Source organism: Jannaschia formosa (assembly GCF_003340555.1).
Classification (GTDB): domain Bacteria; phylum Pseudomonadota; class Alphaproteobacteria; order Rhodobacterales; family Rhodobacteraceae; genus Jannaschia; species Jannaschia formosa.
Genome location: NZ_QPLJ01000021.1, coordinates 1 through 53580, shown reverse-complemented (window position 1 = coordinate 53580; position 53580 = coordinate 1). Strand labels below are relative to the sequence as shown.

Annotated in this window: 62 protein-coding genes, 1 tRNA gene and 2 pseudogenes (1 of these 65 only partly in view); 19 read left to right on the top strand and 46 right to left on the bottom strand. The window is 68.9% G+C overall.

What is annotated here, in order from left to right; translation table 11 throughout:
* The 7 genes from DR046_RS17585 to DR046_RS17555 form a co-directional block, all read right to left on the bottom strand.
* Positions 1-431: the start of an amidohydrolase family protein gene (locus DR046_RS17585; protein WP_115383687.1), read on the bottom strand. The gene continues 724 nt to the left of window position 1, outside the view; the window shows 431 of its 1155 coding nt (coding positions 1-431); it begins with the start codon at positions 429-431; its stop codon lies off the left edge, out of view.
* A 2-nt stretch (positions 432-433) separates the two neighbouring features.
* Positions 434-1123, bottom strand: coding sequence for an ABC transporter ATP-binding protein (locus DR046_RS17580; RefSeq protein WP_115383686.1), 690 nt, complete (start codon positions 1121-1123; stop codon positions 434-436).
* Positions 1116-1838: an ABC transporter ATP-binding protein gene (locus tag DR046_RS17575; protein ID WP_209313611.1), complete on the bottom strand. Its 723-nt coding sequence runs from the start codon at positions 1836-1838 to the stop codon at positions 1116-1118. The genes DR046_RS17580 and DR046_RS17575 overlap by 8 nt, the downstream gene beginning before the upstream one ends.
* Positions 1835-2764, bottom strand: coding sequence for a branched-chain amino acid ABC transporter permease (locus tag DR046_RS17570; RefSeq protein WP_209313612.1), 930 nt, complete (start codon positions 2762-2764; stop codon positions 1835-1837). The genes DR046_RS17575 and DR046_RS17570 overlap by 4 nt, the downstream gene beginning before the upstream one ends.
* A gap of 8 nt (positions 2765-2772) precedes the next feature.
* Positions 2773-3699: a branched-chain amino acid ABC transporter permease gene (locus tag DR046_RS17565; RefSeq protein WP_115383684.1), complete on the bottom strand. Its 927-nt coding sequence runs from the start codon at positions 3697-3699 to the stop codon at positions 2773-2775.
* A 93-nt stretch (positions 3700-3792) separates the two neighbouring features.
* Entirely contained in the window at positions 3793-5067 is a 1275-nt protein-coding gene (locus tag DR046_RS17560) for an ABC transporter substrate-binding protein (protein ID WP_115383683.1), read from the bottom strand.
* A gap of 72 nt (positions 5068-5139) precedes the next feature.
* Positions 5140-6504: a hypothetical protein gene (locus tag DR046_RS17555; protein ID WP_115383682.1), complete on the bottom strand. Its 1365-nt coding sequence runs from the start codon at positions 6502-6504 to the stop codon at positions 5140-5142.
* 40 nt (positions 6505-6544) lie between these two features.
* Here DR046_RS17555 and DR046_RS17550 point away from each other — a divergent pair, with 40 nt between their 5' ends.
* Complete coding sequence (locus tag DR046_RS17550) at positions 6545-7285, top strand: hypothetical protein (protein WP_115383681.1); 741 nt, start codon at positions 6545-6547, stop codon at positions 7283-7285.
* 70 nt (positions 7286-7355) lie between these two features.
* Positions 7356-8024 (top strand): cupin domain-containing protein, encoded by a 669-nt coding sequence (locus DR046_RS17545; protein ID WP_115383680.1) that lies wholly within the window; start codon positions 7356-7358, stop codon positions 8022-8024.
* A gap of 37 nt (positions 8025-8061) precedes the next feature.
* On the opposite strand, the gene DR046_RS17540 is transcribed toward DR046_RS17545, so the two are convergent.
* Both DR046_RS17540 and DR046_RS17535 read right to left on the bottom strand, forming a co-directional pair.
* Complete coding sequence (locus tag DR046_RS17540; protein ID WP_115383679.1) at positions 8062-8859, bottom strand: glycosyltransferase; 798 nt, start codon at positions 8857-8859, stop codon at positions 8062-8064.
* 111 nt (positions 8860-8970) lie between these two features.
* Entirely contained in the window at positions 8971-9177 is a 207-nt protein-coding gene (locus tag DR046_RS17535; protein WP_115383678.1) for a cold-shock protein, read from the bottom strand.
* A gap of 306 nt (positions 9178-9483) precedes the next feature.
* On the opposite strand from DR046_RS17535, the gene DR046_RS17530 reads away from it, so the two are divergent.
* A complete protein-coding gene (locus DR046_RS17530; RefSeq protein ID WP_167767163.1) occupies positions 9484-9858 on the top strand; it encodes a BrnA antitoxin family protein in 375 nt (124 codons plus the stop codon).
* A gap of 94 nt (positions 9859-9952) precedes the next feature.
* Here DR046_RS17530 and DR046_RS17525 read toward each other — a convergent pair whose 3' ends face one another.
* On the bottom strand, positions 9953-10204 hold the full coding sequence (locus tag DR046_RS17525; RefSeq protein ID WP_209313610.1) for a type II toxin-antitoxin system Phd/YefM family antitoxin: 252 nt from the start codon (positions 10202-10204) through the stop codon (positions 9953-9955).
* A 112-nt stretch (positions 10205-10316) separates the two neighbouring features.
* Between DR046_RS17525 and DR046_RS17520 the strand changes: the two genes are divergently transcribed.
* Positions 10317-11336 (top strand): restriction endonuclease, encoded by a 1020-nt coding sequence (locus DR046_RS17520; RefSeq protein ID WP_135227326.1) that lies wholly within the window; start codon positions 10317-10319, stop codon positions 11334-11336.
* 61 nt (positions 11337-11397) lie between these two features.
* Here the strand turns inward: DR046_RS17520 and DR046_RS17515 are convergent, their stop codons facing one another.
* The 7 genes from DR046_RS17515 to DR046_RS17490 form a co-directional block, all read right to left on the bottom strand.
* Positions 11398-12390, bottom strand: coding sequence for an ABC transporter substrate-binding protein (locus DR046_RS17515; RefSeq protein WP_115383674.1), 993 nt, complete (start codon positions 12388-12390; stop codon positions 11398-11400).
* A 29-nt stretch (positions 12391-12419) separates the two neighbouring features.
* Complete coding sequence (locus DR046_RS17510; RefSeq protein ID WP_115383673.1) at positions 12420-13331, bottom strand: ABC transporter permease; 912 nt, start codon at positions 13329-13331, stop codon at positions 12420-12422.
* Complete coding sequence (locus tag DR046_RS17505) at positions 13328-14305, bottom strand: ABC transporter permease (RefSeq protein WP_115383672.1); 978 nt, start codon at positions 14303-14305, stop codon at positions 13328-13330. The genes DR046_RS17510 and DR046_RS17505 overlap by 4 nt, the downstream gene beginning before the upstream one ends.
* A 322-nt stretch (positions 14306-14627) precedes the next feature.
* Positions 14628-15050, bottom strand: coding sequence for a GNAT family N-acetyltransferase (locus DR046_RS17500; protein ID WP_115383671.1), 423 nt, complete (start codon positions 15048-15050; stop codon positions 14628-14630).
* On the bottom strand, positions 15047-15220 hold the full coding sequence (locus DR046_RS23755; RefSeq protein WP_167767162.1) for a hypothetical protein: 174 nt from the start codon (positions 15218-15220) through the stop codon (positions 15047-15049). Before DR046_RS23755 ends, DR046_RS17500 begins: the two co-directional genes overlap by 4 nt.
* A complete protein-coding gene (locus DR046_RS17495; RefSeq protein ID WP_245190990.1) occupies positions 15217-15645 on the bottom strand; it encodes a GNAT family N-acetyltransferase in 429 nt (142 codons plus the stop codon). Before DR046_RS17495 ends, DR046_RS23755 begins: the two co-directional genes overlap by 4 nt.
* Complete coding sequence (locus DR046_RS17490; protein WP_115383670.1) at positions 15642-16421, bottom strand: ABC transporter ATP-binding protein; 780 nt, start codon at positions 16419-16421, stop codon at positions 15642-15644. The genes DR046_RS17495 and DR046_RS17490 overlap by 4 nt, the downstream gene beginning before the upstream one ends.
* A gap of 118 nt (positions 16422-16539) precedes the next feature.
* Here DR046_RS17490 and DR046_RS17485 point away from each other — a divergent pair, with 118 nt between their 5' ends.
* Positions 16540-16827: a DUF1330 domain-containing protein gene (locus tag DR046_RS17485; protein ID WP_115383669.1), complete on the top strand. Its 288-nt coding sequence runs from the start codon at positions 16540-16542 to the stop codon at positions 16825-16827.
* Here DR046_RS17485 and DR046_RS17480 read toward each other — a convergent pair.
* Positions 16814-17203 (bottom strand): hypothetical protein, encoded by a 390-nt coding sequence (locus tag DR046_RS17480; protein WP_115383668.1) that lies wholly within the window; start codon positions 17201-17203, stop codon positions 16814-16816. The two genes, DR046_RS17485 and DR046_RS17480, sit on opposite strands and share 14 nt — an antisense overlap.
* 140 nt (positions 17204-17343) lie before the next feature.
* Here DR046_RS17480 and DR046_RS17475 point away from each other — a divergent pair, with 140 nt between their 5' ends.
* The gene (locus DR046_RS17475) at positions 17344-17745 is read left to right on the top strand and encodes a cupin domain-containing protein (RefSeq protein WP_115383667.1); all 402 of its coding nucleotides are present in this window, start codon (positions 17344-17346) and stop codon (positions 17743-17745) included.
* Positions 17746-18089: 344 nt separating this feature from the next.
* Here the strand turns inward: DR046_RS17475 and hydA are convergent, their stop codons facing one another.
* The 7 genes from hydA to DR046_RS17445 are packed head-to-tail and all read right to left on the bottom strand — an operon-like array spanning position 18090 to position 22406.
* Entirely contained in the window at positions 18090-19553 is a 1464-nt protein-coding gene (gene hydA / locus DR046_RS17470) for a dihydropyrimidinase (protein ID WP_115383666.1), read from the bottom strand.
* A gap of 12 nt (positions 19554-19565) precedes the next feature.
* Positions 19566-19697, bottom strand: a complete 132-nt coding sequence (locus tag DR046_RS24695; protein ID WP_280652853.1) for a hypothetical protein — start codon at positions 19695-19697, stop codon at positions 19566-19568.
* 13 nt (positions 19698-19710) lie between these two features.
* Positions 19711-19956: a hypothetical protein gene (locus tag DR046_RS17465; protein ID WP_115383665.1), complete on the bottom strand. Its 246-nt coding sequence runs from the start codon at positions 19954-19956 to the stop codon at positions 19711-19713.
* Complete coding sequence (locus tag DR046_RS17460; RefSeq protein ID WP_115383664.1) at positions 19946-20689, bottom strand: class II aldolase/adducin family protein; 744 nt, start codon at positions 20687-20689, stop codon at positions 19946-19948. The genes DR046_RS17465 and DR046_RS17460 overlap by 11 nt, the downstream gene beginning before the upstream one ends.
* A gap of 4 nt (positions 20690-20693) precedes the next feature.
* Positions 20694-20888 (bottom strand): hypothetical protein, encoded by a 195-nt coding sequence (locus tag DR046_RS17455; RefSeq protein WP_115383663.1) that lies wholly within the window; start codon positions 20886-20888, stop codon positions 20694-20696.
* 21 nt (positions 20889-20909) lie between these two features.
* Entirely contained in the window at positions 20910-21125 is a 216-nt protein-coding gene (locus tag DR046_RS17450) for a hypothetical protein (protein WP_115383662.1), read from the bottom strand.
* 24 nt (positions 21126-21149) lie between these two features.
* On the bottom strand, positions 21150-22406 hold the full coding sequence (locus DR046_RS17445) for a Zn-dependent hydrolase (protein WP_115383661.1): 1257 nt from the start codon (positions 22404-22406) through the stop codon (positions 21150-21152).
* A gap of 166 nt (positions 22407-22572) precedes the next feature.
* Here DR046_RS17445 and DR046_RS17440 point away from each other — a divergent pair, with 166 nt between their 5' ends.
* Positions 22573-23184 (top strand): TetR family transcriptional regulator C-terminal domain-containing protein, encoded by a 612-nt coding sequence (locus DR046_RS17440; protein ID WP_115383660.1) that lies wholly within the window; start codon positions 22573-22575, stop codon positions 23182-23184.
* Positions 23185-23193: 9 nt separating this feature from the next.
* Here the strand turns inward: DR046_RS17440 and DR046_RS17435 are convergent, their stop codons facing one another.
* The 5 genes from DR046_RS17435 to DR046_RS17415 form a co-directional block, all read right to left on the bottom strand.
* The gene (locus DR046_RS17435; protein WP_245190993.1) at positions 23194-24432 is read right to left on the bottom strand and encodes a CoA transferase; all 1239 of its coding nucleotides are present in this window, start codon (positions 24430-24432) and stop codon (positions 23194-23196) included.
* Positions 24433-24813: 381 nt separating this feature from the next.
* On the bottom strand, positions 24814-26154 hold the full coding sequence (gene preA / locus DR046_RS17430) for an NAD-dependent dihydropyrimidine dehydrogenase subunit PreA (RefSeq protein WP_115383659.1): 1341 nt from the start codon (positions 26152-26154) through the stop codon (positions 24814-24816).
* 58 nt (positions 26155-26212) lie between these two features.
* On the bottom strand, positions 26213-27535 hold the full coding sequence (locus DR046_RS17425) for an NAD(P)-dependent oxidoreductase (protein ID WP_115383658.1): 1323 nt from the start codon (positions 27533-27535) through the stop codon (positions 26213-26215).
* A gap of 183 nt (positions 27536-27718) precedes the next feature.
* A complete protein-coding gene (locus DR046_RS17420) occupies positions 27719-28351 on the bottom strand; it encodes a helix-turn-helix domain-containing protein (protein ID WP_115383657.1) in 633 nt (210 codons plus the stop codon).
* A gap of 90 nt (positions 28352-28441) precedes the next feature.
* Positions 28442-28732, bottom strand: a complete 291-nt coding sequence (locus DR046_RS17415) for a DUF1330 domain-containing protein (protein ID WP_115383656.1) — start codon at positions 28730-28732, stop codon at positions 28442-28444.
* Between the two features lie 216 nt (positions 28733-28948).
* Between DR046_RS17415 and DR046_RS17410 the strand changes: the two genes are divergently transcribed.
* The gene (locus DR046_RS17410) at positions 28949-29626 is read left to right on the top strand and encodes an MBL fold metallo-hydrolase (protein ID WP_115383655.1); all 678 of its coding nucleotides are present in this window, start codon (positions 28949-28951) and stop codon (positions 29624-29626) included.
* Positions 29627-29673: 47 nt separating this feature from the next.
* Here DR046_RS17410 and DR046_RS17405 read toward each other — a convergent pair whose 3' ends face one another.
* From DR046_RS17405 to DR046_RS17385, 5 genes are all read right to left on the bottom strand, one after another.
* Positions 29674-30060: a hypothetical protein gene (locus DR046_RS17405; RefSeq protein ID WP_115383654.1), complete on the bottom strand. Its 387-nt coding sequence runs from the start codon at positions 30058-30060 to the stop codon at positions 29674-29676.
* The gene (locus DR046_RS17400; protein ID WP_115383653.1) at positions 30057-30407 is read right to left on the bottom strand and encodes a hypothetical protein; all 351 of its coding nucleotides are present in this window, start codon (positions 30405-30407) and stop codon (positions 30057-30059) included. The genes DR046_RS17405 and DR046_RS17400 overlap by 4 nt, the downstream gene beginning before the upstream one ends.
* Positions 30408-30474: 67 nt before the next feature.
* Complete coding sequence (locus tag DR046_RS17395) at positions 30475-31491, bottom strand: patatin-like phospholipase family protein (protein WP_115383652.1); 1017 nt, start codon at positions 31489-31491, stop codon at positions 30475-30477.
* Complete coding sequence (locus tag DR046_RS17390) at positions 31484-31762, bottom strand: pentapeptide repeat-containing protein (RefSeq protein ID WP_115383651.1); 279 nt, start codon at positions 31760-31762, stop codon at positions 31484-31486. Before DR046_RS17390 ends, DR046_RS17395 begins: the two co-directional genes overlap by 8 nt.
* Entirely contained in the window at positions 31759-32544 is a 786-nt protein-coding gene (locus DR046_RS17385) for a 3-hydroxybutyrate dehydrogenase (protein WP_115383650.1), read from the bottom strand. Before DR046_RS17385 ends, DR046_RS17390 begins: the two co-directional genes overlap by 4 nt.
* Positions 32545-33146: 602 nt before the next feature.
* Between DR046_RS17385 and DR046_RS17380 the strand changes: the two genes are divergently transcribed.
* The gene (locus DR046_RS17380; RefSeq protein WP_115383649.1) at positions 33147-34988 is read left to right on the top strand and encodes an extracellular solute-binding protein; all 1842 of its coding nucleotides are present in this window, start codon (positions 33147-33149) and stop codon (positions 34986-34988) included.
* A gap of 16 nt (positions 34989-35004) precedes the next feature.
* Here the strand turns inward: DR046_RS17380 and DR046_RS17375 are convergent, their stop codons facing one another.
* On the bottom strand, positions 35005-35280 hold the full coding sequence (locus DR046_RS17375; RefSeq protein ID WP_115383699.1) for a DUF3572 domain-containing protein: 276 nt from the start codon (positions 35278-35280) through the stop codon (positions 35005-35007).
* 146 nt (positions 35281-35426) lie between these two features.
* Here DR046_RS17375 and DR046_RS17370 point away from each other — a divergent pair, with 146 nt between their 5' ends.
* From DR046_RS17370 to DR046_RS17360, 3 genes are all read left to right on the top strand, one after another.
* Complete coding sequence (locus DR046_RS17370; RefSeq protein WP_167767161.1) at positions 35427-36827, top strand: diguanylate cyclase; 1401 nt, start codon at positions 35427-35429, stop codon at positions 36825-36827.
* Positions 36828-36946: 119 nt separating this feature from the next.
* The gene (locus tag DR046_RS17365) at positions 36947-37390 is read left to right on the top strand and encodes a DUF983 domain-containing protein (protein WP_115383647.1); all 444 of its coding nucleotides are present in this window, start codon (positions 36947-36949) and stop codon (positions 37388-37390) included.
* Complete coding sequence (locus DR046_RS17360; protein ID WP_115383646.1) at positions 37354-38031, top strand: NUDIX hydrolase; 678 nt, start codon at positions 37354-37356, stop codon at positions 38029-38031. The genes DR046_RS17365 and DR046_RS17360 overlap by 37 nt, the downstream gene beginning before the upstream one ends.
* 37 nt (positions 38032-38068) lie before the next feature.
* Here DR046_RS17360 and DR046_RS17355 read toward each other — a convergent pair whose 3' ends face one another.
* Entirely contained in the window at positions 38069-38968 is a 900-nt protein-coding gene (locus DR046_RS17355) for a DMT family transporter (protein WP_115383645.1), read from the bottom strand.
* A 176-nt stretch (positions 38969-39144) separates the two neighbouring features.
* Here DR046_RS17355 and DR046_RS17350 point away from each other — a divergent pair, with 176 nt between their 5' ends.
* Complete coding sequence (locus tag DR046_RS17350) at positions 39145-39684, top strand: hypothetical protein (protein WP_135227325.1); 540 nt, start codon at positions 39145-39147, stop codon at positions 39682-39684.
* A gap of 10 nt (positions 39685-39694) precedes the next feature.
* On the opposite strand, the gene DR046_RS17345 is transcribed toward DR046_RS17350, so the two are convergent.
* On the bottom strand, positions 39695-40714 hold the full coding sequence (locus DR046_RS17345) for a cupin domain-containing protein (RefSeq protein WP_115383643.1): 1020 nt from the start codon (positions 40712-40714) through the stop codon (positions 39695-39697).
* A 112-nt stretch (positions 40715-40826) separates the two neighbouring features.
* On the opposite strand from DR046_RS17345, the gene DR046_RS17340 reads away from it, so the two are divergent.
* Complete coding sequence (locus tag DR046_RS17340; RefSeq protein ID WP_115383642.1) at positions 40827-43115, top strand: NADP-dependent malic enzyme; 2289 nt, start codon at positions 40827-40829, stop codon at positions 43113-43115.
* Between the two features lie 344 nt (positions 43116-43459).
* A complete protein-coding gene (locus DR046_RS24765; protein WP_135227324.1) occupies positions 43460-43861 on the top strand; it encodes a hypothetical protein in 402 nt (133 codons plus the stop codon).
* Positions 43862-43899: 38 nt separating this feature from the next.
* Here DR046_RS24765 and DR046_RS17330 read toward each other — a convergent pair whose 3' ends face one another.
* On the bottom strand, positions 43900-44382 hold the full coding sequence (locus tag DR046_RS17330) for a fasciclin domain-containing protein (protein ID WP_115383640.1): 483 nt from the start codon (positions 44380-44382) through the stop codon (positions 43900-43902).
* 191 nt (positions 44383-44573) lie between these two features.
* Here DR046_RS17330 and DR046_RS17325 point away from each other — a divergent pair.
* Positions 44574-45107, top strand: a pseudogene (locus DR046_RS17325) (ester cyclase).
* 32 nt (positions 45108-45139) lie between these two features.
* Here DR046_RS17325 and DR046_RS17320 read toward each other — a convergent pair.
* The gene (locus DR046_RS17320) at positions 45140-45355 is read right to left on the bottom strand and encodes a hypothetical protein (RefSeq protein ID WP_115383639.1); all 216 of its coding nucleotides are present in this window, start codon (positions 45353-45355) and stop codon (positions 45140-45142) included.
* Between the two features lie 83 nt (positions 45356-45438).
* Here DR046_RS17320 and DR046_RS17315 point away from each other — a divergent pair, with 83 nt between their 5' ends.
* Positions 45439-45714: a DUF2312 domain-containing protein gene (locus DR046_RS17315; protein WP_209313609.1), complete on the top strand. Its 276-nt coding sequence runs from the start codon at positions 45439-45441 to the stop codon at positions 45712-45714.
* A gap of 34 nt (positions 45715-45748) precedes the next feature.
* On the opposite strand, the gene DR046_RS17310 is transcribed toward DR046_RS17315, so the two are convergent.
* Positions 45749-46612, bottom strand: coding sequence for a hypothetical protein (locus DR046_RS17310; protein ID WP_115383638.1), 864 nt, complete (start codon positions 46610-46612; stop codon positions 45749-45751).
* Between the two features lie 110 nt (positions 46613-46722).
* Here DR046_RS17310 and DR046_RS17305 point away from each other — a divergent pair.
* Positions 46723-46798: transfer RNA gene (locus DR046_RS17305), tRNA-Thr, on the top strand.
* Between the two features lie 721 nt (positions 46799-47519).
* Positions 47520-47672 (top strand): hypothetical protein, encoded by a 153-nt coding sequence (locus DR046_RS23750; RefSeq protein WP_167767160.1) that lies wholly within the window; start codon positions 47520-47522, stop codon positions 47670-47672.
* Between the two features lie 257 nt (positions 47673-47929).
* On the opposite strand, the gene DR046_RS17300 is transcribed toward DR046_RS23750, so the two are convergent.
* The 5 genes and pseudogenes from DR046_RS17300 to DR046_RS17280 form a co-directional block, all read right to left on the bottom strand.
* On the bottom strand, positions 47930-48328 hold the full coding sequence (locus DR046_RS17300; RefSeq protein WP_167767159.1) for a helix-turn-helix domain-containing protein: 399 nt from the start codon (positions 48326-48328) through the stop codon (positions 47930-47932).
* Between the two features lie 1628 nt (positions 48329-49956).
* Positions 49957-50100 (bottom strand): hypothetical protein, encoded by a 144-nt coding sequence (locus DR046_RS23745; protein ID WP_167767158.1) that lies wholly within the window; start codon positions 50098-50100, stop codon positions 49957-49959.
* A gap of 124 nt (positions 50101-50224) precedes the next feature.
* Positions 50225-50350 carry a hypothetical protein gene (locus DR046_RS24690; protein ID WP_280652852.1) on the bottom strand — a complete coding sequence of 42 codons (126 nt, stop codon included), beginning with the start codon at positions 50348-50350 and terminating at the stop codon, positions 50225-50227.
* An 800-nt stretch (positions 50351-51150) separates the two neighbouring features.
* Positions 51151-53334: an AAA family ATPase gene (locus tag DR046_RS17285; protein ID WP_115383634.1), complete on the bottom strand. Its 2184-nt coding sequence runs from the start codon at positions 53332-53334 to the stop codon at positions 51151-51153.
* A 128-nt stretch (positions 53335-53462) separates the two neighbouring features.
* Positions 53463-53580, bottom strand: a pseudogene (locus DR046_RS17280) (IS5/IS1182 family transposase); the annotation flags it as partial.

Genomic DNA, 53580 nt, shown 5'->3' with positions numbered 1-53580 from the left:
AGCCCCTTCTGGAGGAGCGGCGCGCCGGCATGGACCTTCATCCCCGACGGGCGGAGGTTGTCGTACCAGCGCTGCGCCGCGATCGCCATGGCGACGGTGCCGACCGGGTCGTTCGGGCGGCCGGGCATGTGGACCTCTCCGGCCGAGATGATCGTCGTGACGCCGCCATGCAGGGTGCTGTCGATCCAGTGAAGCTGCTGCTGGCGCGGGGTGTAGTCGCCGACGACCGGGTGGACGTGGCTGTCGATCAGGCCCGGGGCGAGGGTGACGCCCTTCGCGTCGACAGTGAGGTCGGCGCCTTCGGTGTCGAGACCGGTGCCCCATTCCGCGATCCGCCCGTCCAGGGCGATCAGCGTGTCCCCGTCGAGCCGCGGCTCCTCGATCCGGCCCGAGAGGATGGAGCCGATGTTGCGGATGACGAGCTTGGACATGGTCAGACTCCCAGTCGGCGGTGGAGGGTTTGGGGGGTGAGGTCGGCACGCGCGACCGTCTCGACGCTGCGCCCGGTCTCCAGGAAGACGGCCCGGTCGGCGAGGTCGAGGATCGCGTCCATCCGCTGCTCGACCAGCAGGATGGCGTAGCCCTCGTCGCGCATCCGGACGGTCACGTCGCGGATCAGGTCGATCATCGAGGGCTGCAGCCCCTCGGTCGGCTCGTCCAGCAGCAGGACCTTGGGGCGCAGGCAGAGCGCGCGCGCCGTCGCCAGCATCTGCTGCTCCCCGCCCGAGAGCGTACCGGCCTGCTGGCCCAGCCGTTCTCGCAGGCGGGGGAAGAGGTCCAGGACCCAGTCGCGTGTCTCGCGGCCCTCGCCGCGCGTCATCAGCCCGACCTCGATGGTCTCGGCGACGGTCAGTTCCCTGAACAGGCGGCGGCCCTGGGGGACGTAGCCTATGCCGCGCTTCGGGATCTCGTGCGCGGGCAGGGCGTGCAGCGCGGCGCCGTCCAGCGTGACGGTGCCCCGGCTGGGCGGGAGCAGGCCTAGGATTGCCTTCAGGGTCGAACTCTTGCCTGCGCCGTTGCGGCCCAGCAGGCAGGTGATCTCTCCGGCGCGGGCCGTCAGCGACACGTCGTGCAGCACTTCGACCGGGCCGTAGGCGGCGCGGAGCCCGGTCGCCTCAAGCATCGGCGGTGCCCAGATAGGCGGCCTGCACGGCTCGGTCGGCGCGGATCGCCTGCGGCTCGCCCGAGGCCAGCACCATCCCTTGGTCGAGCACCACGATATGGTCCGCGGCCTGCATGACCACGTCCATGTTGTGCTCGATCAGCAGGATCGTGGTCTCGCCTGCCAGGTCGCGGATCAGGGCGACGAAGCCGGCGACCTCGCTCTCGGCCAGGCCCTGGGTCGGCTCGTCGAGGATGAAGAGCTTCGGGTCCTGCGCCAGCCCCATCGCGATCTCCAGCAGGCGCTGATGCCCATAGCTCAGGTCGCCCGCGACGGCATCGGCCCGGTCCGCGAGCCCGACGCGGGCGAGCGCGGCGCCGACCTTGGCCCCGAGGTGGGCACCATCCGTCTTGCGGCGCGCCGCCAGCGCCACGTTCTCGCGCACGTCGAGACCGGGGAAGATCGAGGTGATCTGGAACGTGTAGGCCATGCCCAGCCCGATCCGCGCATGGGCGGGCAGGGCCGAGATGTCGCGCCCCTCGAAGATGACCTGCCCGCGCGTGGCCGGGATCCGCCCCGTGACCATGCCGACGAAGGTGGACTTGCCCGCCCCGTTCGGCCCGATCAGCGCCGTGATCCGCCCGGCCGGAAGCTGGAAATCGACATCGGTGTTGGCTGCGAGGCCCCCGTAAAGCTTGGTCAGCCCGCGCGTCTCGAGGATGGGGCGGGAGGTCACGGAAGCCACCGGACCCTCCGCCTGACAAGACCCGCGATGCCCTGCGGCGCGAAGAGCGTCAGCAGCACCAGCGCCAGCCCCGCGATCAGCATGTAGGCCAGCGTGATGCCCGAGGCCGTGTCGATCAGGTAGAACATGAAGAACACGCCGATCAGCGGCCCGACGGTCGTGCCCGCCCCGCCCAGCAGCACCCAGAGCAGCGGGAAGATGGAATAGGGGACGGCGGCGAAGCTGGCCCCGACATAGCCGAAGAGCAGCGCATAGGCCGCCCCCGCCAGCCCCGACAGCGCCGCCGAGACGGTGATCGCGATCAGCTTCAGCCGGGTCGCGTCGTAGCCCAGCATCCGCGTCCTCTCCTCGTTCTCGCGGATGGCGACGAGCGTGCGGCCGAGGCGCGAGCGCACGAGGCGTCCGCTGACCAGCAGGACCAGCGAGAAGAGGATGAGGGCGGCGACGAAGCGTTCGGTCTCGCCGGAGAGGTCGATGCCGAGGACGACGCGCGCCACGCCGGGGACGACGAAGCCCTCGTCGCCCCGCGTCCAGGTGCCGAAATAGAGGATCGTCAGATAGGCCGATTGCGCGAACATCAGCGTCACGATCATGAAGGCCACCCCCGCCGTGCGCAGCGCCAGCGCCCCGACCACGAGGCCCAGCGCGGCCCCCGCGAGGATGCCCAGGGCGAAGGCCGGGAGGGCGGGCCAGCCCGCCAGCTGCGCCGTCAGCCCGTAGCCGTACATCCCCGCCGCGAAGAACATCGCATGTCCGAGGCTGAGCAGGCCCGTGTATCCGAAGAGCAGGTTGTAGCCGATGGCGTAGATCGCCAGCACCATGATCCGGCTCAGGTTGCCCGCGTAATAGGTCGGGAGCGTCAGGAACAGCACGACGAGCAGGGCGATCACACCCAGATGCAGCGCGTCGGTGCGCAGGCGCTCGCTCACGCCGGGGCCTTGCCCAGCAGGCCCCGCGGGCGGAAGACCAGCACCATCGCGACGAGCAGCGTGGCGATGATCTTGGCCAGCGTCGGCGAGAAGAAGACCGAGATGATCCCGTCCGACAGCCCGATCAGCAGCGCCGCGATCACGGTGCCCGGCAGCGACCCGAGCCCGCCGATGATGACGACGATGAACGACAGCAGCAGCGGTTCGCCCCCCATCAGGTAATGCGCCTGCTGGATCGGCACGACCAGCACCGCGCCCAGCGCAGCCAGCGCCGCGCCGATGCCGAAGACGACGCTGTAGACCGTGCCGACCGGGATGCCGAAGGCCTGCGCCGTCTCGCTGTCCTGCTGGGTCGCGCGCATCAGAAGGCCCGCACGGGTGCGGGTGATGATGAGCCAGATCGCCACCAGGATCAGGGCCGCCGCGGCGATGACGAACAGCTTGTAGGAGGTGATCGACAGGCCCCAGGGATAGAACCAGGCCCAGCCCTCCTCGGTCCGCTCCAGCCAGGGCAGGGCGATGCGCTGGTTGAAGGGCGGCTCGACGGGGCGGGCGTCGGGGCCGAAACTCATCAGCGTCGTCTGCTGTGCGATGTAGAGCAGGCCGATGGTCGCCACGATGGTCCGGTCGGGATCGTAGTTCAGCCGCTTCAGCACCAGCCGGTCGGAAGCCACGGCAAGCGCGCCCATGATCAAGGGCGCCGCGATGGCGGCGATGACGAAGCCCGCTGCCGGGTGCCCGGCGATCAGCCCCGTTACCCACCAGGCGAGCACGGCGCCCAGCATGTACGCCTCGCCGTGGGCGACGTTGACCACGCGCATCACGCCGAAGACGAGGCTGAGCCCCATCGCCGTCAGCGACAGGATGGATGCGGTGACGAGCCCTTCGAGGATGGCGAGCAGAAGGTGGGGGCCGAACTGCATGTCAGGCGGTCATTGGCGGGACGCCGCGCGCGGCAGGCCATGCCGGCAAGCCCGAGGACGGCCGCGCGCGGAAGAATGGGGAGGGCACGTCGCTCAGAACGGTTGCATCGTGTAGTCCACCTCGTCCTCGTACATCCCGTCCTCGATGGAGGCCGTGTGCGCGACGACCAGCTTCCCGTCCCGAACCTGGCTGATGAACTGCTGGCCGAAGACCTGGTGCGTCCTGCCGTTGAAGAGCTTCGGGCCCTGCGGGTGGTCCATGCCTTCCGGCATCTCGGACATCGCCTCGACCGCCTCGATCAGCGCCGGGCGGTCGGCGGGGCCCTGGTAGCCCGAGGCCTCCATCCCGGCCTTGATGACGTTCAGCGTTTCCCAGCAGCCGAACATGTGGGCATAGGTCGAGACGTCGCGGGCGTCGTCGACCGAGGCGCCGGTCTCGTCCACGCCGACGGCGTCGCGGTAGGCTGCATCCCATTCGGTCTGGTTCTCCTGGGCGTAGCGGGGATTGCCCTCCCAGAAATAGGTGCCTTCGAGGAATTCGAGGCCGGGGCTGTCGATGGCCACCGCCTCAAGGCTGTCGATGAAACCGAAGATCTCGGGGCGGGAGGGGCCGAAGAACTCTCCCATCTCCTTGACGAAGGTCAGGACGGCGGGGCCGACCATGACGTGATAGACCACCTCGGTCTCGCGCGGGATCTGGGGGAAGTAGCGGGTGAAGCTGGTCTCGGTCGGCGGGATGGCGATCTTGGCGACGACCTCGCCGCCCTCGGCCTCGATGGCGGCCGAGAAATAGTCGCGGTGATCGTGGCCGAAGGCGAAGTCCGGGTAGATCATCGCGACCTTCTTGCCGAGGTTCGCGCCGACGAAGGGCGCCATCGACTGCACCTGACTCTTCACGTCGGTGATGCCGGGCTGGAGCGTGTAGCGGTTCAGCATGCCCGACGCCACGTGATGGCCCTCGGAGACCACGAAATAGGGCAGCTTCAACTCGCCCGCGCGGGGGGCGGAGCCGATGACGACATGGGAATAGAGCGTGCCGAAGGCCACGTCGCATTCGTGCTGGCTGGCGAACTTCTCCAGCACCTCGGCGCCACGCTTGGGGTCGGTGCCATCATCCTCGGTGATGATCTCGACCGGGCGGCCATTGATCCCGCCCATCTCGTTGATGCGGGCGACGGCGGCCTGGGTGGTGGCGTCGTACCAGCGGCCATAGGCGGCGCCGATGCCGGTCGCGTGCTTCTGGAAGCCGATGCGGATCGGCGCGGTAGATTGCGCGTGGGTGAAGCGGGTGCCGACGGCCAGCGCCCCGGCAGAGGCGCCGAGGCCCAGCAGTGCGCTGCGGCGGTCGATCTTCGGCATGGTCGTCATGACGTGTCCCCCTGGTCCTGTCGGGCGGAGTGTGTGGGCGCCGGACCGCACCTGTCTAGCGGTTTCTGACGCTCAGGTCCCGCGCGGCGAGGCCAGCAGCCACAACCCGAAGATCGTGTAGAAAATCATCAGTCCCGCCAGTCCCGCTTGCAGCGCGAGCATGCCCCGGCCGCCGGGCGCCAGCCGCGCCGCGATCCGGTGGGCCATCAGCACCGACAGCACATGCGACGCGACCACGGCGCCCGCCTGCGTGAGCCAGATGGTCCGGACCGGCCCGGGGCTGGCGAGGAAGCCGGTTCGGATGCGGACCGCGTCGAAGGGCGGCAGCGCCCAGCCCCGCGCGAAGGGGTCGGCCAGCGCAGCCAGCACGTATTGCCCCTGCACGAGGAAGGTCACGAGGTAATGGGCGAGGTGATAGCCCAGCCCGATCGGCAGGATCGCGATGGCGAAGGCGTCGAAGGCGGGGGCGAAGGGCACCCGGACGCCTCGGCGGGCGGCGAGCCAGGTGCCGAGCCGTATCGAGGCGGCGAAGACTGCGACGAGGGCCGCGACCGCTGCGGCGAGGCCGAGCAGGTTCGGCAGGAGGACGGCGGAGCGGCCGGGAAACTCCAGCGGGTTGAGGCCCAGCCGGGCGAGCCACCAGAAGGTTTCCGACAGGCCGTCGAAGCTGCCGGTGGCGAGGATCGCGAGGCAGAGGACGGCGCGGGCGCCGTCTGGCGGCGCCTCCAGCGCGGCCCAGCCGGGCAGGCCGAGGCCAGGGCGGTGCCAGGCGCGCAACCGGCCGACGAGGTCGAAGAGGACCGTGACGAACTCGACCCTCGTCAGCCAATCGCGCCCGAAGGCCAGCATCCCGGCGAAGGTGAAGGCCCAGTAGGCCAGCGCCACGGTGGCGAGCCGGGCGGGATCGTTGGGCGCCGGGTCGACGAGGACGAAGGCCTGGAAGCAGAGAAACAGGGCCACCGCCGGCCAGGCCCCCAGCCGTTCCGGCAGGCGCAGGGGCGGCGGCACGGCGAGCAGGCGCCAGAGCCCGGACCACGGCTCGACCCAGCGCCAGACGTCGAAGAACAGGCCCTGCACCACCAGCAGCGCCATCCACCAGACCGTCCAGAGCGCGAGCGGCATCAGGTTGATCTGCGGGTCGGTCGGCCCGGCGAGGCCGATGGCGACGAGGGTCAGGAAGACGAGGGTCGAGGCGAGCGACGTCGCCGTCGACGGGCCGCCCCCGGTGCGCGACAGGCGCAGGGGGCGGAACATGCCGATCGCCAGCCGCCCGGGCACCAGCGCCATCAGCAGCATCGAGGCGGCCACCGTCGCCGTGCCCGCCGCGCCGTAGATGTCGGTCGGCAGCAGCAGCACGAAGCCCTGTTCCGCCGCGTGGGCCGCGGCCTCGCCCGGGACCAGCGCGAGGCAGAGAAGCGTCTTTCCAAACCGGCCCATGGGCGTAGCATAGTCCCGACCTCCTGCACGGGAGCAAGCGATGATCCGGGTCCTACTTCTCGCCGCGCTCGCCGCCGTGCTGGCGGCGGTCGGCTGGCTGACGCTGGCGCGCGCGCCGCAGATCGCGCTGCTCGACGCGGTGGCGGTGCCGGTCGCGGGGCAGCCCGGCGTCTGGACGGTCGGGCTGACGATGCGCAACGAGGGGCCGCCCGATCGGCTGCTCGGCGTGCGCGGAGAGGGCGCGGCCTTCGCCAACCCGGCCGCGCCGGGCCTCGCCGTGGTCCTGCCCGGCGGGGACGAGGCGCAGCTGGCGATGGACGGCGCGCACGCGATGCTGTCGAGCGACGAGGCGCCGGGGACGCTGGTGCCGCTCACCCTGCTCTTCGAGGGGGGCGGGGCGCTGTCGACGCGCGTCCGCCTTTCGGAGGCGCAGGCGATGGATCACGGCGCGATGCCGGGGCTGGAGGCCGATCCGGCGCCGACCGTCGCGCTCAGCGCGCCGAACGGCACCGGTCCGGACGGCTTCGCGATCGCGCTCCAGACGACGGGCATCACCTTCCGCGAGGTGCCCGAGGGCACGCCCCATGTTCCCGGCGAGGGCCACGCCCATGTCTACCTGAACGGCCTGAAGCTGGGCCGCGCCTATGCCGCGACCATGGGCGTGGGCAGCTTGCCGCCCGGCAACTACCGGCTGACCGTCGCGCTCAACGCCCACGACCATCGGCCCTACCTGTCGGACGGGGTCCCCGTGACCGACAGCCTGGAGTTCACGATACCCTGACCGCGCAGGCGTGGACCACGCCGCCGCGCCATGTCATCCGTCCGGGCGCGACCCGATCCCGGAGGCTCCGATGGAACTGAATGCAGACTTCTGCGCGCCCGTCCTCGTGCATGCGGACCGGCTGGACTGGCAGGCGTCGCCCATGAAGGGCGTCGACCGGCGGATGCTGGACCGGATCGGCGGCGAGGTGGCGCGGGCCACGACCATCGTGCGCTATGCCCCGGGCAGCCATTTCTCGTCCCATACCCATGCCGGAGGGGAGGAGTTCATCGTCCTCGACGGCACCTTCCAGGACGAGCATGGCGACTACCCGGCGGGCACCTATGTGCGCAATCCGCCGACCTCGTCGCACACGCCCGGCTCGGCCTCGGGCTGCACGATCTTCGTGAAGCTGTGGCAGTTCGACCCGTCCGACCGGACGCAGCTCCGCAAGGACATGGAGGCGGAGCTGGACGCGCCAGTGGACGGCGTCGCCTCGGCGCTGCTGCACGCGGACCCGCGGGAGGAGGTGCGATACCACCGGCTTGACCCGGGCGCGGCGCTTTGGGTGGACGCGCCGGGCGGGATCGAGCTGCTGGTGCTCTCCGGCGCGCTCGCGGTGGGCGAGGAGCGGATGGGTCCGCAGGGCTGGCTGCGCCTTCCCGAGGGAGTGCCGCTGCGGGCGGAGGCGGGCGGCGAGGGCGCGACGGTCTGGGCCAAGACCGGACATCTGCCCTTCGCCACCGCGCCCGCGGCCTAGGTCGGATCGGCCGGCCGCCGCGGAGGTCTGACGGGCCTCACCACTCCCAGAAATGCCTGCGGCTCGGTTCGCTGCGGTCGAAGTCGCGCGAGGCCGGAGTCGGCAGGGTCCGGAGCGTGGGACTGTCGCGGAAGCTCAGCAGTTCCGCGGTGATCCCCCGCCGCCTGGCATGCCAGCCGCGGGCCAGGTCCTCATCGGCGAAGACCCGTCCGAGGTATTTTCCGCGGGCATGCGCTTCGCTCAGCGCGATGTAGTGGCGCAGCACGAAGTCGGTCGCGTGGCGCCGGACCGCGCCGCCACGCAGGGTGTGGCCCCCGGTCGCGAGATTGGTGAGCCCCGCCGTGCGCTTCCAGGCCCGCACAAGTCTCGGATGTCTCGGGCGAAAATAGTAGTAGTCGCGCATCTCGCCGGCATAGCCTTCATGCGCGTGGTCCCGGCCCGGTCGGGGCAGGAAGACGAATTCCTCGAAGTTCACGCAATTGGCGCCCCGCGCGTCGGCCTCGGCGATGCCCTGGGCGAGGGTCCTGCCCGGTTCGGGCGGATGCAGCCACTCGTCGGCGTCGATGTGCACGATCCAGTCCTCGCGCGCCTCGGCGACGAGGGCCGACTTCGCACGCAGCTGTTCCGACAGGGAAAAGGCGCCCGTCCAGGGCAGGTCGGCGATCCGCACGACGCCCGAGCCGAGATAGCATTCCGCGATCTCGCGCGTGCCGTCGGTGGAGCCGTTGTCGAGGATCGTCAGCGCGATGCCGTCGTCGCGCAGGCCTTCGATGAGCCGCCGCATGTGCAGGGCCTCGTTGCGCACGCAGGCGATGGCGAGGATCGTCGGGGTCATCTGGGCCTTCCGGTTCGACGCGGACCGTCGCACGGGACGCGGCCGGGGGCAAACCGGGAGGTGCAGTTGGAAACGCCCGCGATTACAGGCGTTTCCGGTCGTGGCTTGAGCTCAGAGAGCGGCGATGTTGATCGCGCTCTCGCGGCCGTCGCGGCCCTTCTCGAGATCGAAGGACACCTTCTGGTTGTCGGCGAGGCCGGTCATGCCGGCGCGCTCGACAGCGGAGATGTGGACGAAGACGTCCTTGCCGCCCGAATCAGGCGCGATGAAGCCGAAGCCTTTGGTGGTGTTGAACCATTTTACGGTGCCAGTGGCCATGCCGTATCTCCTTGTAGTGGTCCTGCCCGCTCATGCGGCAGTGTGGCTCGTGGTCGTAATATCGCAGACCGAGTCGTAAGGATCAGGGCAGCCGAAATGCGCACGTGGCGGGGCCCCGATACACCCGGGACGCGAGAAACGATAGAGGAAATCTGGGGGCGCGGCGGAATGACGCCGGGGGAGGGGCGAGGGCCGATTTCACGGGTGATCCACGGGTGACGGACGGGTGATCCCGGTCGGACGTCCGGCGTTAACCTTCTCTTAGGCGCTCCGCCCGAGAAAGCCTGCGAGATGCGGGAGGACGCGATGGCGACGAAGCAGCAGGCCCGGCAGGAGCTCTGGGCGATCATGGACCGGTTCCAGTGGGACCTCGGCCACCGGGCCACGCGCGAGGGGATGATCCCCGAGGAGTGGCGCCGCCTCTGGCAGGAGCGGGGCAGCCGCAAGCGCAAGGTCAGCCTCTATGTGGACGAGGACGTCTACCGGCTGTTCCGGTCGATGGGCACCGGGATGGGCCCGCGCATGAACGCGGTGCTGGGCGCCTTCGTTCGGGCGCGGCTGGCGGGGCTGCTGGAAGGCGAGGACCTGTCGCAGCGCTACCGCGAGGAGTGGATGGGCAAGCCCAAGCCCTCGGCCGACGAGGCGGTCGCGGCCTGGGAGCGGGCGATGGGGAAGGAGTGAGGGGCATCGGGATGCCCGCCCTGCGGGCGCGGGGCGTCGTCGGGCGTGCCCCGGTGATCCACGGAGAGGGCCGGCCGTCGGGTGGGTCGCCGGGTCAGGCCCGGCGATGACGGGCGGCGGGGCGCGGCGCTCGGGTCCCGCAGGTGCTGCGGATCGTGGCCGCGCTCATGGTGTCGAAACCGTCGGGGATCGCGGCGTCCGGGAGGAAGCCGATGCGGGGCGAGGTCGTCTCGGCGGTGAGAGGCGTGACCTTGACCAGCGGGCGCCCGGCGCGGGCGATGACGAAGGGCTCGCCCTTGGCGGCTGTGTCGACGAGGCGGGAGAGGCGGGTCCTGGCCTCGTGCATAGTGACGGGCTTCAGGGGGCGGGGGGCCGGGTGGGTGGTCTACGGCGTGTAGTGGGTCAAGCTTGATGAGTGGTGGATTGTCATTGTCTTATGCTTGCAGCACTTGCCGCCCGTGAGCTTTTTGTCCAATGTAAAGCAGAACATATTTAAATTAGGCCTTCCAATGACAAGCAAGTCAAGGGGCTTCGAGCAGTTTGTTGCGCGCGTCCTAAATCTTATCGGCTCAAATGATGATGTAACCATCTGGGATCACCACATTCCAGATCCCGACACAGGTCAGCTTCGCCAAGTGGATATATTGATCCTGCAAAATGAAAAGAGAATCTTTGTCGAGTGCCGAGACTACAAGCGGCCTCAAGATGTAACATGGATTGAATCTCTGATCGGAAGAAGGGACAGCTTAGGGTGCGATCTGATGATCGGTGTCTCAAGCAGCGGATTTCGAGATACCGCGGTCGAAAAGGCCAAGGCGAAGGGAATAATACTTCGAACAGCTTGTGATATAAGCGATGCCGAAATAGCGTCTTGGGGTCAAGCTTGGGAGTTTGAGCTTGATATGGTTTGCTTCAGCGCGATGGTTCTTCGTTTAGAGGCAAATCGACACATCGAGAAAGAGACTTTGGAAGCAGAAATCAGTAGCCCAAGGCTAGTTCAATGGCTAGCTGAACTTATCTATTCCGTATCGATGCGACTCTCCCCTCAACTGTCCGCCGAAACGGTGAAGGACTTCTCGGTTGAGGTGTTCGACCGTTCCGGCTCCCCTATGTTTTGTAATTATGGTGTCAAGCGGTCGGTGCTGAAGAGCTACGCAGTGCTGGTTCGACACACAATAAGGCTACCGGCAAGCATCGAGATTTGTGGAGACAAGCTAGAACTAGACGAGCAATTTTCTGGGGTAGTCTTTGAGGGCCGTGGAATTGCAATGGTGCGGAAAGGCGAGGCCAGTCGTCTTGTTGTTTCTCTTGGCGGCTTGAAAATCCCCCCGGGGCATGTGTGGACCGGCTCGATCAGGACAACAAATCGGTCTGCCATTGCAGTGTCGGAGGTGAAAATAATTGGGACCGAGTATCATCCCGTTGGTCCGCCAAATCTTGTTGTGGAAGTTGCGTGTCCAGTGGGCCGTAATCGTTGAGGATGAAGGCCCACGTCGTTATGGCTGGGGGGCGGCCCTCTCAAGCCGCCCCCCGTTTCCCTCAGTTCAGCGCCTGATCCGTGATCACCGCGGTCCATGCGCCCTCGGGCTGCTTCGAGATGACCGGGTCGGACCCGCCGGCGAGCAGGGTGTCGACCGTGCGCTGGTAGTCGGCCTCGTCGAGTGCGCCGTTGGAGCCCGCGGTCAGCTTCGCGATCTCTTCCATCATACGCTTCTGGTGCGACTCGGACTGGGCGCCGGTCTCGTCGTATTCGAGCACGATCTCGGCGGCTTCCTCCGGGTTCTCCTCGGCCCATTTCCAGCCCTTCATCGAGGCGCGGACGAACTTCACCATCTTCTCGACGAAGGCCGGGTCCTCGAGATTCTCTTCGAGCACCCAGATGCCGTCTTCCAGCGTGGCGACGCCCATGTCCTCGTACTTGAAGGTCACGAGCTCATCCGGGCGGACGCCCGCGTCGAGCACCTGGCCGTATTCGTTGTAGGTCATGGTCGAGATGCAGTCGGCCTGGCGCTGCAGCAGCGGATCGACGTTGAAGCCCTGCTTGAGGACCGTCACGCCCTCCTCTCCGCCATCGGTCGGGATGCCTTCCTGGGCCATCCACGACAGGAACGGGAACTCGTTGCCGAAGAACCAGACGCCGATGGTCCGGCCGCGGAAGTCCTCGACCGATGTGATGCCGGTGTCCTTCCAGCAGGTCAGCATCAGGCCCGACGACTTGAAGGGCTGGGCGATGTTGACGACCGGCAGGCCCTTCTCGCGCGCGCTGAGGGCGGAGGGCATCCAGTTGAGCATCGCGTCGGCGCCGCCGCCGGCCAGCACCTGGGGCGGCGCGATGTCGGGGCCGCCGGGCAGGATGGTGACGTCGAGCCCCTCCTCCTCGTAGAAGCCCTGGTCGAGCGCGACGTAGTAGCCGGCGAACTGGGCCTGGGTGACCCATTGCAGCTGCAGCGTGACCTCGTTGTCCTGGGCCGCGGCGGCCAGCGGAAAGGCGGTGGCCAGCGCGAGCGCGGTGGCGGTGAGCAGGTTCTTCATGGTCTCTCCTGTTGGGACGGCGCGCCTTTTCAGCGGCGCGCTCGCTGGGAAGGGTGCCAGAAGGTCAGGCGCGCCTCAAGCAGGGCGATGAGCCCGTAGCTGAGGCTGCCCGCCAGGGCGGCGACGGTGATGGAGGCCCACACCATCGGAAGGTTCAAGCGGCCGACCTCGGTCGAGATGCGAAAGCCCATGCCGACCGTCGGGCTGCCGAAGAATTCGGCGACGATGGCGCCGATCAGGGCGAGCGTCGTCGCGATCTTGAGCCCGTTGAAGACGAAGGGCAGCGCCGAGGGCAGCGCGAGGTAGCGCAGGGTCTGCACCGGAGAGGCGCCGTAGGTGCGCATCAGGTCGCGCTGCATCGCCTGCGTGTCGGCAAGGCCCGCCACCGTGTTCACGAGGACCGGGAAGAAGACCATCACGACGACCACGGCGGCCTTCGATTCCCAGCCGAAGCCGAACCACATCACGAGGATCGGCGCGGTCCCGACGATGGGGAGCGCGGCCATGAAGTTGCCGACCGGGAGGAGGCCGCGTCTCAGGAAGTCGGAGCGGGCGACGAGCACCGCCGTCGCGATGCCCGCCGCGCAGCCGATGAGCCAGCCGGTCAGCGCGCCCTTCAGCACGGTCTGGACGAAGTCGGCCCAGAGGGTGGGCGTGTTGGCGGCGAAGGCCTGCGCGATCTGGCTCGGGGCGGGGAGGATGACGGTCGGCACCTCCAGCAGGCGGACCGTGAGCTCCCAGAGGATGAGGAGGGTCACGCCAAAGAGGACCGGGGCGAGGAAGCGTGCCCCGCCACGCCCCGCGACGACCGTGTTGAGGCCCCAGAGGGCGAGCCAGACGACGAGCGCCAGCGCGACCGGGCCGAGCCAGAGCGCCGCGCCCGCGAAGAGCAGCGCCCCGAGGAGGATCCAGACGAGCCAGCTTCGATCCGTCCGGGTCATCGTGCAAGCCCCATGCGGCGGAGCGTCAGCCGCTCGATCCCCGTGACGAGCGCCACCAGGCCGGCGGCGACGATGGCGGCGCCAAACAGGGCCGACCAGATCTGCACCGTCTGGCCGTAGTAGCTGCCCGCGAGAAGACGGGCGCCGAGGCCGCGGACGGCGCCGGTCGGAAGCTCTCCGATGATGGCGCCGACGAGGGCTGCGGCGATGGCGATCTTGAGCGAGGCGAAGAGATAGGGGAGCGACGACGGCAGGCGCAGCGAGACGAGGGTGCGCAGCGCGCTCGCGTTCCAGGTGCGCATCAGGTCGAGGTCCGACTGGGACGGCGCGCGGAGGCCCTTCACCATGCCGACGGTGACGGGGAAGAAGCTGAGATAGGCCGAGATGATCGCCTTCGGGATCAGGCCCTGCACCCCCACCGAGTTCAGCACCACGATGATCATCGGCGCGATGGCGAGGATCGGGATGGTCTGGGAGGCGATGGCCCAGGGCATGACGCTCAGGTCCATGACGCGGCTGTGGACGATGCCGATGGCGAGCAGGATGCCGAGGCCGCTGCCGATGGCGAAGCCGAGCAGAGTGGGGCCGAGGGTTATCCCGGCATGGAAGACGAGGCTGCGGCGGGAGGTCGGGTCCTGGCCGACGGTCGTGTCCCAGAGCTCGACCATGACCTGATGGGGGGCGGGCAGGCGCGGACGCTCCTGCACGAAGGCGTGGGCCACGGCCTCGGTGGGGTGCTCGAAGGCGACGGCGAGGCCGGACATCGTGCGGCGGTCGGCGGCGGTCGTGGTCAGTTCGGCGCCCGCCCGCTCCGCCTCCAGCGCGGATTGCGCGGCGTTCATCGGGATGCAGGCGAGATACCAGAAGGCGATCAGCCCGGCGACGACGGCGAGGATCGGACCCGCGGCATGGGCGATCCGGAACAGGAGCGGCGTGCGGCCGATGGCGGCGCCGGGAGCGGTGATGTCGGTCATCCGGACCTCGGTCTGTGATCGGGGAGGGGGTGGGTGTCGCGTCGTCGCGACCTTGCGATGGGGGGCGGTGTCGCGGAGAGGCGCCGAAGGCGCTTCTCGGTGCGGAACTGGCGCAGCCTCGGGGCGTGCGTCTGCCCGGGCCGCAAGCGCATGCCCGGAGCGGGTTCGTGGCTTGGCGTCTTCGACCCTGGGATCGGCGGGGCGTTAACCCGCTGTTCACTTCCTGTCGTGCAGGGTGATCCGGCGGCACGAGCCGGAGAGCCGGTGACCGTCACCCGCGACGCGGCCTGCGTCGCGCCCCGCGTGCCCATCGAAAGGAGGATCATCGCCGCCACTCCATCCTCTGCTCTGCCACGCCATCCGCGCCGGAGATGTCGCGCTCTAGGGTGACGAAGCCCTCGCGCTCGTAGAAGCGGTGCGCCGCCGCGTTCGGCATGTGGGTGTTCAGCGTCAGCCGGTCGCGACCCTGCTTCGCCCGGTCGACCAGCGCCTTGCCGACCCCCTCGCCGGGGCGGGCGACATAGAGGCCGCGGATATGGTCGCTGCCGGGGTCGAGAGAGAGATAGCCGAGGATTTCGCCGTCCTCCGCGATATAGGCCTCGCGCTTGGGGAAGCCGTCGCGCATGATTTCCGTCAGCTCCGCCTCCGACGGGCCGGCGGGCATCCAGTCGCAGGCATCCAGCCAGCGGCGGACGATCGCCGCGCAGGCGGGGGCATCTTCGGCGGTGGCGCGGCGCAGGATCATCGAGCCTTCCAGAGCTTGAGGAGGCGCCAGAGCGACAGGCCGATCACGACGAAGGCAATGGCGTCGAGGATGCGCTTGGCGGGCATGTCGGCGAAACCCGGCGAGACCAGGAACCAGATCGCGACGGCGATGGAGGCGAGTTCGACGATAATGCGGGTGGTCCGGCTCATGCGGTCCAGCCGTAGCGGATGTCGGGAAGACCTTCCTCGTTGTCGCCGTCGCTGCGCGCCTCTTCCGCGAAACCGTTCACCTCGTAGAAGCGGCGGGCGCGGTCGTTGGCCTCGAAGGTCCAGAGGTGGAGTGCTGCGCGATCCCGTTTCGCCTGCCTCAGCAGCGCCGCGCCGTGCCCCCGGCCCCGGGCCTCGGGGGCGAGGTAGAGCGCGGTGACGCAGCCTTCGGCCTCGTCCAGCGCGAGGAAGCCAGTGACCGGATCGTCACTGACCCAGACGCGGCAGGTGGGCAGGACGCGGTCGCGGTAGTGGGCCGTGACGGCGGCACGGGAATGGACGCGCGGCATCCAGGGCGTCGCGTCGATCCAGTCGTTCAGGATCGCGGCGCAGGCGTCGGCGTCGGAGGGGGCGGCGGCGCGGATCACGCCGCCTCCATCCCCGCGCGCAGCCCCTCGCGGACGCGGTGGGCGACGGCCAGGAACTCGGGCGTGTCGCGGATGTCGAGGGGGCGGTCCTTCGGCAGCGGCGAGTCGATCACGTCGGTGATGCGGCCGGGGCGGGGGGACATGACGACGATCCGGGTCGAGAGATAGACCGCCTCGGGGATGGAATGGGTGACGAAGAGGGTCGTCTTGTTGGTGCGCGCCCAGAGCGCCAGAAGCTCTTCGTTGAGGCGGTCGCGGACGATCTCGTCGAGGGCGCCGAAGGGCTCGTCCATCAGCAGGACCGGCGCGTCGAAGGCGAGGGCCCGGGCGATGGAGGCGCGCTGCTGCATGCCGCCCGACAGCTGCCACGGATACTTGTTGGCGAACTTGTCGAGCTCGACCAGGGCCAGCACCTCGTCGCGGCGGCGGGCGCGGTCGGCGCGGGAATAGCCCATGATCTCCAGCGGCAGGGTCACGTTCTTGCCGATGGTGCGCCAGGGATAGAGCCCGGCGGCCTGGAAGACGTAGCCATAGGCGCGGGCGCGGCGGGCCTCGTCCGGGGTCTGGCCGTTGACGGTGAGGCTGCCGCCGGTCGGCTGTTCGAGTGCCGCGACGCAGCGCAGGAAGGTGGTCTTGCCGCAGCCCGAGGGGCCGATGAAGGAGACGAACTCTCCCTCGGCCACGTCGAGCGTCACGTCGCTGAGTGCATGGACGGGGCCGTCGCCGGTCTGGAAGGTGAGGTCGAGATGATCGGCGCGGATGACGGGGTCGGGCATCTGCTTCCTTCGGGTCCGGGGATCGCTGGCGGGAGCCTAGCGGCGGGTTCAGGGAAGGCCAAGGCGATGCGCACGCGATGTGCTAGGGTCGGGCCGTGAAGAAGCGAGGGAGGCTGCAATGCCCAAAGGATACGTCGTCGCCCGCATCGATGTGCACGATGCGGACGGGTTCGAGGAGTTCAAGCGGATGTCGGGGCCGGTCATCAAGGAGCATGGTGGCCGGGTCCTCGTCCGCGACCCCTCTCCGGACGTGCGGGAGGGGTCGGGCACCGGCGTCGTCATCGTGGTCGAGTTCGACAGCCCGGAGGCGGCGCGGGTCTTCTACGAGTCGCAGGGCTATACCGACGCCAAGCGGGTGCGCGAGGCGGCGGCGCGGACGGAGCTGGTGCTGGCTACCGGCCTCTGAGCAGGGCCCAGAGGGCGGCGAGGGCCAGGCCTCCGCCGATCTGGAGGAGGAAGCGGGCCGGGGACAGGCCGTCGCGCGCGGCGAGGGCCGCTTCGACCAGCGCGGCGGCGGGGATCAGGAAGGCCAGCGTGGCGAGGGTGCCCGAGACGAGCGTCGGGAGATGCGCCGTGCGGGCGAGGGTCGCGCGGACGAGCGGGGCGCCGGCAAGGGCGAAGAGGAGCGCGAAGGGCGTGGCGAGGGGGAGGAGCCACCAGAGGCTGGTCGCGACCTTCTGCGCGGCTGCGAGCAGGGTGCCGGTCTCGGGGAAGGTGACGGCGCCGTAGACGAGCAGCGCGTTGGCGTAGGTCAGGGCGGCGAGGCGGAGGGGGAGGGCCATGACAAAGCTCTACGTCGCGCGCGCGGTCGTGGCCACGGGTGTCACGTCTGCCGCGGGCCGCGTTTTCCTGTGCGACCGGCGGGCGGGTTCCTGCTATTCTGGCAGCACCGTGCATCGCGTGCCGCCGAGGGAGGTCGGGAATGTCGAAGGAGTGCCGCAAGGTCCGTGCCGAGACGAGCTACGAGGGCAGGCAGGGCTTCAGCTACCTCGCGGGCATCGCGCGCGAGACGGTCGGGGCCGAGGCGCTCTGCATGCACCTGCTGCGCGTGCCGCCGGGCGGGCGCGCCCGGGCGCACCGGCACAGGACGCACGAGACCGCGATCTACGTCATCTCGGGGAGCGCGGAGATGTACTGGGGCGACCGGCTCGAGCATCGCATGGTGATGGGCGCGGGCGATTTGATCTACATCCCCGCCGACGTGCCGCACCTGCCGTTCAACCCCGGCACCGAGGAGGCGGTCGCGATCATCGCTCGGACCGATCCGCACGAGCAGGAGAGTGTGGAGTTGTTGCCGGAATTGGAGGCGTTGGTGCCCGGCTGACGGGGACGTACGGCGCGCCCGCGGGACGACCGAGGTCGCGCGGGCGCTGGCCCCCGGATCGGTGTCTGCAATCGGGTGGAGGGCTTCCCCTGTCTTGCGGCTTCGTCGCGACGTCATCGAGGTGCATACCGGTCTGGGGAGAGGTGACGGCCCAGCAGACGCGCGCCCCGTCGGCCGAGGACAGCAAGGCGGTCAGGCGTAGCCGGATGGGGCAGGGAGGCGGTCACGCTGTCCGGAACCCATCGGTGGCGGCTTGCAAATGCGGCGGGCCGACTGCGCGGAGGGGCGGGTGGGCACGGTACTGTCCACCCGCCGCATGATCGGCGCGAGCCGGGCTGCGCGTTCTATACCCCCGCCGGAATGTTCATCGGGTCGCGCTCGATCTTCCGCGGCGTGTTCAGCGACTTCCACTTCGACAGCGCCTTCGAGGCCGAGGCGAAGGCGGGGCGTGGGACGAACCTCCCGCGGCCGGGCTGGGGCTGGCTGTTCTGGCCGTGAGCCCAGATGACCTCGCCGCGGCTGAGGGTGTATCTCGGCGCCGCCTTCAGCTCCATGCCCTCGAAGACGTTGTAGTCGATGATCGACTTCTGCGTGCTGACCGAGACGGTGCGGTGGATGGACGGGTCCCAGACCACCACGTCGGCGTCGCCGCCCACGTTGATGCCGCCCTTCGTCGGGTAGATGTTGAGGATCCTGGCGATGTTGCTCGACGTCACCGCGACGAATTCCTCTGGCGTCAGACGGCCGGTCTCGACGCCCTTGGTCCAGAGCATCGCCATCCGCTCCTCCAGGCCGCCGGTGCCGTTCGGGATGCGGGTGAAGTCGTTCACGCCCATGCGCTTCTGCTCGTCCGAGAAGGCGGCGTGGTCGGTGGCGACGACCTGCAAGCTCCCTGCGGCGAGGCCGGCCCAGAGCCCGTCCTGATGCTCCTTCGAGCGGAAGGGCGGGGACATGACGCGGCGGGCGGCATATTGCCAGTCCTTCTCGAAATACTCGGATTCGTCGAGCGTGAGGTGCTGGATCAGCGGCTCGCCATAGACGCGCATCCCCTTCTGGCGGGCGCGGCGGATGGCCTCGTGCGCCTGCTCGCAGGAGACGTGGACGATGTAGAGCGGCGTCCCGGCCGCATCGGCGATCATGATGGCGCGGTTGGCGGCCTCGCCCTCGACCTCCGGCGGGCGGGAATAGGCATGGCCCTCGGGGCCGGTGATGCCCTCGGCCATGTATTTTTCCTGCAGCGCGGCCACGACGTCGCCGTTCTCGGCATGGACCAGCGGCAGGGCGCCCAGTTCGGCGCAGCGGCGGAAGGAGGCGAACATCTCGTCGTCCTCGACCATCAGCGCGCCCTTGTAGGCCATGAAGTGCTTGAAGGTGTTGATCCCCCGCTCCTTCACGACCGCCTCCATCTCGTGGAAGATGGTCTCGTTCCAGCCGGTGATCGCCATGTGGTAGGAGATGTCGGTGCAGATCTGGTCCTTCGACTTGCGGTCCCAGTCGTCGACGGCGCGGAGCAGGGAGCCGTCCTCACCCGGCAGCACGAAATCGACCAGCATCGTGGTCCCGCCGGCGGCGGCGGCGAAGGTGCCGGACTCGAAGGTCTCGGCCGCCGTCGTGCCCATGAAGGGCATTTCCAGATGGGTATGCGGGTCGATGCCGCCGGGGATGACATAGGCGTCGGTGGCGTCGATTGTCTCGTCGCCTTTCAGGTTCTCGCCGATCTGGGCGATCTTCTCGCCCTCGATCAGGACGTCGGCCTTCCACTGGCGGTCGGCGGTGACGATGGTGCCGTTCTTGATGACCTTGGACATGGGCGCGGCTCCTCAGCGCTGGAAGAGGGCGAGGCCGGCGGGGCCTTCGAGGGTCTGGGGCGGCGGGGCCGGGGCCTCGTCGGCATCGGGCTGGATGCAGGCGGTCAGTCCCAGAAGGGCGAGGGTCAGCAAGGCGAGGCGCATGGGGATGGCTCCTTCAGATGCAGTATTGCCCGCTGCGCGGGACGAGGACGGGATAGACGGTGCCGCCGGCGGCGTAGCCGTAGCAGTTGTCGCGGACGCGGACGTCGGACGGGATCACCCCGCGCGGCAGTAGCTGCCGGACGGCGAAGGGGACCGGCGCGTCGGTCGTGACGTAGAGATCCGGACGGTCGACCGGGGGCGGGCGCTGCGGCGTCGTGCAGGCGGCGAGCAGCAGGACAAGGACGAGGCTAGTGCGCATAGGAGGGGTCCTCGGCGTCGAGAATGGCCTTCATCTCGGCGAAATGGGCGTGGCGTTCGCTGCGGTCCGTCTCCCACCCCTGGGCGGTGGTCTCGGCCAGCGGCTCCTCCATGACGGCGAGCGGACGCCCGGTGGAAAGGGCGAGGACCATCGTGCGGGCCGCGCGCTCCAGATGGTACATGGCGTCGAAGGCCTCGGCGGCCGAGGGGCCGATGGTCGTCGCGCCGTGGTTGCCCATCAGCACCGCCTCGTGGTTGCCGAAGGTGGCGGCGATGCGCTCGCCTTCCTCGCTGTCATGGGCGATGCCGCCGAAGCTCAGGTCGTAGGCGAGGCGGTTGTGCCAGCGCGCGGTGGTCTGGTCGATGGGCAGGATGCGCGGGTCCTGCAGCCCCGCCAGCGCCGTCAGGTAGGGCGGGTGCAGGTGCAGCGCGACGCGGGCCTGCGGCAGGCGGCGGTGGAGCGCGCCGTGGATGTTCCAGGCGGTCGGGTCGGGCGCGTCGGGGCGGTTCATGGTCGAGGGGTCGTCGGCGTCGACCAGCAGCAGGTCCGAGGCCCTGACCCGGCTGAAATGCTTCCACCGCGGGTTGACGAGGAACTTCCGGCCGTCCTCGGAGACGGCGGCCGAGAAGTGGTTGGCCACGGCCTCGTTCCAGCCCGCGCGCGCGGCGAGGCGCAGGCAGGCCGCGAGGTCGACGCGAAGCTCGGCTTCGGTGGGGGTGGGGCGGGTCACCATGGGATCACTCCTCGTCGCGGCGGGCACGCCAGCGCAGGTAGACGACATAGACGACGGTGGCGACGATCGTGACGAAGATCGCCGAGGTCACGGCGCCGGGCGTGACGCCCCCGGCCCGGTAGGCGTCGAAGGCGAGGTTCACGACGAAGAAGATCGCGGCGAAGATGGCGACCTTGCGGGGGAGGGAGCCGGGGGTCATGGCTTGGCCCCCCGTGCGGCGCTAGCCTTCGACGAGGCCGAGGCGGGTCTCGATCCGACTGATGCGATCGTCCATCCGGTCCACCCGGCGGGCGAGATTCGCGTATTGCATCTCGAGCGTCCCGAGCCTCTCGCGGATTTCCCGAAGCTCCTCGGTATGGCGTGCCAGTGTTCCCTGGATCGCCTTGAGATACTCAAGGAGAAGCTCGTTCGTGACCTTTTCACCGGTATCCGCCATGATCCAAAGCTAGCGCTGCCCATCTCACGTAACAACCTCCGCCGTCTCGACCACCGCGTGCAGCAGGACGTCGGCGCCGGCGCGGGCCCAGTCCTTCGTGATCTCCTCGGCCTCGTTGTGGCTGAGGCCGTCGACGCACGGCGTCATGATCATCGCCGTGGGGCAGACGCGGTTGATCCAGCATGCGTCGTGGCCCGCGCCGGAGATGATGTTGCGATGGCTGTAGCCCAGCCGCTCGGCGGCGGAGCGCACGGCACTCACGCAGCCCTCGTCGAAGGTGACGGGGTCGAAGCCGCCGGTCTTCTCGAACTCGACGGTCAGGCCCATCTCGTCGACGATCTTCTGCGCGGCGGCGCGCATCTGGCCCTCCATCTCCTCGATGACGGCAAGGTCGGGCGAGCGGAGGTCGACGGTGAAGACCGCCTTGCCTGGAATGACGTTGCGCGAGTTCGGGTAGATATCGATATGGCCCGCGGCGCCGACGGCATGGGGCGCGTGGGCCAGCGCGATCTCGTCGACCTTCTCCAGGATGCGCGCCATGGCGAGCCCGGCGTTCCTGCGCATCGGCATGGGGGTCGATCCGGTATGGCTCTCCTTGCCCGTCACCGTGACCTGCGTCCAGCTCAGGCCCTGCCCGTGGGTGACGACGCCGATGTCCTTGCCCTCGGCCTCGAGGATCGGGCCCTGCTCGATATGCAGCTCGAAGAAGGCGCGCATGTCGTCGCGGCGGGCGCCGACCTCCTCGTCGCCGCGCCAGCCGATGCGGTCGAGTTCGTCGCCGAAGCGCTTTCCTTCCGCGTCGCGCTTGTCCTCGGCCCAGGCCTGCTCATGCACGCCGGCGAAGACGCCCGAGGCCAGCATGGCGGGGGCGAAGCGGGTGCCTTCCTCGTTCGTCCAGTTGGTGACGACGATGGGATGGCGGGTGCGGACGTTCAGGTCGTCGAGCGTGCGGATCAGCTCCAGCCCGGCCAGCACGCCGAGCACGCCGTCATACTTGCCGCCCGTCGGCTGGGTGTCGAGGTGGGAGCCGACATAGACGGCGGGCAGATCCTCCGTCCCCTCGCGGCGCGCGAACATGTTGCCGAGCTTGTCGAGCCCCATGGTCAGCCCCGCCGCCTCGCACCAGGAGCGGAACAGCGCGCGGCCCTCGGCATCGGCATCGGTGAGGGTCTGGCGATTGTTGCCGCCGGCCACGCCGGGGCCGATCTTCGCCATCTCCATCAGGCTGTCCCACAGCCGATCGGCATCGACGCGCATGTTCTGTCCGGGCGTGGCCGCCATCTCGTTCCCCCGCAGGATTTGACCGTCCGGTCAGACGCTACCACCGGGCGGGGGGCAGTCAACCGCCGCGCGAAGGCGCCGGGCGCGGCGAGGGGAAACCGGGCTTGTCAACCGGGGACCGGCGGGTATGGGTTGCCAAAGCGCTTCGGGGGCGCAGGGAGGGCCGATGCCGCAGGACGAGAGCGCGACGCGCATCCAGATCAGAAACCGGGCGCTGATCCTGGACGCGGCGCTGGACGCCTTCTCGGCCGAGGGCTTCACCGGTGCGACGCTGGACGGAATCGCCGGCGCGGCCGGCCTGTCGAAGCCCAACCTGCTTTACTACTTCAAGAGCAAGGAGGCGATCTATCGCGCCCTGCTCGACCACCTGCTGGAGACCTGGCTCGACCCGCTGCGCGCCATCGACCCGGAGGGCGAGCCGCTGGAGGAGATGCTGGGCTATGTCCGGCGCAAGCTGGCGCTGGCCCGCGACTTCCCGCGCGAGAGCCGGCTCTTCGCCGGGGAGATCCTGCGCGGCGCGCCGGTCATGGGCGACGCGCTGTCGGGGCAGTTGCGGGCGCTGGTCGACGAGCATTCCGCGGTGATCCGGGGCTGGATGGAGGCGGGTCGGCTGGCGCCCTCGGACCCGCATCACCTGATCTTCTCGGTCTGGGCGCTGACCCAGCACTATGCCGATTTCGAGACGCAGGTTCAGGCGGTGCTGGGCGCGCGCCGCGACCCCTGGGCCGAGGCGGAGCGGCACCTGGAGACGCATTTCCGGCGCGTCCTGACGGCCTGACCCCTCGCGTCAGGCCGCAGGAAGCCGCGCCCGCGCGCCCGGTGCGGCGACGATGCCCCGGTCGAAGAGGCGCCCGATCTCTCCGCTGTCGAGGCCCGCGACCTCGGCCAGGATCTGCTCGGTATCGGCACCGAGCTCGGGCGCGACCCCGGGGGCCATGCGCGGGACGGCGCCGAAGGCGGCCGGGTGGGCGGGCGTGAGGTAGGCGCCGGTCCCGGGATGGACCCGCTGCGAGAAGAGCGGGTTGTCGGGGCCGAGGTCCGGATCGTGGTCGAGCGCCTCGCGCATCGACCGGAATTCGGACCAGGTCAGGCCGCGGGCGTTGAAGTCGGCCTCGAACTCCGGCACGCGGCGGGCGGCGAACCAGGGGGCGAGGATCGCGGTGATCTCCTTGCGATGGCGCCAGCGCGCGCCCTCGTCGTCGAGCGAGACGCCCAGCCGCGCGCCGAGCGCCGCCATCGCCTCGCCGGTGCCGGTCGCCGCAATCAGCCCGCGCCATTGCCGGTGGGTGAGGCCGATCACCATCACCCGGCGTCCGTCGGCGCAGAGGAAGTCCTGCCCGTAGGCGCCATAGAGCGCGTTGCCCGCCTTGGCCCGGTCGGTGCCGTTCAGCGCCGCGTCGGCGATCAGGCCGAGATGGCCCAGCGTCGCGGCGGCGACGTCCTTCAGCGCGATCTCGACCTCCTGCCCGCCGCCACCGCGCAGCCGGTGCCGCTCGGCGGCGAGCAGGGCCGAGACGCACAGGTTCCCCGCGATCAGGTCCCAGGCCGGCAGGGCATGGGCAACGGGGTCGGGGTGATCCTCGGGCCCGGTCATGTGCGGCACGCCGAGCGCCGGGTTCACCGTGTAGTCGACCTGCGGCCGCCCGTGGCGATCGCCGGTCAGCGTCACCATGATCAGGTCGTCGCGATGGGCGCGCAGCGTCTCGTGATCCATCCAGCCGCGCACGCGCAGGTTGGTCAGGAACAGCCCGGCATCGGGGCCGGGGGCGGTGATGATCCGGGTGACGACCTCGCGCCCCTCGGGCGACGTCATGTCGACCGCGATGGACTTCTTGCCCTTGTTCATGCCCTGCCAGAACAGGCTGCGCCCGGTCGGGGCCAGCGGCCAGCGCCCGGCATCGAGCCCGCCGCCGATGCGGTCGAAGCGGATCACCTCGGCGCCCATCTGCGCCAGGGTCATGCCCGCCAGCGGAACGGCCACGAAGGCGGAGCCCTCGACCACACGCATGCCCGACAGCACGGTCATCGCGCCATCCTCCGGGCCGGCCGCGGCGCGGCGGCGGCGCGTCCCGTCCGGATGGGCGAGCATCGCCTCGCGGCGGCCTCGCGCAGTTTCGGCGCCGACCTGCGCGCCTCGCCTTCGTGCTTCGAGTTGAACATGACGATCCGCCTCCCCCGGTGTCGATAGCGAGGAGAGATGAAAAAATCAAAGGAAATTAGAGACTTAACGGGATGCCGTGGTATGCCGAGCGGCCATCTCGCAGGCGCGGCGCGGGAAAGATGCCATGGTTTCCGTGGGATTCTGCGCCTGCATCCGACGGATCGCGCGGGCGGCGCGGCCTGACTTTTTCACGATCGGTCGCAGGAAGAGGCGCCGCCTTTCGGGGGCGGCGCCTTCTCCGCCGGGTCACTCGGCCGGTTCGCTCACCATCGCGGTCTGGCCGGCGGGCACGTAGTTGGGCGAGCCCGGGTTGTTGGGATGGGTCGTCCAGTCGGCCGGCTCGGCGCGGACGGTCCGGCCGGTGCGCGGATCGACCGTGCCGGGAGCGAGCCGCTCCATGGTGATGCAGTCCTCGACGGGGCAGACATCGACGCAGAGGTTGCAGGCCACGCATTCGGCGTCGATCACCTCGAAGGTGCGGTCGGGGGACATGCCGATCGCCTGGTGCGAGGTGTCCTCGCAGGCGGCGTAGCAGCGGCCGCACTTGATGCAGAGATCCTGGTCGATCCGCGCCTTGGTGACGTATTCGAGGTTCAGGTGCTGCCAGTCGGTGACGTTCGGCACCGCGCGGCCCGTCAGGTCCCCGAGCGTCATGCCCTTCTCGTCGAGATAGCGCGAGAGGCCCGCCGTCAGCTCCTTCACGATGCCGAAGCCGTAGGTCATGGCCGCCGTGCAGACCTGCACGTTGCCGGCGCCCAGCGCCATGAACTCCGCCGCGTCGCGCCAGGTGGTGACGCCGCCGATGCCGCTGATGGGCAGGCCACGGGTCTCGGGGGCGCGGGCGATCTCGGACACCATGCTGAGCGCGATGGGCTTCACCGCCGGGCCGCAATAGCCGCCATGCGAGCCCTTGCCGTCGATGGTCGGCTCGGGCGCGAAGAGGTCGAGATCGACATTGGTGATGGAGTTGATCGTGTTGATGAGGCTGACCGCGTCCGCGCCCCCGCGATGCGCCGCGGCGGCGGGCTTGCGGATGTCGGTGATGTTGGGGGTCAGCTTCACGATGACGGGCATCCGCGTGTACTGCTTGCACCAGCGGGTGACCATCTCGATGTATTCCGGCACCTGGCCCACGGCCGAGCCCATGCCGCGCTCGGACATGCCGTGGGGGCAGCCGAAGTTCAGTTCGATCCCGTCGGCGCCGGTCTCCTCGACGCGGGGCAGGATCGCCTTCCACGCCTCCTCCTCGCAGGGGACCATGATCGAGACGACCATGGCGCGGTCGGGGTAGTCGCGCTTGACCTGCTTGATCTCGCGCAGGTTCACCTCGAGGGGGCGGTCGGTGATGAGCTCGATGTTGTTGAGCCCCAGCAGCCGCCGGTCGGCGCCATAGACCGCGCCGTAGCGCGGGCCGTTGACGTTGACGACCGGCGGACCCTCGGCGCCCAGCGTCTTCCAGACGACGCCGCCCCAGCCCGCCTCGAAGGCGCGGCGGACGTTGTATTCCTTGTCGGTCGGCGGCGCCGAGGCCAGCCAGAACGGGTTGGGGGACTTGATGCCCACGAAGTCGGTGGTCAGGTCGGCCATGGAAGCCTCCTCTGTTGATCTGTGGCGCGCGCCGCGGCGGGGGGCATGGCGAGGCCCCCTAGGCGGTGAGCGCGGCGTGGATGTCCTCGGCCGCGTCGCGGCCCTCCGCGACGGCGGTGACGGTCAGGTCCTCGCCGCCCGTGGCACAGTCGCCCCCTGCCCAGACGCCCTCGACAGAGGTGCGGCCGGCGCCGGTGATCGCGATCTTGCCGCCCTCGACGGCCAGACCTTCGACCGCCTCCATTTTCTGACCGATGGCGCGGAAGACCTGGTCGGCCTTAAGGGTGACGGTCTCGCCCGTCGGCTTCATGTCGCCGTCGACATAGGCCAGCTCGATCTCGCGGAGCTGGGCGTCGCCCCGCAGCGCGACAGGGACGACATGGGTCAGGATCTGCACGCCATGGGTCGCGGCGAGGTCCTGCTCGTAGCGGCTGGCCGGCATCCGGGACTGTTCGCGCCGGTAGGCGATGGTCACGGATTGCGCGCCCAGGAGCTTCGACTGCACGGCGGCGTCCACTGCGGTCATGCCGCCGCCGATCACGACGACATGGCGGCCGATGGGCAGCGTCGTCAGGTCCTCGGTCTGGCGCAGGGTGGCGATGAAGTCGACGGCATTCTCGCAGCCGGTCATGTCCTCGCCTTCGAGCCCCAGCGCGCCGACGCCGGCGAGGCCGATGCCGAGGAAGACCGCGTCGAACTCCTCGCGCAGGGCGGGCAGGGTGAGCCCGGCGCCGATGGCGCGGCCGGTCTCGACGGTGATGCCGCCGATCTTCAGCAGCCAGTCGACCTCGGCCTGAGCGAAGCCCCCCGGCGCCTTGTATTGCGCGATGCCGTATTCGTTGAGCCCGCCGGGCTTCGGCCGGGCGTCGAACATGGTCACGTCATGGCCATGCATCGCGAGACGATGCGCGCAGGCCAGCCCCGCAGGCCCGGCCCCGACGACGGCCACGCGCTTTCCGGTGGGGGCGGCGCGGGTGTAGGGATGCTCCCCGGCGGCCATCATGCTGTCGGTCGCGTAGCGTTGCAGGCGGCCGATCTCGACCGGCTTGCCTTCCGCCGCCTCGCGCACGCAGGCTTCCTCGCAGAGAGTCTCGGTCGGGCAGACGCGGGCGCACATGCCGCCGAGGATGTTCTGGTCGAAGATCGTCTTCGCCGCGGCCTCGGGCATGCCGGTCTGGATCTGGCGGATGAAGAGCGGGATGTCGATGGAGGTCGGGCAGGCGGTGACGCAGGGCGCGTCGTGGCAGAAGTAGCAGCGGTCTGCGGCGACCGTCGCCTCGTGCCGGTCGAAGGCCGCATGCAGGTCCGAGAAGTTCCGGGAAAGGTCCTCGGGCCCCAGGCGCCCGGGCAGGATGCCGCCCTGGCGGAACGCTTCGGTCATGGTTCAGTCTCCCCGTTCGTATCGGAGCAGAGTGTCAGGTCCGGAATTTTTATCAACTGGTAAAATTTCCGGGCGCTCTCGGGCCCCGGATCGAAGTCAAGCGGAGGAACCGCGCGCCGGTCAAGGGTGCGGCACCTGCCTGTTCTTGCGGCAGACGGGGAAGCGGCCCGGGCGCGGGCGCGGTCAGTCGAGGCAGGTGACCCAGAGGATCGTGGCGTCTTCGGGCGAGGTGCTGACGACGTTGTGGCCCATCGAGGCGTCGTAATAGGCGCTGTCGCCGCGCTTCATGTCGACGGGTTCGTAGAACTCGGTCAGCAGGCGGATCGTGCCGGTCAGGACCAGCAGGAACTCCTCTCCGTCGTGGCGGACCCAGCCGTCGAACTCCTCGAAGGAGCGGGCGCGGATGCGGGCGCGGTAGGGCAGCATGCGCTTGGTCGTCAGCGCGCCGGCCAGCAACTCGTGCTCGTAGGTGGCGGTGGGATGGGCCTGGCCCTCGCCCGCGCGGGTGATGGCACGGCGCCCGGTGACCTGATCTTTCTTAGGCGGCGTAAAGAGTTGCGGGACGCCGATCTCCAGCCCCGTGGCCAGCTTCTTCAGGGCGTCGTAGGTCGGCGACATCTGCCCGTTCTCGATCTTCGACAGGGTCGAGCGGGCGAGCCCGGCCTGCTGCGCGGCCTGCTCCAGCGTCCAGCCGCGGGCCTTGCGCAGGTCGCGCACGCGGGGGCCGAGCTCCAGCGGTTCGGCCTTCGCGGGCTCGCCGCTGCCGCGGGCGATGCGGATGAGGCTGGGTTCGGGCGGGGCGGGCATGTCGGTCATTGCGAAGGCGTAGCGCCCGCCGCGAGGGCCGGCAAGCCACGGGTGACGCAGGGGTGACCAGCGGGTGATCCGCGTCGGACGTCCGTCGCCTCAGTCCGCGCCTTCCAGCAGGATGATCTGCGCGTCCCCGGCGCCGATCCGGTGCTTGCGCGCCGCCTGGTACTCGGCGGAGTCGTAGCAGGCCTGCGCCGCCTCGAGGCTGTCGAACTCGATCACGACGTTGCGCGGGCGGCTCTCGCCCTCCAGCCCGACGACGCGGCCGCCGCGTGCCAGCACGCGGGCCCCATGCGCGGCGAAGACCTCGGTCGCGCCCTTGGCATAGAGCGCGTAGGGGTCCGGATCGGTGACGGTCACATGGGCGATCCAGTAGGCTTTGGGCATGACGGCTCCTCCTCCGGGCGAGGGTGGGACGGGCGGCGCGCAGGGTCAAGGCGCCCGGGGGAAGGTGCGACCCGCGCCGCCGCCGGGCTGTCGGCTTTCGCTCAGGATCGCTCGTGCTAGGGTTGCTCCATTCAACCAGGAGACGACGATGATTGACGACTTTCAGGACTTTTTCTCAGAGCCGGGCGCGACGCCCGCGCCGCGGGCCGCCCACTGATGCGGGTGACGTGGTTCGGGCAGGCGGCGATGCGGTTCGAGGGCGCCAAGCTCACCGTGATCTGCGACCCCTATACCCCCGACGTGCTCGGCTATCCGGAGATCACCGAGCAGGCGGATGTCGTGCTCACCTCGTCGGACGACGACAGCGCGCATTGCCGCTCGGACCTGATCGGCGGCCGGCCGGTCTGCTGCAACGCGCTCGACATCGCCGGCGACGGGCAGGGCGAGGGCAATGTCGGCGGCCTTCCCGTGCGCGCCATCGCCGCCGAGGAGTGGGAGCATCATCCGAGGGGCGTCGCCAACCAGAACGCCATGTACCGCTTCCGGCTCGACGGGATCGAGGTCGCGCATATGGGCGACGTGGGCAATGCGCTCGACGAGGAGCAGATCGCCTTCTTCGAGGGAGTCGACGTGCTCTGCGCGCTGACCGGAGGGCCGCCGACGATCCGCCTGCCGGACCTGATGCACATGATCCACCGGGTGCGGCCCCGGCTCGTCATCCCGATCCATTTCCGCACGCTGGCCTACAGGCCCGCGAACATCCAGTGGATCACGGATTTCCTGCCGCATTTCCGGGAGGATGCGATCGACTTCGCCTTCGGGCCGCATGCCGAGCTGACGCCAGAGAGCCTGCCCGCGCCGACCCGTGTGCTGGTGATGGATCATCTGCGCTGAGCGGGGCGTCCGTCCGGCGACGGGGCGCCCCGGGATAGGGGCGGGCCCTACGGGCTGACGAGGACCCGCAGGGGCATCGGCTTCAGCGGGACGAGCACGATCTGGTCGACGCGGTTCTTGCGGGCCGCCTCGACCACCGCGTGCCAGGCGACGTGGCGGGCGCGGGCCTCGGCCTGGGGCAGCGGCATGTCCATCCCGTATTCTCCGAGGCGGAGGCGGTAGATGTTCTGGTAGGCGCCGAACTGGTTCAGCGTCATCGCGGCGGCGCCGTGCCCGGGCAGGATGACGACGCGGATGCGGCCGTCCGAGAGCGACGGGGTCCCGGGGCCGAGGAACCAGGCGTAGCCGGGCGTATACTCGACCTCGAGCCGGGTGTGGTCGGCGGAGGCCGCGCCGGGCAGGGCCAGCGCGGCGGCGAGTGCCAGCGCCTTCACGACCGGGTCCTGCCCATGGGGCGGTCGGCGATGTGGTCGTCGCCGAAGCGGCGGTCGTCGGCCAGCGGGTCCTCGCCTTCGGGGATGTAGTCCTTCGCCTCCTGCATCGCCGCGTTGTCGTGCTGGGGCGCGGCATGGGCGTCGGCGGGCATCGGGCCGCCGAGGAACTCGTTGATCGACTGCTCGGCCTCGGAGGGCGAGACGTCCTCGACCCGCGCCAGCCGCTGCGACAAGGCGGCGATGGAGCCGTCGGCATCGGAGAGGTCGGTCTCGCTCAGCCCGGGAAAACGGGTGAGGATCGCGTCCCGGAACGGGGTCCAGTCGGACTGAAAGTCTGTGCGGCTCATCTGCGTGTCTCCTCGGTCGGGTTTGCCGGGGGAACGTTCCCGGCGGGGCGGGGGTTCCGGCACGCGCTCAGGCGAACATCTCCTGCAGGTCGAGGCTGGAGCGCTGGCCCAGCGCGTCGAAGTCGCGGTCGAGGAAGCGTCCGGCTGCGGCCGTCCCGGCGCGGCGCAGCGCGTCGAGCACGGCGGGGCTGGGCACCGACTTGGTCGCGACAGACAGCTGCCGCATCAGCGCGTCGTCGGCGATCATGTGGACCAGCACGTCCTTCATCGCGCCTTCGGGGATCGTGCCGGAGCGGACGAGGCGCTGCACGAACTCGATGGCGCGCAGCTCGCGCAGAAGCGAGGTGTTGAAGCTGATCTCGTTGATCCGGTTCTGGATGTCGCGCGCCGTGACCGGAAGCTCCGGCCGCTCCAGCGGGTTGATGTTCACAATCAGGATGTCGCGCGGCAGATCCTTGTGGAACAGCGGGAACAGCGCCGGATTGCCCGTATAGCCGCCGTCCCAGTAATGGTCGTCGCCGATCCGGACCGCCGGGAAGATCGTCGGCAGGCAGGCCGAGGCGAGGATCGCGTCCGGCGTGATCTCTGCGCGGGTGAAGAGCTTGATCTTTCCGGTGCGCACATTGGTCGCGCAGACGTGGAACTGCGGGCCCCGGTCGGAGCAGACCGCCTCGAAGGACAGCCCGCTCACGATGCGGCGCAGCGCCTCCTCGGCGTGATCCGGGCGCAGATAGGGCGAGATGCCCCGGTTTATCAGGTCGAGCATCTGGTATCCGGGCGACAGCTCGATCGCATGGCTGACGGCCATCGGCGACAGCGCCGCGAACCAGCCGGTGATGCGTTCGTCGGTAATGGCGCCGACCTGGGTCCAGACCTTTTCGAGCGTCTCGCGCGCAAGGTCGGTCGAGCCGCGCGCCAGCCCGCACTTGACCGCCGCCCCGTTCAGCGCGCCGGCGGAGGTGCCGCTGATGCCCGCGATCTCCAGCCGGTCGTCGGCCAGCAGGCGGTCGAGCACACCCCAGGTGAAGGCGCCATGCGCGCCGCCGCCCTGAAGCGCCAGGTTGATGCGCCGCCGCTCAGCCATCGCGCCAGCGGGCGAGCAGCTCCGACAAAAGGACGCCATCGACCGTCGCGCCGTCGAGCACGGCGTTCGACAGGACCGCGCCCGAGAGGTTCACGTTCTCCAGCCGCGCGCCGGACAGGTTGACATTGGCCAGCGTGGCGGCGGCCAGGTTCACGTTCGACAGCGCCGCGCCCGACAGGTCGACATCGGTCAGCTGCGCGCCCGAGAGATTCACCTCCTCGAAGGTCGAGCCGCTCATGTCGCGGGCGCGGAAGGTGCGGCCGGAGCTCACAGCGCGGTCCAGCCGCCGTCGACGCTGATCGTGGTGCCGGTGATCTGCGCGGCGTGTTCGGAGCAGAGGAACAGCGCGGTGCCGCCGAGCTGGTCGGTCGTCGCGAACTCCTTCGAGGGTTGGCGCGTGAGCATCACTTCACGGATCGCGGTCTCGCGGTCGACGCCGTATTTCTGCATCGTGTCGGGGATCTGGGCCTCGACCAGGGGGGTCATCACGTAGCCGGGGCAGATGGCGTTGGCGGTGATCGGCTCCTGCGCGGTTTCCAGGGCCACGACCTTGGTCATGCCGACGATGCCGTGCTTGGCGGCGACATAGGCGGACTTGTAGGGCGAGGCGGTCAGGCCGTGGGCCGAGGCGATGTTGATGACCCGGCCCCAGCCCGCCGCGCGCATCATCGGCAGGGCGGCGGCGGTGGTGTGGAAGGCGGAGCTGAGGTTGATCGCGATGATCGCGTCCCATTTGGCCGCAGGGAACTCGTCGATCGCGGCGACATGCTGGATGCCGGCGTTGTTCACGAGCACGTCGCAGGCGCCCGCGCTCTCGATCAGCTTGCGGGCCTGCGCGCCGTCCGAGAGGTCGGCCTGGATGTAGCGGACCGTCGTGCCGGTCTCCTCGGCGAGACGGGCGGCGAGGGCGTGGTCCTCTTCGCTGTCGGTGAAGGAATTGAGCACCACGTCCAGCCCGGCGGCGGCAAAGCTGCGGGCGATTCCGAGGCCGATTCCCGAGTTGGAACCGGTCACGATGGCGGTCTTGCCCTTGAGGGCGGGGTCGGCGGTCATGGGGTCGCTCCGGGGCCTGTCTGCGTCCCCGGTTTCCTACACCGGGCGGACCGGCGAGGGGAACCGCCGCGTCGCGGCGAGGCCGGTCGCGCCGGATCACACTTGTTAAGCTGCGCAGGGCGTTCGGGGAGACTTCCGTTGCAGCAGACGGTTGGCCCGAAGGTGATTCGGCTGGGTCCGTCGGATCGGCGTCAGAAATCGCCTCGAAATCGGGACGTTGCGTGCCGAAGGCGAATCACCTGCTGCAATCTTTCGTGAAGTGTGTATAAGGGCCTGAGACATGTTGTCACGGTCGCTTATCACCTGTTCTGTATCAATGGCTTGACGGAACGAAGCATGCACTTGACATGGGGCCGATCCGGCCCCTTTTCGCGCCCCTTCCCGCGGTCTCGGCGGGGGCGATGGCCTGCACGCAAAAAAAACGCCCGCACGAGGCGGGCGTCAAGTCATTGAGGCAGGTTTCATACAGGCAAGAAACCTATCGAGCAGTGCCCTATTCATAGACGTTTACGTCACGGCTGCAAAGAGAAAGTTTTGGCGGCGGGATTCCGGGGAGGGTAGGGTCCCGCCAATATACAGGCATCCGGAGGACAATCGGCCCCATGACCGTTAACCGTTTCTTGACCCTCGCCACAGATCGTCTCGGTCGCGCGGCTTTGCTCGGCGCCATGATGGCGGCCCTGGCCGCGCCCGGCGCGCGGGCCGACAGCCACGGCGTCGCGCTCTACGGTGAGCCGGCGCTGCCGCCCGGTTACACGCATCTGCCCCATGTGAACCCGGACGCGCCGAAGGGCGGCACCTTCTCGGACGGGCAGGTCGGCAGTTTCGACAGCCTCAACCCGCACATCCTGCAGGGCCGCACGCCCTGGCAGCTGCGCTTCCTCGCCTACGAATCCCTGCTCGGGCGCAGCTATGACGAGCCCTTCACGCTCTACGGCCTGCTGGCCGAGTCGGTGGAGCTGTCGGACGACCACACCCAGGTGACCTTCCAGATTCACCCCGAGGCGCGGTTCTCGGACGGCACGCCGGTCACCCCCGAGGACGTCATCTGGTCGTTCAACATCCTGGGCCAGGAAGGCGCGCATGGCCGCTACCGCACCGCCTTCTCGAAGGTGACCGGGATCGAGCAGGTCGGCGAGCGCGGCGTGCGGTTCACCGTCGACGCGCCCGACCGGGAGCTGCTGATGATCCTCGGCCTGCGCCCCGTCATGAAGAAGGCTCAATGGGCCGAGGACGAAAGCGCCTTCTTCCGCTCGGGCCTCGACACGATCCCGGTCACGACGGCGCCCTACGTCATCAGCGGTTTCGATCCGGGCCGCTATGTCGAGCTCAGCCGCGACGAGGACTACTGGGGCGCTGACCTGCCCTTCATGCGCGGACAGGCCAATATCGACACCATCCGGATGGAGTTCTTCGGCGACGCCACCGCCCATTTCGAGGCGTTCAAGGCGGGCGAACTGTCGACCATGCGCGAGACCAACGCGGCGAGCTGGGCGCGCAACTACGACTTCCCCGCCGTCCAGTCGGGCGAGGTCGTCCTGTCGGAGATCCCGCACCAGCGCCCGACCGGCATGACCGGCCTCGTGATGAACACGCGGCGCGAGCCCTTCGGCGACTGGCGCGTCCGCGAGGCGCTGATCCAGGCCTTCAACTTCGAGTATATCGACGGGGTCATCAACGGCGGCGGGCAGCCCCGGATCACCTCCTACTACGACAACTCTCCGCTGGGGATGCAGGACGGGCCGGCCGAGGGTCGCGTGGCCGAGCTGCTGGCGCCCTTCGAGGGCGATCTGCTGCCCGGCACGCTGGAGGGCTACGACTTCCCCGAGACCGACGGGCGTGCCGCCAACCGCGGCGGCATCCGGACCGCGACGGCCCTGCTGGAGGAGGCGGGCTATACCGTCGAGGGCGGCGTGCTGACCGGCCCCGATGGTCCCGTCCGCTTCGAGATCCTGCTGCAGTCGGGGTCGTCCGAGGTCGATTCGATCGTCGATATCTATACCGAGGCGCTCAAGCGCCTGGGCATCGCGGTCGATGTCGCCCGCATCGACGACGCCCAGTACAAGGAGCGGATCACCAACTACGACTTTGACATGACCTGGTACAGCTGGGGCCTGTCGCTGAGCCCCGGCAACGAGCAGCTTGCCTATTGGGGCCCCGACGGGGTCGAGACGCCGGGCACGCGAAACCTGATGGGCGCCGGTGACCCGGCCCTCGCGGCGATGATCGACGCGATGCTGACTGCCGGCACGCAGGAGGACTACGTCGCCGCGATCCGCGCGCTCGACCGGGTGCTGACGGCGGGGCGCTACGTCATCCCGATCTGGCACAACCCGGTGAGCTGGATCGCCCATGACGCGTCGCTGAAATATCCCGCGGACCGGCTGCCGATCTACGGCGACTGGATCGGCTTTCAGCCGGATGTCTGGTGGATCGAGGAGTGATCGGATCGGGCGGCGGTCAGGTCCAGTGGGGCAGCTCGCCGCCCGGCAGCGCCGCGCGGGCGGCGAGGAAGCCGTCGTAGGGCAGGTTCTGCGCCGCGCAGGCGCCCTGCACCCAGGCATCGGAGTTCAGGACGAAATCCATCACCGCCGCGAGGAAGTCGGGATCGCCCGCGGCCGCCTCGATCTGCGCGCGGTCGGCGCCGGTGGCGCCCTGGAACGCGTCGAGAAGATCGGCCTGGACCAGCCAGGCCAGGGTGTGCAGGGCGACGATCTCGGCGCGGTCCTGGGTCATCGTCACGGGAAGCTCCTTGCCTCGGGTCGCCCGGCCGGGCAGCCGAAACGCTTTGTTAACCTTTATGCGGTCATAACACTTCTGACAGGCCGGTTAATCCGCCATCATGGTGGGAGGACCGGATGCAGGTTCGAGAAGGGCAGAGCATGGCCGGGCGCATTCTGATCGTGGATGACGTTGCGACGAATCGAATCGTCATGAAGGTCAAGCTGTCCGCGGCCCGCTACGAGGTGGAGTGTCTGGACTCGGGCGAGGCCGCGCTGCGGGTGGCGCGGGCCGGGGGCGTCGACCTGGTCGTCATGGACATGATGATGCCGGGCCTGAGCGGCGCCGAGACCTGCGAGCGGCTGCGGGCCGATCCCGAGACCGCCGCGATCCCCGTCATCCTGATCACCGCGGGTGACGACCGCGCCGCGCGCATCCGCGGCCTGGCCGCCGGGGCGGACGACTTCCTGTGCAAGCCCGTCAGCGACGTGGCCCTGCTGGCCCGGGTGCGGTCGCTGCTGCGCAGCCGCGAAGAGGAGAGGGTGGTGGCCGAGCAGTCGGGCGCCCTGCTCGGCGTGGGGCCCGAGGGCGGCGGCTTCTCCGACGCGCCGGGCCAGCCGCCCTATGCCGCGAGGCAGGCCCCGGCGGGGCGGATCGCGCTGATCGCGGGCGGCGACACCGCCTGGCTGCTGCGCCAGCGCGACCAGTTGCGGCCGCTGTTCCGCGAGAGCGTGTCGATCCTCAAGCGCGACAGCGCGCTGGCCTGTACCCGCGAAACGGCGCCCGACCTGTTCCTGATCGAGGCCGATCTCGACGCCGCCAATTCCGGCCTGCGCCTGATGTCGGAGCTGCGCTCGCGCCAGGCGACGCGCCATTCGGCGCTGATCGTCGTGCTGCAGGCCGATGACAGCGAGCGGGCGGCGACGGCGCTTGATCTCGGCGCCTCGGATGTGGCCTATCGCCCCTGCCCGACGGACGAGCTGGCGATGCGCATCCGTACCCAGCTTCAGCGCAAGAAGCGCGCCGACCGGATGCGCGACACGCTCGAGACCGGGTTGCGGCTGGCCGTGATCGACCCGCTGACGGGGCTGCACAACCGCCGCTACGGGATGCACCATCTCGACCGGGTGGCCGCGCGCTGCCGCGCCCAGGGCATCTGCGCGGGCGTGGTGCTGATGGATATCGACCACTTCAAGGCGGTCAACGACACTCACGGCCATCCCGCGGGCGACCGCGTCCTGGCCTGCGCCGCGATGCGCCTGAAGGAGAGGCTGCGCGCCGAGGACCTGGTCTGCCGCCTCGGCGGAGAGGAGTTCCTCGCCGTCCTGCCTGACAGCACGCTGGACCAGACCCGCACCGTGGCCGAGCGCCTGCGTCAGACCATCGAGGAGATGGACGTGCGGCTCGACGACGGGTCGCGGCTGTCGGTGACGATGTCGGTCGGCGTGACGATGCTGCAGGACCGCGAGGATGCGCCGCTGCACGCGCTCTCGGTTGCGGACCGGGCGCTCTATGCGGCCAAGGGCGCCGGGCGCAACCGGGTCGAGTTGTCGGTGGAGTGAACCCGGGGGGCGCGCCGGGCGGACGGGCGGGCGCATGCGCGACTTTTCCACCCAGGGCCATCCTGTCATCTGGAAGGTGGGGTCCGGGCAGGCTAGGTGCCTCGGGAAAGGAGACACAGATGCGTGATCTCGCCCGGACCGATCCAGACCTCGATGCCGCCCCCGACACCGCCTCCGACGGGCCCGACGCCGATGGCGCGGCGCCGCGCCCGACCGGGCAGGCGGTACTGAGAGGATGGCGGCGGCGCTGCCCCTCCTGCGGCTCCGGCCCGCTGATGAAGGGCTACCTGAAGGTGCGCGATACCTGCCCCGTCTGCCAGGAGGAGCTGCACCATCACCGCGCCGACGACGGCCCGCCCTATCTGACGCTGCTGGTCGTGGGCCACATCATCGGCCCCGCGATGCTGTGGTTCTACGTCGCCTTCGAGCCCGATCCCTACACCTTCATGGCGATCTTCATGGTCGCCTCGGTGGCGCTGTCGCTGTGGTTCCTGCCGCGGCTCAAGGGTCTGATCGTGGGCGTGCAATGGGCCAACCGGATGCACGGGTTCGGCCGGTCGTGACCGAGGTCCCGATCCGCGACGCGGCGACGCTCGTCCTTCTGCGCGAAGGGCCCGAGGGGCCGTCGGTGCTGATGGGGCAGCGGGGGGCCAAGGCGGTCTTCATGCCGTCGAAATTCGTGTTCCCCGGCGGGGCGGTCGATCCGGGCGACGCCGAGGTGGCGCTGGCCCGGCCGCTCGCCCCCGCCGTGCGGGAGGCGCTGGCCGCACGCAGCACCCGCGCGCCCGAGGCCATCGCCGCCGCCGCCCTGCGCGAGCTGGCCGAGGAGACCGGGCAGATCGTCGCCCGGCCCGGTCCCGACAGCCCGCCCTGGCCCGGCTTCGAGGGCCACGCGCCCGACGCGGGCGCGCTGCGCTTCGTGTTCCGGGCGATCACCCCGCCGGGCCGGCCCCGCCGTTTCGACGCGCGCTTCCTGCTGGCCCCGGCCGAGGCCGTGGTCGGCGATCCCGACGACTTCTCGGCCGCCGAGGACGAATTGAGTTACTTGCACTGGGTGCCGCTGGCCGAGGCGCGGGCGCTGGACATGCCCTTCATCACCGAGGTCGTGCTGGAGGAGATCGCCGCCATCGTCGCGGGGTCGGACGCGCCGGGTGTGCCGTTCTTCGACAACTCGGGCGAGCGGTCGGTCTTCTCGCGCCTCTAGGCCCGGGGCGGCGGAGGCCAGGGACGGCCGCCGCGCGTCAGGCCCGCAGCAGGATCAGCCCGGCCACGCTCAGCCCCACCAGCCAGATGCCCGCCAGCTCTCGCGGCGATTGCCGTTCGCCCAGGGCGAAGCGCGAGATCAGCATCGACAGCACCAGCTCGATCTGGCCCACCGCGTTCACATAGGCCGCGGTCTGCAGCGTGTAGGCGGTGAACCAGCCCAGCGAGCCCAGCATCGAGGTCAGCCCAACCAGCGCCGTCGCGCGCCAGCCGCGGAACACCGCGACGAGCCCCGCGCGGTCCCGTGCGGCCAGCCAGGCGGCCAGCAGCGCCGTCTGCACCAGCGTCACGAAGCACAGCGTCATCGCGGCGCGCAGCAGCGCCGCGTCGGTCTCGATGGCGAGCGAGGCGCCCCGGTAGCCCACCGCCGAGACCGAGAAGAACACGCCCGAGGCGAGCCCCAGCGCCGAGGCCGCGTTGAACGGATTGCCGCGCAGCCCGCCCGCCGAAGGCAGCGACAGCAGCAGCACGCCGACGAAGCCCAGCGCCATCGCGGCGAGCGCGGGCAGGGTCACCAGCTCTCCGAGCAGCAGGAAGCCGGTCACCACCGTCAGCAGCACCGCCGTCTTCGAGAAGGCGATGCCGACCGCGAAGTTGCGCCGCGCGAAGAGCGCCACCACGCAGACCGTGGCCAGGATCTGCGCGACCCCGCCCGCCAGCGCGAAGGGCCAGAAGCCGGGGCCGATCGCGGGCAAGGCGGCCTCGGACCAGATCGCCCAGGCGGCAATGCCCAGCGCGATGGGCAGGGGCGCATAGACGAAACGCGCGAAGGTCGCCGCGGCCGGGCTGAGCCCGGCGCTCGAAAGCCGCTTCTGGAGGTAGAACCGGATCGCCTGGACGGAGGCGGCGAAGAGCGTGGCGAAGATCCAGAGCGACATGGGCGCTAAAGACACCGCTTCGCCGCATTTGGCCATTGGCTGTTTCGTCTTGCTGAACGATGCCATGCGCGAAGGGCATTCGGGTGCGTCCGTGGCGACAATGGCCGGGGGATTTGCCACATTTTAGCCCCAATTACGTGCCAAATCGGTCACGTTATGCTCTTGGTGTCGCCCGAATGACGCATGTTACCCGTTCCGACTCTGCGCCCCGGTCCCTGGCCGGCCAGCTTGCGGGTGTCGTGACGGCGGGGGTCGCGGGGCTTCGGGCGCAGCTGCGGGACGCGTCGCGGACCGAGGCGCTGTGCATGGGGATGGGCCTGGCCGGCATGGCGCTGGCGCTGGGCGTGACCGTCGCGCAGGCGACGCTGGTGCCGGTCGTGCTGACCGAGGAGGCGCTGCGCAAGGCCGCCGTCGCCGCCGATTTCGAGGGCGGGCTCTGTCCCGACGGCTGGGCGGCGGACCATGCCGCGCTGATCGGGCAGACCGAGGCGGAGGTCATGGCCTGGTATCTCCGCGAGGCGATGGAGCTGTCGGACAGGCAGGTGCTCTCGACGGTCGGGCTCTACCTGTCGAACGCCAGGGACTTCCGGCAGATCGAGGGGCTGGCGCTGACGCGCAACCAGATCCTGCTCTGCATCGCCGAAAGCCGCCGGATGACCCAGCCCTTCGAGGACCTGCTGCCGCCCGACCTGCGCGGCGGTCCCGGCAAGGCCTGAGACGGCGCCGTCAGCGTCCGGGCAGGGTCACCTCCAGCAGCTCCGTCCCCGGGTCGATCCCGGTCATGGCGACCTCCTCTCCGGGCGGGAGCACGAAGGCGTCGGCGGGGCCGACGCGGTGCCGTCCGCCGCCTGCCTCCAGCGTCAGCGCGCCTTCCAGCACGAAGGCGAAATGAATCTCGGCCTCGGGCGTGAACCGCGCCTCGGCGCCTTCGGTCCGCAACAAGCGCACCCCGGCCACCCCGCCGGTCGCCTCGGCGATCCCCGTCTCGCGCGCGGCGAAGCCGGGCGTCGCCGGGGCCCAAGGGGCGCCCTCGGCCCGGTGGTGAACGAAGCGCTGGCCCTGGAAGCGCCTTCCGGGGACGGCCGGGCCGTTCGGAAGCTCCATCGCGTGGTCGATGGTGGTGACATGCACGGCGGGCACGCCGATCTCGACCACCTCGATCCCGTCGGAGGCGTGCAGCACCCGGTGCCGGATCTCGGGCGGCTGGATCACGCAGGACCCGGCGGTCAGGCGGAAGGGCGGGCCCTGGTCCTCGTAGACGAGGTCGACCCAGCCCCTGTAGCACCAGATCAGCTGGAACCCGATCGTGTGGTAATGGACCATGTCGGGCACCGGCCCGCCATCGGGGATGCGGATATGGCTGGCGATGATCGCCCCGCCCAGCCGGTCCGGCACGAGGTCGCGGTAGTGCATCCCGGCCCGCCCGATCATCCAGGGGTCGCCGTCGGCGAGGCGGCGCAGGCCGAAGCCGGTCTGCACCTCGGGCAGGGCGTAGGCCGGCACGGCGGGACCGGTCTCGATCCGGTGACCGGCGGGGGAGGTGGCGGGCGCGCCCCCGGCCATGCGCAACGTGGCGCTGCCCTGCGCCGCCCGCTCCAGCCGCAGGCGGGGCGAGCCGCCCAGCCGCGCGACCTGCGGGTCGTCGGCGGGCCAGATCGCCTCGAGGCGCCAGCCGCGCCCGGTCCAGAAGGCCAGCTCGGCCCCGAAATCGGGGGCGGCCAGCACGAGTTCGGTATCATCGTCCATGCCGCCAGCGGATCACGCGGCCCGCCCGGCGTCCAGAGCCGGGACGAAGCCGCTGGCAGGCGGGGCGCGGCGGATGCTAGTCCGGCAGCCGGGGGCAGGGAGAGAGACGACGATGACCGACCGGACCGAAGACCACCTCGCGGCCCTGCGACAGGCCGCGCTGGACTATCACCGCTATCCCAAGCCCGGGAAGCTGGAGATCCGCGCCACCAAGCCGCTGGCAAACGGGCGGGACCTGTCACGGGCCTATTCGCCCGGCGTGGCCGAGGCCTCGCTCGCAATCCGCGACGACCCGGACGCCGCCGCCGACTATACCGCGCGCGGGAACCTCGTCGCCGTCGTCTCGAACGGAACGGCGGTGCTGGGGCTGGGCAATATCGGCGCGCTGGCCTCGAAGCCGGTGATGGAGGGCAAGGCGGTCCTGTTCAAGAAGTTCGCCAATATCGACTGCTTCGACATCGAGGTGAACGAGAGCGATCCCGAGCGCCTGGCCGACATCGTCTGCGCGCTGGAGCCGACCTTCGGCGCGATCAACCTGGAGGACATCAAGGCGCCCGACTGCTTCGTGGTCGAGAAGCTCTGCCGCGAGCGGATGAACATCCCGGTCTTCCACGACGACCAGCACGGCACCGCCATCGTCGTCGGCGCGGCCGCGCTGAACGCGCTGCGCCTGACCGGGCGGCGCTGGGAGGAGATCAAGGTCGTCTCGACCGGGGGCGGCGCGGCGGGGATCGCCTGCCTCAACATGCTTCTGACGCTGGGCGTGCGGCGCGAGAACGTCTGGCTCTGCGACCTGCACGGACTGGTGCACGAGGGGCGGGAGGTGGACATGACCCCGCAGAAGGCCGCCTTCGCCCAGCCGGGCGGGGCGCGCGGGCTGGCCGACGTGATCGGGGGGGCCGACCTGTTCCTCGGCCTGTCGGGGCCGGGCGTGCTGAAGCCCGGGATGGTCGAGGCGATGGCCGAGCGGCCGATCCTCTTCGCGCTCGCCAACCCGAACCCCGAGATCGCCTATGCGGAAGCCCGGCGCGTCGCTCCCGAAGCGATCATCGCGACGGGGCGGTCGGATCACCCGAACCAGGTCAACAACGTCCTCTGTTTCCCCTTCATCTTCCGCGGCGCGCTCGATGTCGGCGCGACCGAGATCAACGAGGAGATGAAGGTCGGCTGCGTCGAGGGGATCGCGGCGCTCGCCCGCGCCACGACCAGCGCCGAGGCCGCCGCCGCCTACAAGGAGGAGGAGCTGACCTTCGGCCCCGACTACCTCATTCCCAAGCCCTTCGACCCGCGGCTGATGGGCGTCGTCGCCTCGGCCGTCGCGAAGGCCGCAATGGAGAGCGGGGTCGCCCGCCGCCCGATCGAGGACCTCGCCGCCTACAAGGCGCATCTCGACGCGAGCGTCTTCCGGTCCGCGCTGATCATGCGCCCCGTCTTCGCCGCCGCCGCCCAGGCCGAGCGCCGCATCGTCTTCGCCGAGGGCGAGGACGAGCGGGTGCTGCGCGCCAGCCAGGCGATCATGGAAGAGACGACCGACATCCCCATCCTGATCGGCCGACCCGACGTCATCGCGACCCGCGTCGCCCGCGCCGGGCTGACGCTGGAGCCGGGCCGCAACGTTGAGATCGTGAACCCCGAGAACGACCCGCGCTACCGCGACTACTGGGGGACCTATCATCAGCTGATGGCCCGGCGCGGCATGGCGCCGGACCTGGCCCGCGCCGTCATGCGCACGAACACGACCGCCATCGCCGCGGTGATGGTCCAGCGCGGCGAGGCGGATTCGATGATCTGCGGGACCTTCGGCCAGTTCCTCTGGCATCTGCGCTATGTCAGCGAGGTGCTGGGTCAGGACGGGCTGCACCCGGTGGGCGCGCTGTCGCTCATCATCCTGGAGGACGGGCCGCTCTTCATCGCGGACACGCATGTCCATGCCCAGCCCACGCCCGAGCAGATCGCCGAGACGGTGATCGCCTGCGCGCGCCATGTCCGCCGCTTCGGGATCGCGCCGAAGATCGCGCTCTGCTCGGCCTCGCAGTTCGGCAATCTCGACTCGGCCTCGGGGCGCACGATGCGGGCCGCGCTGGCCCGGCTCGACGGGATGGCGCTGGATTTCGAGTACGAGGGCGAGATGAACGTCGACGCCGCGCTCGACCCCGAATTGCGCGCGCGCTTCCTGCCCGAGAACCGGATGGAAGGCGCGGCCAACGTGCTGGTCTTCGCCTCGACCGACGCGGCGGGGGCGACGCGCAACATCCTGAAGGCCCGGGCCGGCGGGCTGGAGGTCGGACCGCTCCTGATGGGGATGGGCAACAAGGCGCAGATCGTGACCCCGTCGATCACGGCGCGGGGACTGCTGAACGTCGCCGCGCTGGCCGGGACGCCGGTGGCGCATTACGGCTGAGGGGGAGGGGGGCTCTGCCCCCGCCGCCTTCGGCGACTCCCCCCGGAGTATTTTCGGCCACAGGAAGGCAGGAGCGGTCCCGGCGGGGGCCTGGGTTTGTGCTGCCTCGACCTCAGACGAGAGCTTCGGCCTGCCCTGGAGCTTGCGGGTGATCTTCCGGCCGCAGGTCTTCCGGACCTTGCCGGTGGCGGAGCCGTTGCCTCAGCTCGACCTCGCCGGGGCCGACATCGTCGCTGGCCATGCCTCCGGTCCTCGCGTCCTGTGGTGGGGGAACAGGGGCCAATCGGGCCGCTGGCCTCGTCAGATCTCCCTCCGGGGGTGGCCGTGGAGATGGGCCATCCCCGATGAAGCCGCCCGCCCAGTGGGAGAAGCCGGGTGCCCGGTGGCGCATGTCCATCGACCCGATGTGCCGGCCGTCGAAGTCATGCAGCGCCTCGTGCATCTCGAAGACCCGCGCGAGGCTGCCCTGGTCGGGAACGGGGTCGAGCCGCAACCCTTTCCCGCCCTTCGGCGCGGGTCAGTGGCCCGCCGCGCCGGTCGGGCGGCCGAGCGGCCAGGCTCCGGTCTGCACGATGGAGCTGCTGGGGGATTCGACGATGGTGACGGTGCGCGCGGGGCGGGGGCTGGTCGTGGTGAAGGCGCCGAAGGAGTTCCGCACGAAGATCAGGGCGCCTTTCTCGGCGCATGTTCCCGTCTCGATCTGCCATCTCTTCGACGCGAAGACCGGAGAGCGGCTGACTGCCTGAGGGGGTGCGAGGGGGCCGTGGCCCCCTCGCGGCGTGGTTCAGCCCTCGGGCAGCAGCACCGAGTCGATCACGTGAATGACGCCGTTCGACGCCTCGATGTCGGCGGTGACGACGTTCGCATCGTTGACGGTCACGCCGCCCTCGGTGCCGATCGTCAGCGTGCCCTCGTTGACGGCGGTGGCTTCCATGCCGTCGCTCAGGTCGCCGGACATGACCTTGCCGGGTACGACATGGTAGGTCAGGATGTTGACGAGCTGATCGCGGTTCTCTTCCATCAGCAGGTTGTCGACGGTGCCCTCGGGCAGGGCCGCGAAGGCCGCGTCGGTCGGCGCGAAGACGGTGAACGGACCTTCGCCCTTCAGCGTCTCGACCAGGCCCGCGGCTTCGGCGGCGGCGAGCAGCGTGCTGAAGTCGCCCGCGGCCGCGGCGGTGTCGACGATGTCCATGCTGTGGGCGTCGGCCCAGGCCGATCCGGTCATCGCGACGGTGGCGGTCAGGGCGAGAAAGGTTCTGCGGATCATGAGTATCCTCCAGTTGGGTTCGGACGGTCGGATGCCGTCTCGGAAGCGCCAGATAGGAAGCGCCCCGGCCTTGAGAAGAAGGGGAATTTCGCCAGCGCGACCGGCCGCCGCCTTGACCGGAAGCGGCGCGCGACTAAGCCGCCGGCGCGTGCGCCATCAACACACAGAAACGTGACCGTAAAGGAGAAGATCTGCGAGGCGCCCGCCCCGAAGAGGCCGTCCTGACCCGCGACACCGCCCTGTCGAAGACCGCCGGGACGCGCCGCGTCATCGAGGGCATGATCGACGGGCTCAACGACCACCGCATCGCCGATATCGGCGAGTTCTTCGCCGAGAGCTTCCGCCGGATCGGCAACACGGGCTGCGGGACCAGGCAGGGCCTGCGGGCGTTCCAGCGCACTTGGCAGGCCCCGTTCCAGGCGGCCTTCGGCGACAAGGTCTGCGTGAACGAGGCCCGGCTCTACATGGGCGAATAAGCCGCTGCCTTCGGCCGGCAGGAAGCGACCCATCGCGGCACCTTCATGGGCGTCGCGCCCACGGGCAGGCGGGTCGAGATCGGCTACATGGACTTCTGGTAGGTCATGGACGGCCGGATCGTCGACGACTGGGTCATGGCCGATTTCCCGCCCGTGCTGGTCCAGCTCGGCGTCGACGTCTTCGCCGGCGAGGGGTGGGAGGCCTTCGATCGCGGCGAGAAGGTCCCGCCGGAGCCCCCGGCCGCCTGACGGACGGCGCGCTCGGCGATGCCCGCCCTGCCTCAGCCGAGGAAGATGCCGAGAATCACCAGCATCAGCCCCAGCGTCGAGACGGCCAGCGCGCCGAGGTTCAGCGCGACCAGCCTGCGCAGCCGCGCCTCCATCGCCGCGCCCTCCAGCCCCTCGCGCCGGGCGCGGACGGCCACGGTGATGCAGTAGCCAAGGCCCGCCAGCCCGGCGAGCGCCAGCAGTGCTCCGATCCACACGAGTGCCGTCATTCCGCGTCCTCCGCGTTGCGCCCATCCGCGCCCGGCGCTACCCCTCGGGCTCCGGAAGGACAAGAACAACGGAGAGCGAGGACATGGCGGAACTGAAGGTGGTCGAGGACGGCCCGGCGGACAGCTACAAGGTCACGGCTGACGAGCTGCGTCAGTTCATCGAGCGGGTCGAGCGGCTGGAGCAGGAGAAGAAGGACCTCGCCGAGCAAGTCAAGGAGGTCATGGCCGAGGCCAAGGGGCGCGGCTACGACACGAAGATCATGCGCAAGATCATCGCGCTGCGGAAGCGCGAGGCCGACGACATCGCCGAGGAAGAGGCCATCCTCGAGATGTACAAGGAAGCGCTGGGAATGCGCTGAGGCGACCGGCTCTCTCGCGCGCGGCGCCCGCGCCTCAGGGCGCGAGCATCTGCAGGTCGCCGCGCGCCTTCAGCGCCGCGATGTCGCGCTCGTAGAGGGCCGTCAGCCGGACGATCACCTCCTGCGTCCAGCCGGGCAGGGCGATCTCCTCCTCGACCTGCGATTCGTCGGCATACTTGCCGAGGAAGGCGGTCACCACCTTCCGCCAGGTCGCAAGGTTGGGCGGCGGGTTGTCCCGCAGATAGCTGACGAGGCGGCGAAAGCCCGGCTCGGTCATGATCTCGCGCAGGATCGTGGTGTCGCCCGCATGCGGCGCCTGCAGCCCGGTCGCGGCGCGCAGCACCTCGGGCCAGATCAGCGGCAGATCCTCGTTGCACCAGAGCGTCAGCGGCACCTCGGGACAGGCCGCGCGGATGCGCTCGACCACCGGCAGCCAGCGCAGCCCTTCCAGCGTCTGCCCGGCGAGGAACTCGGTGAAGTCGTCCGAAGTCGAGGCGGCGAAGACCGCCGGAACGAAGGTGGCCGGGTTGCGGATCGCCATCAGGAACCGGACGTCGTGCCCCTCGAAGACGTCGCGCAGCGCGGCGGCCTTCTCGCCCGCATCGGCATAGATCGTCGACCCCGCCAGGATGGAGACATAGTTGGCGAGGAAGCCCTCGAAGCTGAGCACGAGGCGCCCGGCCCCGGGCGGAACGCCGAAGCTGGCCACCACGCCCCCCTCCGCCGCGAGAAGCGACCGGCTGCCCGATTGCAGCGCCCTGCGCATCGCGGGCCGGGCTTGGGCGGGAGCGGGGACGCAGATGCCGGCGGCGGCGAGCCGGTCGGCCTCGCTGCGCAGCGCCCTGAGCATCCGGTCCTCATCGGTGCGATGCGCGCCGAGGTGTAGCACGATGTCCAAGCGCCTGGCCTTCCGGGGAATCCGTCACTCGCGCAACGATAGCGGCGCCGCCGCCGCCCGGCAACGCCGCCGCTTTACCTGCGGCCGGCCAGCGGCTAAAGGAGCACGGCGCCCCTATAGCTCAGCTGGTAGAGCAACTGATTTGTAATCAGTAGGTCCGCGGTTCGAGTCCGTGTGGGGGCACCAAAGAAATCAGACACTTACTCCGAGGCCTCCGAGGCAAGCAGCGCCCCGTGTACGGCTCGTGTAGGGTTTTCCACCCCAGAATGTCGCTGCTTGGAACGCCCTCTTTCATCTTTCACAGACGGCCGCGCTGGGCTGAACGAAATCAGTCGAGGGCGCTGGTACTGTATCGAAGGGCAGATGAAGCTGCAGATGTAGCCCGCGAGGGGTTTGCGACGCAAAGACTGACCGGGACTCACGAGGCGAGCCCAGCGAGGAGGCTGGGCGTCAGGTTCAAGCTTGCACCGACCCGCTACCGCACCTCGAACCGGTCTGCCCACAATGCTGCGCTGCACGTACGCAGCTCGGTTTTGGCCTGGCTCGGCTCCGGCATAGTCTGATATGCGAAGCTGTCGGGCGCGAGATAGTCAGCAGACCTCTTCGGCAGCCGCGATCTGGACCGGCGTGGCGATGAAGGTCCTGTTCGGTCTGCCCTGTCGGCAGAAGACTGGTTTCGGAGCAAGCCTGTTGAAGCGTACGGGAGCTCGACTGGCCGGGCTCAGGCTTCTCGACCCTCTTACAGAACCGGAAGACGCTGGCCCTGCAACTGCGCTGTTCACGCTAGGACGCCCCATTGCGGCGTCCGGTCGAAAGCACTGGCATCAAGGTTCGTGGCAAGAGCGGGTGGCCCGCGCGCTGGCATTGCGGGGCGAGGAGGAGCGCCCGGCGCAGGGTCTACCTTGCCGTGGACGAGGCGATGCTGGAGGTCCGGGCTTTAGAGATCATCGGTAGCGGCGTCGACGACATGGTCTTGCTGCCAGATATGCTCGGTCAGCTCTGCGCGGACGAACCTGGGGTGTCGGTGACCGTAGATGGAGCACATGGCGCCCGCGCCTGACCTTCTGGCGGCGGCTGCGAGGCTGGCAGCAGGCGGGCGTGTGGACTTGGTTGCACCGGTTACTGCTGGAGCGACTGGACCGTGGGGGCGCGCTCGACTTCCTCCCTGGTGTGCGGACAGGGACGCAAAGGCGGCTCCGCAAGCGGCGCCGCAGAGTTCACCCGATAAGGCCTACGATCACCGAACGATGTCGCCGGAATGGTGAGGCGTGCTCCATCAACCAGTGGCCGCACCGAGGGCGGCCGTGGCGATGATGGTCACGGACATTTCGCGGGTATCCATCTGTAGACGGTCGCGAGAGAGACGCCGAGTCGCTCGGCGGTCTGCTTGCGATCCAGTCCGTTGGCGAGGAGGTTCTCGGCTGCGCGCTTCTTGCGGCGCAGCTGGATATGGTCTTTCGGACGCTTGGAGACCGGGAGGTAGGGCGCCGCGAGGGCATGCTCCTCGGGCGTCAGATGGGGGTGTCTCTTTGCGAGGGCCATCTTCTCGCGGTCATACCACCTGCGGTAGACATGGGCGGCGGGGATACCGCCGCGCCACCATTTGCCACAGGCGGCCAGCATCAGGTCGAAGTTGTCACGATCCGCAATCATGATCTTCGCGGCCTTCGAGAGGGGCATCCGTTCGAAGACGGCGTGCTGCTCGATCAGGCTCATGAGTTCCCTGCGGGCGGAGAAAACGGGGTTCGTGGGCAGGAGTTTTGGCATGGCACCGACATGGTTGAGGATGCAGGTCTCCGCTATCGGTCCCGAGCAGGAGTCCGACGGATATGAGGTTGAGGATTGGGAGTCTCAGACCTCGGGTATGGGGAGTCCGACGGACTTCACCCGGTCGAGGGTCTCAGGACGAAGGCTCGGCCGGGAGTCCGACGGACTTCACCCGGTCGAGGGTCTCAGGATGGATGGGCAGGCCCTCAGCGTAGCATTTGGCCGGGGGTGGTCGGTTTCGCGGGTCCTGAGAGGGTGAGCCACCCTAAGCCTTCAAAATCGACGGAGACCCCGAAAATCGAGCCGCTGGTGGCCTTGTAGGGGCCGGGGGCGGTGAGGGTAGCCAACCAACAGGAGACTCACCAGTGGGGCTAAATGGAGCCTCTACGTTGATTTCTCAGTCCTATCCAAAAACTAAGCCGTTTGAAATACCCAAGTTTGCCTTATAGAACAAACACAAAGTCTGTCGGATATATATAAAAGTCTATATTACTCTTCTCTCTCTCCTTACTAGGGGAAAGGAAAGAAGAAAACTATTATCTTTTTAAGGAAGTCGAGAATTGAAATGTCCGTCGGACTCGGTCATTTTAGCCCTTGACTGGCCAATTCGACCCCTGCCCGACCACTGGCAACCACACACTGGCCCAGGCCCCATGCTCCGCACAGGGCCTGCACTCATGCTTATCCGACGGAAATCGCCAGCAGCAGCACGGCATTGACGAGGATCACGGCCAGGATATTGACGAGGATCACGGCCAGGATCATGCCCATGTCGTCCGGAGTCCGACGGACTCGCCTGCGCGGCGCCTCACCAGAGCCCACGGCGTAGAATTTGGCCGGGGCGGTGGGTTTTGCGGGTCGTGAGAGGGTGAGCTACTCTGAACCTGCAAAATCGATGGAGACCCCAAAAATCGGGCCGCTGGTGAGCTTGGAGGGTCCAAGGGTGGCGAGGGTAGCCAACCAGCTGGAGACTCACCAGCGGGCTTATTTGAGGCCTCTACGGCCATTCTTGCTCGTTTCAGGAAAGTATACGAGATTAAAAGCCAGATTTCGCCTTATAGAACAAACACAGAGTCTGTAGGATATATATAAAAGTCTGTATTACTCTCTTCTCTCTCCTTACTAGGAAAGAAGGGAAAAGGAAAACTATACTTCTTTATAAGGGAGCAAGAATGTAAATATCCGTCGGACTCGATCATTTTAGCCCTTGACTGGCCAATGCGACCCCTTTCCACCCGCTGGCACCCACCCACTGGCCCAAGCCCCATGCTGCGCACAGGGCCTGAAACCCACTTGACCCATGCTTATCCGACGGAAATCGCCAGCAACAGCACGGCATTGAGCAGGATCACGGCGAGGATCATGCCCATGTCATCGGGAGTCCGACGGACTCGCCGCGCGCGGCGCCCCACCACAGCCCGTTTCACACGGCGAGGCTCACGCCCCGCCAGCGGCCGACCATGCGGCCGACCAGCCCCGGCCGTCATGGAGCCCGCCGACATGCGGGACCTCGCCCCCGAAAACCACGGACGGATAGCCATGGGCCTCGGAATTGCGGATATACACGCCCCGGACCATCAGTGCCGCGCCTCGGCCAGAGCGCGGGCGGCCTCGCCGCGGTGGCGGAACCCCCCGGCCTTGACGCTGGCACATTGGGCTGTGGAGAGCAGCGCACGTGCCTCGGCGGGGGTGGCGGGCTCGGGGATATGGTTGCGGATCATCGCGCGGGTCTTCTTGGCGGCCTTGGCATACCACAGGGCGATGGCGAACTGCCTCAGGGCCGGTGTGCCCCTGAGGGCGCGGTTGCGGGACTGGCGGGACGAGCGTGCGGCGGACTGCGGGCCCTCATCCGCTGTTGGCCTGCAGGGTGTCGTCGGCGGACTGGAGAGCCGACGCCAGCCACGCGCGGTAGTCGGCCGACAGCTGGAGCGCAGCGACGACCAGCATCTCGCGGGTCGTGCGTCCTGCCAAGGGCTGAGCAGCGGGGACCTTGAGCTGGACGATCCGACGGCGAGCACCTTGGGCGAGGGCAGGGCGAGCGGGGCGGGGGGCGCATCCTTCCCTTCGGGTCTGGCGGGCTTGAACGCCTCACGCAGCTTCTGAGACCGGATCGCTAGTTCCTCCAGAACGGGCTGTTCCCGGAGGGCGGCAGGGTTGATGGTGGCGCCCTTCAGGCGGCTCGAGGACGGCCTGCCCTCGACGCGAACGACTTCGTAAGCCGGAAGACCTGCTGCACGAGGAGGGGCCCCCCTGGAGCCGTCGTCATGACGGACCCGCGCCTTGTTGACTACGGGGGCGATGGACGCGGCACGGACCGTGGAAGTACGGGCGAGTGCCGTTGTCAGGTAGGCGAGGGCACCCTCCCGTTGCTCAAGGCGATGCCAAAGAGCTTGGCGCTCCTATGGGCGTTGCAATCCGGTATTGGTTGCATCTTTCAAAGATCTGGTTGCCATGCTGAAAGCGGCCTGATGAGTCGCTCTAATGTTGTCCACCTGACACACGATCCCCGGTGGAAGGAGCGCGCAGGAATCGGGCTCAACATCCTTGAGCGACATTGCCGGATGACGACTTGGATCCCATCGTCACCGACGCTGTGCGATTCATGAATGTCCAAATTGGGGGCGAAGGGCTGGCTGAAGAGTGCTTTGATAGGATTCAGACGCACCCCCGGCGACGTTCCAAAATCTTGAGGCGGTCCAAGTGGAACGTAATCTCCGCTCTATATGGGTGTAACCCTTGCGTAGACGCTAGAGAATGTTTCTGAGCATGGTCTAGGCACGCGTGCGCCCGACAGCGGACATCATCTCGTGGTGTGGGCCCTGACCGTGCGTCTCGAAGACGCGACGGAATACGTGGCGAAGGCGCTCGCCCGCATCGGTATCCAAGTGAAACTCCTCCGCGCCAAGGTGGCCGTGGGACCCGTCGTTTAAGGATCGCCGGAGCGCGCCAAAGGCGAGGGCGTCCGGTCCATCAAGGTTGTCGAGGCCGGACATCCAGTCTCTGTCACCAATGAACTTGAAGTAGTGCTCCAAGATGCGCCGCATCGCGTTGCAGAGGGTCACCGGCGCCGCAGCCGGGTCATTCACCTCGTCCCAGAGCGCCCGATAGGCCGTCATGATTGGGGTATTCGTCCCATGACCCACTATTGATGACACCCCTGCGGGCTTGCGGAGGATCCAGTGCTTCGGCTCTGGCTGTCTCCCTTTCCAGTAGCTGCTGATCTCGTGATGGAAGTGCGCGTTGTGGGTCAAGACGATGACTTGAGCGATCCGGCCGCCCGGTTTGCAGGCGTCCTCAAACAGCTGGCGCACCATCGCGGCGACCGTATGCACGGCGGCGGCGTCTTGGCTGGTCATCGGATCATCGATCACCACGACCCGTCCGGTGTCCATCGCCGCGTCGTCACGGTCACCAGCAAGGTCGTGGTAGAGGTAGGCGAAAGCGAGGAAGGACCGCTCACCCTCTGAGAGCGTGTCGCCCACTGATGACCCGTCGGTGCGCTGGACAGCGTAGGTGCCATCTCCCGACGTAGGGCGAAGGTGGAAGCCATTGTGCCCCTGACGCCGGAGCAAGGCATTGATGGCGTCGGCGGTCGCCTCGATGCCGGTGATGTCGCGTCGGAGTTCGGCGATCTCAGCTTCCAAGGCGGCGATGCGGGTCTCGTGCTGATTGATCGATGTACGAAGCCCTTCGACCTTTGCGAGCAGCGGCCTCCGGCGCCCTTCGTGACCTGTGTAGTCGGCGCGCGTGTCGGCGATAAAGCGATTCCAGACTGCCTCCTGCCAAGCGGAGCGTTCGCGGGCGAAGTTCTGAGACAAGTTCGTCTGTTGGTCGGCCCTGGCATTGGCCGCATTGAGGGATGCCTGGACCTTTGCGAACGTCTCGTCCTCTGCCTCCAGCTCCACCCGGGACGACGGGGCGGACAGCTTGCGGTCGAAAGCGTCGAGGTTACGCCGATGTAGCGATGACCAAGCGGCGAAGGCCTCAGTCGCGTTCGCCTCAAGATGGGGCGAGCTGGAGACCTCGGAAATCCACGCGGTGATCGCCTCGACTTCAACGCAGTAGGTCGCCCGCGCTCTGCGGATCGCATCGATCCCGCCTTCGTAGGTCGCATCGAAGATGGAGGCGATGCGGCTGGCAAGGTCATCACCGACCGGCTGCTGACAGAAGGGGCAACGACCGGAAGATCGTCCCAGAAGGGGGAGACCCTCCTTCACCCAATCGGCGCATCCAAGTTCGGCAACCAATTCGGCGATTGGTTGGTCGGTCGCTGGCACGAGTGGCTTGCACAAGCGCTCACGGACGGCGTTCTCGGCCGACGGTCTGGGAGGCTGAGGTAGGCGCTCGGCAGCGACCGGCGGGCTACCCGCGAAGATTTGAGCCTGCGCGAGCAGATCGGCGAGTGACGGCGGTTCATCATCCGTCCACTGTTCTGCACGCTCACGATATTTGGAGGCGAAGCGATCCTCTGCTCCCCACGTCCCCGCGAACGTCAGAGATTTGTGTGGCTCCCATGTTTCCTTGCGACGCTTCCATATGCTCTTGCCGAAATTTGCATCCTCGGCTTCCAGCGCAGGCTGCCCTTCCGCGCCGTTGAAATGACCCTTAGCCCTATCCCGCTGTTCAGTCGCACACTGCCTTTCACCTTGCTTTTCCTCCACTGCCCGAACCGCATCCGCGTCGCCCCCAAGGGTGTAGATGCCGGGCATTGCCTTCGATGGGTGGCAGTTGAGGGCAATGTAGTCCCGGCCGAATACGATCACCTCCGCCGGCGCGGCCTCCCAGCCGGCAGCGCAGCGGGGGTGGGCGGTCAAGTCGGCAAGCACTCGTCCAATGGTCGATTTACCCGAACCGTTCGATCCGAAGATGACGTTGCACGGTCCAAGGCCATCGAACCGGACACCGGTTTCGCAGAAAGATGCTTCTGAACGAATCTCAAGGGAGGTCAGCGTCATTAAGGGAAGGCTGCCCTATGCCCCGCCCGTGTTCAACCGGCCGCCACGCTCCCGAACCAGCGCGCCACGGCCGATCAGCGTCACCTGTCCCGAACGCGACCAAGAGCAACAGGTACTAGGCTCCGGACTCATAACCAGTAGGTGACGGTTGCGGCGAGGGCGACGGCGGAGAGGAAGACGTCGGCTCTGCGGTCGTAGCGTGTGGCGATGCGGCGGAAGTCCTTGAGCCGTCCGAACATGCGCTCG

Bases quoted from the DNA above. Each gene is read 5' to 3' on its own strand.
- DR046_RS23755 (WP_167767162.1), bottom strand. From the start codon at position 15,220: ATGAGCCGGACCACCCGCATTATCGTCGAACTCGCCTCCATCGCCGTC.
- DR046_RS17340 (WP_115383642.1), top strand. From the start codon at position 40,827: ATGACCGACCGGACCGAAGACCACCTCGCGGCCCTGCGACAGGCCGCG.
- DR046_RS17395 (WP_115383652.1), bottom strand. From the start codon at position 31,491: ATGGCTGAGCGGCGGCGCATCAACCTGGCGCTTCAGGGCGGCGGCGCG.
- DR046_RS17365 (WP_115383647.1), top strand. From the start codon at position 36,947: ATGCGTGATCTCGCCCGGACCGATCCAGACCTCGATGCCGCCCCCGAC.
- DR046_RS17580 (WP_115383686.1), bottom strand. From the start codon at position 1,123: ATGCTTGAGGCGACCGGGCTCCGCGCCGCCTACGGCCCGGTCGAAGTG.
- DR046_RS17545 (WP_115383680.1), top strand. From the start codon at position 7,356: ATGGAACTGAATGCAGACTTCTGCGCGCCCGTCCTCGTGCATGCGGAC.
- DR046_RS17455 (WP_115383663.1), bottom strand. From the start codon at position 20,888: ATGACCCCCGGCTCCCTCCCCCGCAAGGTCGCCATCTTCGCCGCGATC.
- DR046_RS17355 (WP_115383645.1), bottom strand. From the start codon at position 38,968: ATGTCGCTCTGGATCTTCGCCACGCTCTTCGCCGCCTCCGTCCAGGCG.
- DR046_RS17565 (WP_115383684.1), bottom strand. From the start codon at position 3,699: ATGCAGTTCGGCCCCCACCTTCTGCTCGCCATCCTCGAAGGGCTCGTC.
- DR046_RS17345 (WP_115383643.1), bottom strand. From the start codon at position 40,714: ATGGACGATGATACCGAACTCGTGCTGGCCGCCCCCGATTTCGGGGCC.
- DR046_RS17530 (WP_167767163.1), top strand. From the start codon at position 9,484: ATGGCGACGAAGCAGCAGGCCCGGCAGGAGCTCTGGGCGATCATGGAC.
- DR046_RS17330 (WP_115383640.1), bottom strand. From the start codon at position 44,382: ATGATCCGCAGAACCTTTCTCGCCCTGACCGCCACCGTCGCGATGACC.
- DR046_RS17440 (WP_115383660.1), top strand. From the start codon at position 22,573: ATGCCGCAGGACGAGAGCGCGACGCGCATCCAGATCAGAAACCGGGCG.
- DR046_RS17480 (WP_115383668.1), bottom strand. From the start codon at position 17,203: ATGGCCCTCCCCCTCCGCCTCGCCGCCCTGACCTACGCCAACGCGCTG.
- DR046_RS17300 (WP_167767159.1), bottom strand. From the start codon at position 48,328: ATGAGCCTGATCGAGCAGCACGCCGTCTTCGAACGGATGCCCCTCTCG.
- DR046_RS17555 (WP_115383682.1), bottom strand. From the start codon at position 6,504: ATGGGCCGGTTTGGAAAGACGCTTCTCTGCCTCGCGCTGGTCCCGGGC.
- DR046_RS17350 (WP_135227325.1), top strand. From the start codon at position 39,145: ATGACGCATGTTACCCGTTCCGACTCTGCGCCCCGGTCCCTGGCCGGC.
- DR046_RS17370 (WP_167767161.1), top strand. From the start codon at position 35,427: ATGGCCGGGCGCATTCTGATCGTGGATGACGTTGCGACGAATCGAATC.
- DR046_RS17435 (WP_245190993.1), bottom strand. From the start codon at position 24,432: ATGACCGTGCTGTCGGGCATGCGTGTGGTCGAGGGCTCCGCCTTCGTG.
- DR046_RS17485 (WP_115383669.1), top strand. From the start codon at position 16,540: ATGCCCAAAGGATACGTCGTCGCCCGCATCGATGTGCACGATGCGGAC.
- DR046_RS17460 (WP_115383664.1), bottom strand. From the start codon at position 20,689: ATGGTGACCCGCCCCACCCCCACCGAAGCCGAGCTTCGCGTCGACCTC.
- DR046_RS24695 (WP_280652853.1), bottom strand. From the start codon at position 19,697: ATGCGCCTCGCCTTGCTGACCCTCGCCCTTCTGGGACTGACCGCCTGC.
- DR046_RS17410 (WP_115383655.1), top strand. From the start codon at position 28,949: ATGCGGGTGACGTGGTTCGGGCAGGCGGCGATGCGGTTCGAGGGCGCC.
- DR046_RS17500 (WP_115383671.1), bottom strand. From the start codon at position 15,050: ATGATCCTGCGCCGCGCCACCGCCGAAGATGCCCCCGCCTGCGCGGCG.
- DR046_RS17360 (WP_115383646.1), top strand. From the start codon at position 37,354: ATGGGCCAACCGGATGCACGGGTTCGGCCGGTCGTGACCGAGGTCCCG.
- DR046_RS17510 (WP_115383673.1), bottom strand. From the start codon at position 13,331: ATGACCCGGACGGATCGAAGCTGGCTCGTCTGGATCCTCCTCGGGGCG.
- DR046_RS17420 (WP_115383657.1), bottom strand. From the start codon at position 28,351: ATGACCGACATGCCCGCCCCGCCCGAACCCAGCCTCATCCGCATCGCC.
- DR046_RS17550 (WP_115383681.1), top strand. From the start codon at position 6,545: ATGATCCGGGTCCTACTTCTCGCCGCGCTCGCCGCCGTGCTGGCGGCG.
- DR046_RS17465 (WP_115383665.1), bottom strand. From the start codon at position 19,956: ATGCGCACTAGCCTCGTCCTTGTCCTGCTGCTCGCCGCCTGCACGACG.
- DR046_RS17385 (WP_115383650.1), bottom strand. From the start codon at position 32,544: ATGACCGCCGACCCCGCCCTCAAGGGCAAGACCGCCATCGTGACCGGT.
- hydA (WP_115383666.1), bottom strand. From the start codon at position 19,553: ATGTCCAAGGTCATCAAGAACGGCACCATCGTCACCGCCGACCGCCAG.
- DR046_RS17490 (WP_115383670.1), bottom strand. From the start codon at position 16,421: ATGCCCGACCCCGTCATCCGCGCCGATCATCTCGACCTCACCTTCCAG.
- DR046_RS17445 (WP_115383661.1), bottom strand. From the start codon at position 22,406: ATGGCGGCCACGCCCGGACAGAACATGCGCGTCGATGCCGATCGGCTG.
- DR046_RS17560 (WP_115383683.1), bottom strand. From the start codon at position 5,067: ATGACGACCATGCCGAAGATCGACCGCCGCAGCGCACTGCTGGGCCTC.
- DR046_RS23745 (WP_167767158.1), bottom strand. From the start codon at position 50,100: ATGATCCGCAACCATATCCCCGAGCCCGCCACCCCCGCCGAGGCACGT.
- DR046_RS17540 (WP_115383679.1), bottom strand. From the start codon at position 8,859: ATGACCCCGACGATCCTCGCCATCGCCTGCGTGCGCAACGAGGCCCTG.
- DR046_RS17525 (WP_209313610.1), bottom strand. From the start codon at position 10,204: ATGCACGAGGCCAGGACCCGCCTCTCCCGCCTCGTCGACACAGCCGCC.
- preA (WP_115383659.1), bottom strand. From the start codon at position 26,154: ATGGCCGACCTGACCACCGACTTCGTGGGCATCAAGTCCCCCAACCCG.
- DR046_RS17475 (WP_115383667.1), top strand. From the start codon at position 17,344: ATGTCGAAGGAGTGCCGCAAGGTCCGTGCCGAGACGAGCTACGAGGGC.
- DR046_RS17315 (WP_209313609.1), top strand. From the start codon at position 45,439: ATGGCGGAACTGAAGGTGGTCGAGGACGGCCCGGCGGACAGCTACAAG.
- DR046_RS24765 (WP_135227324.1), top strand. From the start codon at position 43,460: ATGAAGCCGCCCGCCCAGTGGGAGAAGCCGGGTGCCCGGTGGCGCATG.
- DR046_RS17375 (WP_115383699.1), bottom strand. From the start codon at position 35,280: ATGACCCAGGACCGCGCCGAGATCGTCGCCCTGCACACCCTGGCCTGG.
- DR046_RS17415 (WP_115383656.1), bottom strand. From the start codon at position 28,732: ATGCCCAAAGCCTACTGGATCGCCCATGTGACCGTCACCGATCCGGAC.
- DR046_RS17450 (WP_115383662.1), bottom strand. From the start codon at position 21,125: ATGGCGGATACCGGTGAAAAGGTCACGAACGAGCTTCTCCTTGAGTAT.
- DR046_RS17515 (WP_115383674.1), bottom strand. From the start codon at position 12,390: ATGAAGAACCTGCTCACCGCCACCGCGCTCGCGCTGGCCACCGCCTTT.
- DR046_RS17505 (WP_115383672.1), bottom strand. From the start codon at position 14,305: ATGACCGACATCACCGCTCCCGGCGCCGCCATCGGCCGCACGCCGCTC.
- DR046_RS17400 (WP_115383653.1), bottom strand. From the start codon at position 30,407: ATGAGCCGCACAGACTTTCAGTCCGACTGGACCCCGTTCCGGGACGCG.
- DR046_RS17380 (WP_115383649.1), top strand. From the start codon at position 33,147: ATGACCGTTAACCGTTTCTTGACCCTCGCCACAGATCGTCTCGGTCGC.
- DR046_RS17320 (WP_115383639.1), bottom strand. From the start codon at position 45,355: ATGACGGCACTCGTGTGGATCGGAGCACTGCTGGCGCTCGCCGGGCTG.
- DR046_RS17535 (WP_115383678.1), bottom strand. From the start codon at position 9,177: ATGGCCACTGGCACCGTAAAATGGTTCAACACCACCAAAGGCTTCGGC.
- DR046_RS17285 (WP_115383634.1), bottom strand. From the start codon at position 53,334: ATGACGCTGACCTCCCTTGAGATTCGTTCAGAAGCATCTTTCTGCGAA.
- DR046_RS17425 (WP_115383658.1), bottom strand. From the start codon at position 27,535: ATGACCGAAGCGTTCCGCCAGGGCGGCATCCTGCCCGGGCGCCTGGGG.